Raw genomic sequence first — 57,671 nt, 5'->3', positions numbered from 1 at the left:
GAAACCAAAAAGGGATCAAAAGGCTGGCCGTGGAAGCGTTTCAGCAATTTTGTTGAAAGTCCGTATTTCTTTCATTTGTATTTCGATGCCCGCTCGTTTTTCCTCGTTCCGAAAGACTCATTTAAAAACATCACCGAATTACAGGAAGCAAGAGAGTTGCTGAGGAAGAAGATCGGAAAGAAGTAACCAATTGGCAATTTGCAATAGGCAATTTGCAATAGGCAATTTGCAATTGATGTTGCTAAAATATTGTCTGTTGCTTATTTGCCAATTGCATATTGCCTGTTGCCTATTGCTATCCCGGCCTGTACTTACTTTCCTCAAATATTTTTTTAGGATCGGTATTCAGCAATTCATTTAGCGACAAATCGGGGTTCTTACCCATGTATTTTTTTACAATTTGCCAGCCTACAAAAATGCCAATGGCCCCGGGTGAAGCTTCGCCCAATTCAGGTGTATTGGGAGCTTCTTCCATATAACCTTTTATGTTCGACGGATCGATATTGAATAACAAATTATTGGTAAGAAAATAATTCCAGATGCCTCCTTCATTACTGTAACAGCCTTTCAGCTGCTTAGCCGTATACCCGGTTTTAAGCGTGTCTTCGGTATAGGGTAAAATTTTATCAAGCACATACAGCCGCTTTCCTTTTTCAACCATTTGCTCAATGAGCGGCTTGCCACCCGATTTTTCGGGTGCAATGTCATTGATGATATTTTTCATACAGTTTACAACAACATAATCGGGTGTAAACCGGCGCGAGATATAGTCGGGAAATACCGACTGGCCAATACTGCTTTTATATAACGAATAATTATTTCCCATGTGTAACTGCAAGCCTACTGCCAGCGCATCGCGTGTAATAACATCGCTGTATCCTTCCATGGGGCCTATATACGTTATCAGCTGAGGCGGTGTTTTATACGACGGGAAATAATATTTTACAAACTGCAATCCTTTTTTCATCTCTTTTTCAATATCGCCGAAATTCTTAAAAACATTATTGGCCGAATCTTTAACAGGGCGGTAGTCGGCTATAAATTTTTTCAGCAATGCCTGTGTTTGTATACTGGTATCGCTGATGCCGGGCAACTCCATAATATTGTACAAAAAGTCGCCCAGAAAAAGCGGGTATTTATTGCTTAGCTGTTGCAGCGAAGCCATGATGTTATTGGTATCTATGGCAAAAAAATCCTGTTCGAACCGGTTTACCGTAAGGGTAACTTTAATACCCGATACATCCGGCGCCTTTTTGTCGTTGCAGGAAAATAATCCGATAACAATCAGTAATACCAGTCCTGTTTTTTTCATCTGAATTGTTTTTTGGCTGATGTTCAGGTGTGGCACACTTTCAAAGTGTGCCACACCTATTCCTTCCTATGTGTAACGGGTTGCAATATAACGCATAATACGCTGTGCTTGTATGTCTTTGCGCATTAGCGTAAATTCGCGAAGTTAAAGCACGGATGTAGGGAAAATGCGGGTTAAGGTCCCGTCAGGGACGGTAAGGCTGGTAAAAGTAGAGTGAAAACCAATTCAGCCTGCTGCATTCCGGAAACGACTTTAGTGTTGGCGGGTTCAAGTCCCGTCAGGGACGGTATGTTGGTAGACGTTTTGATAAAACCTAAAATATTAAGATGAAAATCGCGATAGCGCAGCAAAATTATCATATAGGCAATTTTGAAGATAATACCCGGAAAATAATGGGGGCTATACAATATGCCAAAAGCCGTAAAGCCGACCTCGTTGTTTTTTCAGAGCTAAGCATATGCGGTTATCCGCCCTTCGATTTTTTGGAGTTCGACGATTTTATAAACGAATGCTATAAGGCCATTGATATTATAAAAGAACAGGCCGATACCATTGGGGTGATTATAGGTAGCCCCCAACGCAACCCGGTAAAAGAAGGGAAAGACCTGTTTAATGCCGCCTGGCTGTTGTACGATAGAAAAGTGGTGGGCGTGGCGCACAAAACCCTGTTGCCGACTTATGACATACTTGACGATTACCGGCATTTTGAACCGGCTTACGAATGGAATGTACTGGAATTTAAAGGAAAAAAAATAGCCCTCACCGTTTGTGAAGATATCTGGAACCTCGGCGATAACCCCCTGTATCGCCTTTGCCCCATGGATAAATTGATTACCCAGCAACCCGATCTGATGATAAATATATCGGCTTCGCCGTTTGATTATGACCATGACATGGACCGTGAAGAAATTATTCGTGCCAATGTATTAAAATATGGATTGCCCATGTTTTACTGCAATGCCATTGGTTCACAAACCGAGATCGTTTTCGACGGCGGCAGCCTGGTGATGGATGCCAACGGGCAGATCGTAAAAGAGATGAAATTCTTTGAAGAAGATTTTGCCATTGTGAGCCTCGACGATATTGAAGTGCAAAAATCAAAACGGCCCAAAACCCTGAAGGCGGTGCCTGAATTTGATAAGGATATGCGGGTGTCGAAAGTAGAAGATCCTGAAAAGATCATCGACTACCTTACCAGCGACGAAAACATTGGTGAAATTAAAGAAGCCCTGATACTGGGTATACGCGATTATTTCAGAAAAATGGGTTTCACCAAAGCGATTCTTGGTTCTTCGGGTGGTATCGACAGCGCTGTAACGCAGGCGCTGGCTACAAGGGCATTGGGGCGCGAAAATGTACGGGCTGTTTTAATGCCATCGCAATTCTCTACCTCGCATTCGGTAGAAGATGCTGAGCAACTGAGTAAGAACCTGGGCAACCCGTACGACATAGTGCCCATCAAAAACATTTACGAATCATTTCTGCATACATTAAAACCCGTTTTTGGCGATTTGCCATTTGGGCTGGCCGAAGAAAATATACAAAGCCGGTCGCGCGGTAATGTGCTGATGGCTATTGCCAATAAATTCGGTTATATATTACTGAATACATCCAATAAAAGTGAATTGAGTACCGGGTATGGAACTTTGTATGGCGATATGGCCGGTGGTTTAAGTGTGTTGGGCGATGTATATAAAATGCAGGTATATGCACTGGCCAATTATTTAAACCGCAATGGCGAAATCATTCCTGAGAACATTATATCAAAGCCGCCATCGGCCGAATTGCGACCCGATCAGAAAGACAGTGATAGCCTGCCCGATTATGCATTGCTTGATAAAGTATTATATCAGTACATCGAAAAACGCAAAGGGCCTAAGGAAATTATTGCCATGGGTATTGATGAAGCGCTGGTTCGGCGCGTGCTAAAAATGGTGAACACCAATGAATACAAACGTAACCAGTTTTGTCCTATCATTCGCGTAAGCTGCAAAGCGTTTGGTGTTGGGCGCAGAGTGCCGATCGTGGGGAAGTATTTGTCGTGAATCGACAAGCCGTGGCACGGCTATTAAATATTTATAAAAAAGGGCTGCCGGTGATGGCAGCCTTTTTTATAAAGCAAAGTGATGAAATTCAATTATTATCTGCTGAATGTAGATGTAAATGTAACAGTCGTTCCGCCATAGTCGCCTGACTCTTCCACAACAAGCTTTTTATTTGAAAGTGATTTTACAATCATCTCTTCAGTTTGCTGAGTAGTTACAATTGTAAGGGTTGAACCTGAAAGTGTAAATGTACCGGTTTCATCTCCGTTGGGATCGCAGTGGGTACCGAGGTCCTTATATTGATAGCTGCCATCTGCTTTAAGAATAATCTGATCATCTTTTGCGCATGCTTCAACATAATCCTTGGTGATATCCTGTTCAGGAACGCTGGTGGCTTTAATTGTTACAGTAGAAAGAGTGTAAGTAGCTGCAAGGTTCTCTTTTGTAACAGCTAAGCTTTCTTCCTTATCTTTTTTACAAGCGGTTAAAGCGGCGGCTGTTAATACTACTAATGCAAGGGTTTTTGTAAATGCTCTGTACATATTGATTGTTTTTGGTTAAACGTGCATTGATTTATTCCTTTAAAAAAACGTACAACCTGGTCGTTTTTTTTAAAACATTTCGTGCAGGCCAATAGCTCTTATTTATAAGTGCTTATAGCGCTTACACTGTTTTTTATTTTTCCTTACGCCTGATAGTCTTAACTGATTAATCCTGTAGTATCGGTTGCAACGGAGGTTTTATATTACTTGGGGATCTGCCTGTGTTTTGTTTACAGGCAGTTATAAACGCTGTAGATAATAGGGTAAGCGTTTTGGTAAAAGGGCTATACATAATGGTCGGTTTTTGGTGCATTTCTTCGAACTCGCAAATAAACTACATTCTGATGACTTTATTGTGTAAGCGATTGTTTTTTGTGGTATTTGGGGATAAATGAAATTACTGGATAAGTTAGGCCTGGGACGTGTATTTTGCACATAAGCATTGCGGTCAACGCTTGTTATAGATTAGCATTCAATAAATTATTCACGCTAAATAACGTAGCGGTGTACCTGCCTGCATACCTAAAACAACAAATGTCCTGTACACCTTTATTAAAAAGAAAAAATTAAAGAGCCTCCTGTGCTGCAGGAGGCTCTTGTTTTATAATACAATTTATCTTCTCAATGCTTAAGATCGACTATTACATTTACTGTTCCCAGTGGTGGAGCCGCAACTTCTTTTTGTAGTTCCAGTTTTGTGCTGGTAAGTACGGTAACTTTTGCATCACCGCTTTGGCCGGCAAAAATGGGATCGGGCGTTGTTAAAGTGGTTGAGTTTTTGAACCACCATTTAAAGCTGGTGGTTTGCGGATCAGATGAATTACATTTAGAGGGTCCTTCATCTACTGTTCCGGTACTGTCAGATTTAAACGTGATAATATTATCCCTGTCACAGGCATTTATATAAGCAGTTCCCGGAGCATCGGGTTTTCCATCTTTATCATAGTCTATAGTAACGGTATCATACTTCCATGACGCACTGGTAATTAATTGGTTATTGTTTTGACTATTGTCGTCTTTGGCTTTATCTTTTTGACAGCTAAACACTACAAAACCAATTAACAGCACAACGAAAGCATACTTTATCATCTGCATAGTTTTTATTTTAATTTGACCCGGTGCATTACAGCCGGTTCAAAGGTTTTACTATTAATTACAGGGCGTATCAAGGAAAGCGGATACTACTAATCTGAACAGAAAAAATGTCGGGCATATTATCTGCAATATGTATCTGTGACTGCGGCACCTGATAATACGCTGCATAAAAATTCAGCTAATAGAGCAAATTTTGTTCCGTGTTGGTGTCTTTTGGGGCAGAGTAAATCGTAATATTACCATAACTAACATATTGCCCGTTTATTGTGCGTTGGGAACATAGTTTATTTTTATTGATTTTAGTGTTGTTTTTACAAGTTGGCAAGCATCTTGCAAAGGCTTTCACGTATTTTTCGTATCTGATTATCAATCATTCATATCTAAACCCCGATTATGCTATTGACAGCAGATGATATCCGGCAGCTCAATGATAAAATTCAATATCAGAGTGCTTTTATCGACCGGCTCCGCGACGAAACCGCCAGGGTTATTATAGGTCAGCATCATATGCTCGACCGACTGCTGATTGGTCTGCTTAGTAATGGTCACGTTTTGCTCGAAGGTGTGCCGGGTTTGGCTAAAACCCTGGCAATAAAATCGCTGGCACAGGCTATTCACGCCAAATTCAGCCGAATACAGTTTACGCCCGATCTTTTACCTGCCGACGTAATCGGTACTATGATCTATAACCAGCAAAAAAATGAGTTTGTGGTTCGCCGCGGCCCCATTTTCGCCAATTTTATATTGGCCGATGAAATTAACCGCGCCCCGGCCAAAGTGCAAAGCGCCCTGCTCGAAGCGATGCAGGAACGGCAGGTTACCATTGGTGACACCTCCTATAAACTTGACGAGCCGTTTCTGGTACTGGCTACGCAAAATCCGCTCGAGCAGGAGGGTACTTACCCGCTGCCCGAAGCGCAGCAGGACCGCTTTATAATGAAGGTGATAATTGACTATCCTACCAAGCAGGAAGAACAGATTATCATCCGCCAGAATGTACAGAGTATGAAATCGCCCGAAGTAGGCCGTGTGGTGTCGATGCAGGAAGTACTGCAGGCAAGGGATCTGGCGCGACAAATTTATATGGATGAAAAAGTTGAAAATTACATCCTCGATATTGTTTTTGCTACCCGTTACCCCGAAAAGTACAGGCTCGAAAAATTAAAACCGCTGATCGCCTATGGTGGTTCGCCCCGCGCCAGCATTAACCTGGCCCTCGCAGCCAAAGGACATGCCTTTTTAAATAAACGCGGTTTTGTTATTCCTGAAGATGTACGCAGTATTTCAAAAGATGTATTACGCCATCGTCTTGGTTTAACCTACGAAGCCGAGGCTGAGAATGTAAATGTTGAGAATATTATCGACGATATTTTGCGCGTTATACAGGTACCTTAACCAATTGGCAATAAGCAACAGGCAATAGGCAAATATTAATAAATGCTAAATTGCCAATTGTCAATTGCCTATTGTACATTGCCCATTGCCCATTCATTATGCTAACAACCGCTGAAATAATAAAAAAAGTTCGCGAGCTCGAAATCAAAAGCAAAAAGCTCACCCGCCATTTGTTTACGGGCGAGTACCACAGTGCTTTTAAAGGCCGGGGTATGTTGTTTAAAGAAGTGCGCGAATACCACGCCGGCGACGACATCCGGTTTATCGACTGGAATGTATCGGCCCGCTTTAACCATCCTTTCAGTAAAGTATTTGAAGAAGAACGCGAATTATCGGTAATGCTGCTGATCGATGTTAGCGCCAGTTCGTTATTCGGTACTTCACAGGCCCGTAAAAAAGACCTGATCACCGAAGTGGGCGCCGTACTGGCATTTTCGGCTATCAGCAATAATGATAAAGTGGGCGTGCTTTTTTTCAGCGATGTGATCGAAAAGTTCATTCCGCCGAAAAAAGGCCGTGACCATGTGTTGTACATAGTTCGTGAGCTGCTTACCTGGCAACCCAAACAAAAAGGCACCCGGCTGGGCCAGGCTTTACAACGGTTAAATAATACCGTTCGCCAAAGCAGTATTGTTTTTTTGCTGAGCGATTTTTTGGATAATGATTTTGAAGACGGGTTAAAGGTGGCCGGCAAAAAACATGATGTAGTAGGCATTAAGGTGTACGATAAAATGGATATGCATTTGCCCGATGCCGGTTTATTGGAAATTGAAGATGCCGAAACAGGCGCCCGCATGTATATCGATAGCAGCGATTACCTGGTAAGGCAACAACACGAGGCCGCATTTTTTAATCATACCAATTATTGTAAAAATATTTTTGTTCGGGCAGGCTGCGACCTGCTGCATTTACGCACCGGTGAAGATTACGTTAAGGTGTTACAAAAATTCTTTATCGGGCGTAACCGGTAACTATGAAAAATCGAATCCATCATATTATTCTTGCAGGCTGTTTAATCATCAGTCCGGTTTTGATGCATGGCCAGGTGCTGGGCAAAGCATCGGTCGACCGCGACCAGATCCTGATTGGTGAACCCATTAAGCTAACCCTCGAAGTACATATACCACTTGGCAAATCACTTACCTGGTTTACCCTTGATACCATTCCGCATTTTGAATTTATCGATAAAGGAAAAATCGATACCTCCGATAATATCGATGGCAAACAGTTTCAACAGGTGCTTACCATTACCAGCTTTGATTCGGGTACTGTGGTAATTCCGGCTATGACGGTAAAAGTTGGCGACAAGCCATATGTTACCGATTCAATACCGGTTGAGGTTGGCTATTCGCCGCTTGATATATCGAAAGATTATCGCGATATCAAGGAAATAGAAGAAGTGGCCAAACCCGCCTGGATGGCCTGGATTCCCTGGATACTGGGGGTGGTGACCTTAATTGCCTTTGGGGTTATTGTATACCTGCTGAAGCGGCCAAAGAAAGTGGTTGTTACAAAACCCGAAGAGCCAAAGCTGGGGCCTTACGAAGAAGCGCTGCAGGCATTGCACGATCTGCGTAAGCAGGGCTGGGCGCAGAATGGTGAAATAAAAACATATTACAGCCGATTAAATGATATTCTGCGTGTATTTATATTTCGCAAGCTGAAAATAGCAACGTTAGAAAAAACGAACGATGAACTGGTTACGCAATTGCGCCAGGTGTCGATGGATAAAGACAGTTTTAATCAGCTGGTAACTGCTTTGCAGATTGCAGACTTTGTAAAGTTTGCCCGTTACCTGCCCGATGAAAAAGATAATGAAAGGAATTTTGCCGTTATTGAATCGGCTATCAAAACACTAAATAATATCAACTAACCCTTGCTGTACAACTGGTTTGAAAATATAACATTTGCTTATCCTGAATTATTAGGATTGTTTATTCTGATACCGGCAATGCTGTATTGGTATGTTAACCGGTATGCCCGTCAACAGGCAACGATAAAAGTTTCTTCGCTGGCTGTTTTTCGTAAAAACAATTCGTGGAAGAGCACCTTCCGCCATGTGCCTTTTGCAATACGGTTACTGGCCGTAAGCAGTATTATTATGGCCATGGCCCGGCCGCAAACGCGTAACGACGAAGAACTGAAGAACGGGCAGGGGATCGACATTGTATTATGTTTGGATGTAAGCGGTAGCATGCTTGCGCAGGATTTTTTGCCCGATCGTTTGGAAGCCTCCAAGCAAATGGCTGCAGCGTTTGTTGATCTGCGTCCTACCGATCGTATTGGCGTTGTAATTTTTTCGGGTGAAAGTTTTACCCTTGTTCCGCTTACAACCGACAAGGCTGTATTAAAAACCCAGATATTTAATATTCAGCGCGGACTGCTCGAAGATGGTACGGCCATTGGCGATGGGCTTGGCGTAAGCGTTGACCGCCTCAAAAGCGTTAAAACAAAATCGAAAGTGATCATTTTGCTTACAGATGGTGAAGACCAGGGCGGGCGTATCGATCCGTTGGCTGGTAAGGAACTGGCTAAAGCATATGGCATACGGGTGTATACAATTGGTGTAGGAACTGAAGGATATGCACCGGTACCTGTTCCCGATGGCGCCGGCGGCACCACCACCCGCCAGCAGAAAGTGAATATTGATGAAAAGTTGTTGCGCATGATTGCTGAAGAAACCGGCGGACTGTATTTCAGGGCGCGTGATAACGAAAGCCTGAAAAGAATTTATTCTGAAATAGATAAGCTCGAAAAATCAAGAATAGAAGTTACTTCGCTCAAACGCTACACCGAGCGTTTCTTTCCCTTTGCTTTTGCTGCAGCTGTATTGCTGATGGCTGAGATATTTTTGCGATATACGTTATTTAAAAAGTTTCCGTAAGGATACCACAGATTTCCGCCTTCGGCGAACACGGATGGTATTAATAAAGCGTTGCTTGGCAACCTAATACCCGCCGAAGGCGGGTGCATCTGTGGCATCATAATTAAAAATCTGTGGCGTACATTTGACGACAATGAAAGCAATCGTTTACAGGTCAACCGGAAGCTGGTACAATATAAAAACTGAGGCAGGCAACAGCATGAGCGCCCGTATAAAGGGTGTTTTCAAAATTGATGATATCACCAGCACCAATCCTATTGCCGTAGGCGACGAGGTTGATATCGATGTTGAAAGTGAAACAGCCAATACCGCCATCATAACCGAAATTCATCCGCGCCGGAATTATATCAACCGGCAATCGCCGGCACACAAAAAACACCACCATATTGTAGCCGCTAATCTCGATCAGTCGTTATTATTTGCTACGCTGAAAGAACCCAAAACATCGCAGGGCTTTATCGATCGCTTTCTGGTTACCTGCGAAGCCTATCACATACCCGCCATCGTTGTATTTAATAAGGCAGATCTGTATAAAAATAAAGAGCAGGAAAAGTATAATACACTGAAAGAAGTGTACACTGCCATCGGGTATAAAATTGTACTGATGTCGATTAAAACCGGCGAGGGGGTCGAAGATGTGCGCGCTTTATTGAAAGGTAAAACCACCTTGTTAAGCGGCCATTCAGGCGTAGGCAAATCTTCTTTTATAAATTATATATTTCCTGAACTGCAGTTAAAAACACAGGATGTAAGCGGGTGGAGCGGCAAAGGACTGCACACCACCACCTTTGCCGAAATGTTCGACCTTCCGGTTGGTGGCAAAGTGATCGACACGCCGGGTATGCGCGAATTCGGACTGGTTGATATCAGCCGCCAGGAATTATCGCATTACTTTCCCGAAATGGCGAAACTGATTAACGAATGCCAGTTCAATAATTGTTTACATATTAATGAACCCGGCTGCGCGGTAAAAAATGCATTGGAAGAAGGTTCAGTTAATGTTGACCGGTATATCAGCTACTGCAATATTCTTGACTCGATTGATGATAAGAACTATTGAAATGTGAAATTAGAAATGAAAAATAAAGAATGAGAAAGTTGAACCCCAGGGGCGGATTTTTATACTTTTTCATTTTAAATTCTTCATTTAACATTTTCCATTTACGATATGTATCGCCTGGCATGATTCACCAGCAGCTTGTTCTCTAAAAACTTAGCCACTTCAATTACGGCGTCGTTGTCTTTTCGGGGAGCTTCGCGGAACTTATAAGGATAAATTGATATGCCCGTGTAAATGTTGTATTGAATTGTTAGAATATGACCTTTGTAAGTGAAGTTCCACGTTAGCGTATCGAAATCGTCCTGTTTGTTGGTAAACCTGATTTTCAGGTCGTCGATGAGGATGTTCGCAACTTCATAAAAGCGTTTCAGGCCGCAGTCATCATCAATGATGGCCTCGGTGCAACCAAAATCGGTGCGTAAGGTCAGGCTCATAAAGTACGGTTTTGGGGTATATGAATAATTGTTGAACGGTCGGTTCAACAGGGTTATCCAGGGAATTACGATCTGAATTTTCTTGCCTTTGGAACCTTTTCACCACTCAGTATACGCTCTGCTCCCACATTTTTGCCATTGCTCGGGCAGCCGTATTTCGGACTGCATGAACTGCCACAAAGAACATAGGTAGCAATGGCCAAAAAAAACAGGATTGTTCGAACAAATTTCATACGCGTTGATTTCAAAGGGTAAAACGCTCTTAAATCTAAAAATATTATACCGCAATTGCAATAGTCTTTGATCAATTTATTCGGTTACCTGATCACGGAACCAATCGGCGTATTTTACGTAATTATTGGCAATGCGGTCAATTTCCCCGTGAATTTGCGATACAACGATGTCTTTCACCTTTTTAGCGGGTACTCCGGCGAAAATGGTGCCCGGCGGCACAACGGTTTCTTCTGTTACAACCGCCCCGGCCGCGATAATGGAGTTGCTGCCGATGTGCGCACGGTCCATAATGATGGCGCCCATGCCCACCAGCACGTTATCTTCGATAGTACAGCCATGAACAATCGCATTATGGCCGATAGAAACGTTGTTGCCAATAACGGTTTGGGTGCGTTTATAGGTGCAGTGTATTACAGCGCCATCCTGCACATTCACTTTATTTCCCATGCGTATGCTGTTTACATCGCCGCGCACAACCGCATTGAACCAAAAGCTGCAGTCGTCGCCCGCTACTACATCGCCAACAATGGTAGCATTCGGAGCAATAAAACAATTATTTCCAAATGTGGGATATACTCCTTCAACATGTAAAATGATAGGCATAATCGTTTATTTTAATTTTTTATGTTTTCGGCTGTTGCACTACTATGTTTCGTCCCTTGCGTCGCACCCTTCGGCTTTCTGTTTGCTGATCATCGATATATCAGCAAAGATAAGCCATCTGCCAACAGAGGACTTATATACCTTTTTGCCTGTAAACTTTTCAACCGATCTGCTTTTTACCTGATCAACTTTTCAACCATTCAACTATTTTTCAACACCTTTGCCACCGATGAATCAGCGTGAATTATTTCTCAGGCATGTGGCCCAAACTTCCCCCGCTCCGTTGGGGTTAGAGATCGTTAAAGCCAAAGGTTGCATCCTGTACGATGCGGCTGGCAAAAAATACCTCGATCTCATTGCTGGTATCAGCGTGTGTAATGTGGGGCACCGGCATCCCAAAGTGGTAAAAGCAATCAAAAAACAGGTAGATGACTACATGCACCTGCTGGTTTATGGCGAAATGATCGAAACGCCACAGGTGCAATATGCCAAATGGCTTACCGATCATTTACCGGCCTCGCTTAATTCGGTATATTTTACCAATTCGGGCGCCGAAGCTACCGAGGGGGCCATGAAACTGGCCAAACGGGTTACCGGCCGCACGCAGATCATTGCTTTTAATAAAAGTTACCATGGTTCAACACAGGGCGCTTTAAGCATTATGGGCGATGAATACTGGCGCAATGCCTACCGACCGCTGTTGCCCGATGTATTGCACCTTGAGTACAATTCTTTTGAATCGCTGAACGAAATAACCGGTCAAACGGCTTGTGTAATTGCCGAAACCATACAGGGCGAACGGGGGGTATTTGCGCCTTCGGTTGAGTGGATGCTTGCCCTGCAAAGAAAATGCAGGGATGCAGGCGCACTGCTGGTTCTCGATGAAATTCAAACCGGTTTTGGTCGCACCGGCTCGTTGTGGGGATTTGAACAGTTTGCGGTGGTGCCCGATATAGTGCTGATGGGCAAAGCCCTGGGCGGCGGCATGCCCCTGGGCGCTTTTATAGCCGATAAAAAATTGATGAATGCATTTACCGAAAACCCGGTATTGGGCCACATTACTACTTTTGGCGGGCACCCTGTTTGTTGTGCGGCGGGGCTGGCCGCGTTTAAAGTGCTGGTAAAAGAAAAACTGGCCGATCGGGTGACAGAAAAAAGTGAGCTGTTTTATGAAGGCTTGCGTCATCCGGCTATCAAAGCTGTGCGGGCCAGCGGACTGCTGATTGCTGTTGAGTTCGACAGCTTCGAAACCAATAAAAAAGTGATCGATGCCTGTTTGCAGCAGGGCCTGCTTACCGACTGGTTTTTGTTTGCTCCGCAGTGTTTGCGCATTGCACCACCCCTGACCATTACCCAAAAAGAAATAAAAAAGGCCATACGGGTGATTCTGAGTGCCCTGAGCGAAATTGAGGGGGGAGCGTCCTGAGCGTAGTCGAAGGATCTTTCCAAAAACTGAGCGAAGCCTGCCCGGCTATTGGCGGGTCGAAGGGTGACCCTCCTTCTAATGTTAACGCTCTGCAAATGACCTAAATATCAATTATATACCTTTAAATTTGCCAACCTGAGCAAAACTGATATTTATTCACCTCAAAAATATGCTATGCGTAAAACTGCTCTTATTCCTTTTCTGTTTGTCGGTTTAATGGCCTGCAACGATGGCGGAGCCAAAAAAGAAGGTACTAAAACCGATACTGCAGCTGCAGCTTCGGCCGATACCATGCACGACCACCATATGGCTGAAGCTTCAAAAGCGGTTGAACCACTGCCGGCTATCCCTGATAGCGCCAAAGTATTTTTTGTTAACCTTAAAAACGGACAAAAAATAAAATCTCCCTTTAAAGTGCAAATGGGAGTAAAAGGTATTGCCCTTGATTCAGCGGGTGTACTCAGACCTGCTTCGGGCCATCATCATATTCTTATCGATGCAGGCGATTCGCTGACTGCAGGTACGGTAGTTCCGAAAGATTCTACCCATCTGCATTTTGGTAATGCACAAAAAGAAGCCGAATTAAAGTTAACACCCGGCGAACACAGAATTACCCTGCAGTATGCCGATGGTATTCATCGTTCATACGGAGGCAGGCTCGCTTCTTCTGTTACGGTAACAGTTCAGAAATAATTCCATATTAGCAATGGATCAAAGGAGAGTCCCGCCTCGGCGGGACTCTTTTTTTGTGGGTACCTGAGAAAACAGGTAGTCGTACATTTTCTTTTTATTTGTCCGGGAAAATTTCTACGAACAACTCTTAACATGTCTATCGCATTGTACTGCCATTATTCGCTGAAGCACTTGTGCTGAGAAATTCACGAGTCAGTATTTTGATCTGTCTGTTGCATCTTGCGCCACCGTGCTCCGGAGCTGAAGCCTGGTGCAGAGAAATTCACGCAACCGCCCTACCTTCTGCTGCGCCCCGCGCCACCGTTTTTCCAGCTGAAGCTCTGACGCATGCACCTGCGCAACGTACAGTTGCGTTGCATCAGGCAACGCAAGGCCACAGACCTCGCTGAGGGCCAATGCACATCACGATAGTTATCGCAGGCAAAGAATTGACAAATACGGCCCTTAGCTATAAAACTTTTTTGTCAATTGCGTATTGCACGGCGCAATCTGACATTAAAGTGTCTTTAATACACAAAAAATAGAAATTATTCAGAATAAGCTGAATTTTCTGACGTTTATGTTAAAATATTGCTACTCGTCTAAAAAATTATTTAGTTATTGATCTGTATAATATTTTTGAGATAGTTAAACAAGGTCTATGCAATAGCTTTGAGGGCATGACCTGCGGGGCGATTTTCTAATCGCCCTTTTTATTTTAAAGAAGTCCGTAAGTCCGAAAGTCAGAAAAGTCGGAAAGTCCGAAAGACAGTGGGAAAACCCGGTACTTCTTTCGGACTTTCTGTCTTCCGGACTTTCCGACTTCCCAACCTCCCAACCTCCCAACCTCCCGTCTTTAATCCCCTTTTAAAAAAAAATTTGGGGGTCATTTAGTACAATGGCATCATCCGTCTGTTTATAGTAGTGACAGTTAGTTACAATTTCGCTTTTTGAAATTACCCCTGAGTTTCGGCGGCTTGTGGCTGATTGTTAGTAGTTCTTTTCTTTGTGAAGTATCGCAAATTACACTTTACCAGGAACCAGTTCTCTGGTTCCTGCTTTTTTAAAACTGCTTTGTGAGAAGAAGAATCATAGAACTCAATATCTGATTTCAATAATTCGCTATAGCGCCCGGTTTCTGGTTTAATGAATGCTCAACTCCCCCTGGCTACTGTGTAAGTGAAAATCCCGCCGCAAGGCGGGATCTTCGTTTTATAGTAAGCCCTTGAGCATTATGCGTTTTGCATTCAGTGTTTTGCGCTAAGCGTTCAGCATTAAGCGTTTTTCGTTTTGCGTTCAGCATTCAGCGTTTTGCGTTCTGCATCCTTAAAACTGCAGTCTAAAGCTGCCAAATACACCAAATCGTTGCGATTTTGTTTCGGGCAACGGTTGCGGCAATACTCTCCATACAAAATCAAATCGCAATACTTTAAAGATATTGTCTACACCGGTACCTACTTCGAGGTAAGTTTTGCCATCGAGCGATTCGAATTTGTAAGTTGAACCTGCCGGCATATTTAATGCTGCATTCTCCTGGCTCAGGCTACCCCACAACCCCTTCACAGTATAAAACTGGCGGAATTTTAATTTACGGGTAAGGGGTATAAAACGGAACAACCCCACACCTATATTATGCTCGAAATTAAAACCGGCATACCGGTCGTGCAGATACTGCCAACGGTTCATTAAGCTATAGGCATACTTGTTATAGTAATAAATTTCATTGCCCGGCGCTACATCCAGCATCATAAAGGGCAGCGTACCAAAAGTGCGGCCGGCAAATACATTGTAGTATAAATTTCCGTATGGAGAAATTTTTAAATAGTCCGAAACGCTTCCGCTGATCTTACTGTAATCGTAATGGCTTTGGAGCACACCTTTCATGCCTCGTGTATACTTAAATGACAGTATCGGGTAATCGCTGCCTATGCTGTACCGGTAAAAAGTACTTTCTAAAAATTTTTCCAGGTAGGCAAAGCGCACCTGAACCGATGCTTCAAATGTATTCAACGGCTTGGTGCCGTCGTTGCTATTGAGGAAAATTTCTTTGTCGGGCAGATTAAGCAAAGGATTGTATATTTTTCGAACACCGCTCAGGGTTACCGATAAACCCGAATGCCATTCTTTAAAAAGGTCCATTTGCATTAACTCGGTTTTCAAAAACTTAATAGGCACCCCGTTCTTTCGAACAGCAAGGGCAAAAATGTTGTCCTGGCTTACTTCATCAAGATAATTCTGCCCGTAATCTATGTCTTTCGAATACTTGGCAAAGATGTACGAGCGCGGGTTTTTGCTAAAAAGGTACATGGCATCGCCTTCATATTTGAATTGCTGGTCTTTGGTACCATAAGCAACATAACCATGGAAGATATATTTTTTGCTGAAGTTGCTATTGGTGCCCAAATCCCATCTCAAACGCGTTCCTTCTAACGTATTAGCGTAAATCCAGTTGTACCAGGGGCCGATCTCGAAATTGCCTATGTCGAGATAACCTGTAGCAAGAAAGTTAACTGTTTTTACGGCGCGCTGAAAAGCGGGCAGTTTTAGCAGGGTATCTATCGTTTGATATAGCTTTTTTTCGGAATAACTTAACTCTTCATGACGGTTTGCGACCCAAAAAGAATCGGGTGGGTTATGTGCCTGTGGCGGATAAATGGTTTCTTCTATCAGTTTATTCTTTGCCAGTTGATTGGTTACCGACGTATCGTTTACCTCAATATCGCGGTAGGTGGTGGTTTTGCGGCCGATAGCCGATAATAATTTTTCGCCTGATAATAACGAAAGATCAACTACGAATTTATCTCTGGTTAAAAACCAGGTGCTGTCGTTCAGCATACTGAACTCCTGAATAAGGCTTAGCCGGTTAACGTAGTTCAGATTGGCTTCTTTATTTAACCGCAGGTTCATTTTTTGAATGGCGAAGGTGGTGTCGTGCACCCAGCAATCGCCTTCAAAAGTATTTTGGCCTTTATGTTTTGGAATAAAAAAGAAGTGGATCATTCTGCGGCCGTTTACAAATTGGGTGTCGAGCACTTTATAATTGTAAAAGGCATCGCCGTTATCACTGATAGGGCTTACAAACTGTTTATCGAATACCGGAATAAAATTGCTGTAGAAGTTTACATTCTGGTCGATGCCGCCAAGCAGTTTTGAAACACTTTCGTTATTTACCCCCAATGTTTTTGTTCCTTTGAACACTTCGCGGCGGCGCAAAGGCGACTTCTGATAATAATAATCACTGATGGCTTCGGTAAGGTAAACGGGTAAGTAGGGAACCCCTTCTTCGGTAGTATCGATATTGTTGAGAACAAAATTAAACTTGCGAATAAAGGGCAGGTTCTCCCATTTTTCCCGTTTAATATTCTTGATGTCTACTTCCAGTTTATTGTAAAGCTCGTACGAGAAATTGCGAAAGCGGTACCGGTCGTTTTGGGGTTTATGCTTAACGATGCGTTTCCACATCAGCAAACCACGGTCGATTTTTCTTTTTACTATCACCGCTTCAAATTTGCCGCGTTCCATGAGAATGCTGATGTCGACTACGTTGTTTTTTACTTTCGCCAGCAAAAAACTATCGATTGGTAGTTTAAAATCCTGATAACCTACATAGGAAATAACCAGCGTATCTTTAGGCCATTCATTAAAATGAAAAATAAAAGTTCCTGCTGAATCACTGAGTTTGCCTGTTTTTTGTGCCTGGAATTGCATGGAGGCAAAGGGGATCCGCTCGTCGCTATGTGCATCTTTAATAATTCCTTTCAGCACCTTAGTTTGCCCCATTACAGATTGGGCAAATAAAAGGAACAGCAGGAGTTTTACGGGTCTAATAGGCATTCGTATAAGGTCGGTTTGATTATCCGCCAAAAATACAATAACAGAAAGAAAAGCATTTTGTTAAAAACGATGAAAGGAATCTATGTCCCGGCAAAGAGGGCGCCTCATAGTTTCAAAGCATCACTTAAACGCTTATTATTGTTATCGTGATAATTGAACAGCGTTAAAAATAAGTGTAAACTGCCTCTTAGACAGCATTTTTTATTAAACGTTGCTGCTTTTTAGCTGTTTTTTACAAAAATATTTTTCGAATCAAACAGCAAAAGCTTGGAAATGTCAAAAATCCCTGCTTACTTTGTTTTACAAAGTGCTTTTTATGGATAGCCAACATCCCCCGCTGGAAACCCTGCAGGACATTAAACGTATGATGGAGCGATCGTCGCGCTTTATTTCACTCAGTGGATGGAGTGGGATCAGTGCGGGCATATGTGCCCTCGTGGGCGCATGGGTGGCACATCAACGTATTCACAGTTATATACTATCACGCCAGGGCGGCAGCTATTACCGGGGTGAAGTTCATTCGTTAAATGATAATGCACTGTCGCTGTTGAATGATCTGTGGATGATCGCCGCAATTACTTTTGCAACGGCTTTTATTTCGGCATTTTTGTTTACCTGGATTCGCAGCAGGCGCAATGGTACACCTATGTGGGACCGTACTGTACAGCGTCTGGCCTGGAATACCATACTGCCGATGGTTATAGGCGGACTGGTTATTTTGCGGGCCATGCAGCAGGGATATTTTGAATTTGTTGCTCCCGGATGTTTGATCTTTTACGGTCTGGCGCTCGTAAATGCTTCGAAATACACATTAGGCGAAATAAGATACCTCGGTTACGGGCAGCTGGCATTGGGAATAATTAATCTGTGGGTGCCCGGCGACGGATTGTATTTTTGGGCCGCCGGATTTGGCATATTGCATATTGTGTATGGCATAGTGATGTGGTGGAAGTATGAACGGAAGAGTTAGAAATTTTTAACAACATGAAGAACCCGATTGAAAATCTTAATAAAATTTTTGATAGCCGCATTCGCATGGGAGTAATGAGTATTCTTATTGTGAATGAGGAAGTGAGTTTTAATGACCTGAAGAAAATGCTCGATGTAACCGATGGCAATCTGGCATCGCACATGGTAAATCTTGAAGAAAATGGATACATTAAAGTACACAAAGGATTTATTGGCCGTAAAACAAACACTACCTATTCAATTACCCGGGCAGGAGAAAAGGCATTTAAAGATCATATTGAGGCTTTGGAAAATATGATCAAAGGAATGAAGTGATTTTTTTTTGCCCTTACACTTTGAAATACAAAGCACTTTTTAAATATGAAAACATCTTTTATTGATCAGTTGTGGATCGCCATTAAAATCTGGTTCATTGCAATAGCTGCCAACGCATTGATGGGCACGTTTTATTTGCTCGATTCAATATCCAAAGTCTATCGGTCATTTGATTTTTTAATAACGTTCGCTGCCCTGGGCGCCACTTTTTCCTTTCCGGTTATTGTGATTTTACTCATCATCATTAACAGATGCATAGCTGCCGACGCGAAAGGGTTATGGCTGTTCCGGATGGTTTTATTGAGCGGGGTTGTGCTTACAGCAATAGTGTTCGTTGCTTTTTGTGTGCTGTTTGGAGCCGGAAATGTTGAATCGCGACCGTTGTTGTGTTTTGCGGTCTTATCGGCCATTATTGCCATAGGCGCTCAATATAAACCACTGTTAAAAGCAGGAAGCGAATTTCATCAACATTCAACTACCGTTTATGAAAATTAAAATGATTTTGCCTGCGCTTACCGAAGCAAAAAGTCCTTACTGGCGACCCATAAAGTATTCATTGTTTCCGCCATTAGGGCTCGCTACACTGGCTGCATACTGCTCGCCTGATGATGAAATTGACCTGCAGGATGAACATATTGAAGAATTGCAGATTAACGATACCCCTGACCTGGTAGTTATTCAGGTGTATATAACCAATGCATTTCGCGCATATAAACTGGCCGATCACTACCGGAAGAAAGGCGCTCATGTGTGCCTGGGAGGGTTGCATGTTTCTTCTTTACCCGATGAAGCGGCGCCTCATGCCGACAGCATTTTCATAGGGCCTGGTGAAGATATATTTCCTGAGTTTTTAAAAGATTTCAGAAATAAAACGCCAAGGGAAATTTATGTAAACGCAAAACGTACGATTGCTGATATTCCGCCGATACGCCGCGATTTGATCAAACGTCATTTATACCTGGTGCCTAACTCGATCGTAGTTTCAAGAGGCTGCCCCCATCATTGTGATTTTTGTTATAAAGATGCTTTTTTCGAAGGCGGTAAATCTTTTTACACGCAACAGGTTGATGCGGCTTTGGCCGAAATAGATCGTTTGCCCGGCAAACACCTTTATTTTCTGGATGATCATTTACTGGGCAACCAAAAATTTGCAGCTGCTTTATTTGAAGGCATGAAGGGCATGAACCGGGTGTTTCAGGGCGCTTCGACCATCGATGCCATTTTACGGGGTAACCTTATCGAAAAAGCTGCCGAAGCTGGTTTGCGCAGTGTGTTTATTGGGTTCGAAACGCTCAGCAATGCCAATCTTTCGCAAAGCAATAAAAAGCAAAACCTCGGTAAAGATTATCGCGAAGCCATTAACCGGTTACATTCATTGGGCATTATGATCAATGGCAGTTTTGTGTTTGGGTTAGATGATGATGATAAAAATGTTTTCGATAAAACAGTTGACTGGGCCGTTGAAAGCGGGTTAACTACCAGTACGTTTCATATTCTCACTCCCTATCCTGGTACGCGGCTGTACCAATCTATGGAAAAACAGGGGCGCATCCTTCATCATAACTGGGATTTATATGATACCCGCCAGGTAGTGTATAAAACCATTGGATTAAGTACCGATGAATTAAAAAAAGGATACGACCACGCTTACCGGTCATTCTATTCCTGGAAAAATATATACCGGGCAAGCATGCAGCACGATCTGTTAAAACATACAATCAAACATTTTACGTATGCAGGAGGCTGGAAGAAGTTTGAACCCTTGTGGAATTTCATTATCAAAACACAAGGTCTTAATAAAATGCTGCCATTGCTCGAAGCCATTTTGTCGAAAGTAAAAACGAATAATAAGCACGATAAAGCTTTGGAACCTTTTCCCGCAATCGCTTAACCGAAAAATAAAACTATGAGCCTCTATACAATCAAATCAAAAGATACCTTGTTCATATCAGGTGTTCTGTTAATGCTGCTTTCTCTTGTTTTTTATTGTGTTCCTTTCTGGACTACTATTAAAGACGGTTATTTCGGATTATTTATAATGAATTATGTTATAACTGTAATTTATTTTATAATGCTAATAGGAAGCAAACGGCTTAAAAAGGGTAGAGAAGGCCTTTTTCCGTTTTTTCTATTTCTCATTTTATTTTTGATCAGCGCCTATTCACTGAACCGCGAAATGATCGTATTTGAAAAAGTGGTGCCCTGGTTTGCTGTATTGCAGGTTGTGCTTTGCCTCAATTATATTGCCTTTGCCTTTTGGGCATCTTTTCCGCGCGGACTACAGCATGTTATGACATTTGTGTTGGGTATTGCCGCTGTTACATTCCTGTATATGTCGTGCTACCTTGCTCCGTTATATGGGTTTAGCGCCATAGCTTCTTTCTTTTTAGGTATTTCAATGCACTCCTTTGTGCCGGTATTGTTCCTTATATATACCATTGTGCTGTATAGAAAAATTACAGCAACAGATAAAAAATTCATACGAAGCTTTGCGGGTGGTGCGGGTGTTTCTGTTGCAATAATAGTGGCGTTTGTTATTCAATTTACACTGGTTGCAGGTAGTGTTAATAAAATATACCGGCAGTCGACTGTTAGCGACGGCAATAATTTGCCGTACTGGGTTTCGGTAGCGCAAAAAATACCGCACGGGTGGGTTACAGAAAAGGTACTTAAAACCGACCTTGTTTATAGCGCAGCAGGTGATTTCGATTTGTTTTCATGGTCAACGCCATCAAGGAATTTCAGTGAAGAAAAAAAGCACGACCCGCTGGTAATGATCGCTTCTTTTTTTTGGGGTAAAACCAATCTGTCTGAAGAAAATCGAATCAAATTACTCGAATCGATGTACGATTCCCGCCACCAGGCACAGGAACGTTTATGGTCGGGCGATAATTTATATACCGAACATATAAAATCTGATGTACGCATCTGGCCACAGTTTGGTGTTTCCTATACCGAAAAGGTAATAACCGTTTCGAATGCAGCACAACATGATAATGGGTGGCGAAATGATCAGGAAGAAGCTATTTACACTTTTCATTTACCCGAAGGGGGCGTGGTAACATCTTTGTCGTTGTGGATAGCCGGCGCAGAAGCTAAAAGTATATTAACCACCAAACAAAAAGCCGGTGAAGCATACAAAACTATTGTAGGGCGCGAAAGCCGCGATCCATCTGTTTTGCACTGGCAGGAAGGCAATACCGTATCGGTACGCGTATTTCCGGTAATTGGCGGAGAGAGCCGGAAATTCAAAGTGGGAATAACTGCACCGCTAAGCCGGCAAATGGGTAAGATGATGTATGAAAATATTTATTTTGATGGCCCGTCAACAGTGCACACTACCGAAGATGTTACTTTAAAATTTGAACAGCAGCCACAGAACTTTATAGCACCGGCTGTATTCATGCCTAAAGGAGGTCAGTCATTTAATCGCTCCGGCAAATACGACGCTTCGTGGAATATTGAACTGAACGATCAACCCCTGAGCCCTGAAGCATTTTGTTTCGACGGAAAGCAATACACTATGCATCCGTATCTGAAACAAAGATCAACAGCTGTATTCGATACAATATACCTCGATGTAAACAGCTCATGGACAAGAAAAGAGTTTGATAGTGTGTATGACCAGGTAAAAAATAAGCAGGTATTTGTTTATACCAATGAACTGATACAACTGAGTGATGAAAATAAGGCAGCTCTTTTTGAAACCTTACACCAGTATCAGTTTAGCCTGTTCCCGCTTTATTTAATTAAAGATTACACTACCTCATTGCTGGTTAGCAAAAGCACTGAAGCATCTCCGGATTTTAATGACCTCGAAGGCAGTGCGTTCATGAATGAATTGAAAAAGTCGATGAGTGAAGCAAAGAAAATTAAATTGTTCAATATTGGTAACACGCTTTCGCCCTACCTGAAAACACTAAAAGAATACAGGCTGTTTCAATATGAGCATGGTACCATACCCGAGCTTGACAGCCTGATCAAAAGCCAGGTTTTTGCCCGCGATATTGAAGACGATAATCAGATAGTAATAGATAATGCCGAAGTGGCCATTGTTCAAAAAGACTGCACACAGCCTTCGGCTGCCCCTGACCATTTAATGCGGTTGTTCACCTATAACCACATTATGCAAAAGATGGGGCCCTGTGCCAATGCAGAAAATGATGAATTGGTAGCCGAAGCCCAAAAAGCGCATGTGGTAAGCCCTGTATCGAGTTTGGTAGTATTGGAAACAAAACAGGATTACGAGCGATTTAATATTACCGATAGCCGGAACAGTTTAAAAAATGCATCCCTTCAATCGAAGGGGGCAGTACCTGAACCGCATGAATGGGCTTTGATCATTATTGCTATACTGGTGGCGCTGGCCGTGAAATATCATCCTGTTAAAAAGAATATTATATCATGATGCCTGCGTTGCAAATACCAGCAAATAAATTAGCTATCAACCGCCCTGCGGTGTTGTTGTGCCTGGCTTATGCGGTGCTGCTGTTTTTGGCGCTGCATACTTACATTGCCTGGCAATCGGTGAATGTGTTACTGGGCTTTATTACCCTGCCAATGGTTATTGCTTTTCAGCCACAGCATAAGCAATCTATACGTTATGGCATACTTGCTTTGTGTTGCAGTGCCTTGTGTTTGTTACTGCCTGTAAAAACAATTTTATATTTCGCCATTGTATTTGCCGGTTTTTTTGTTGCAGAAACTTGTTTAGGTAAAATCAATCTGTTGCCGGTGTTGGTTGCCGGTTTCATGGCGCCCGTATTTCAGTTCACAGCCACCGTATTCAGCTTCCCTGTTCGCTTGCAATTAACAGCCCTGGCCGGTAATATGATGAATAGGGCCGGAAAGCAAACTGCGGTTGCAGGCAATATGATCGTGTTTAATGGCAATGAATTTTCGGTAGACCCTGCCTGTATGGGATTGAATATGCTGGTTACCTCGTTGCTGCTTCAGGTAATAATGATAGCCGTTTATCAAAAGAAATACAACCGGCAGATAACATGGTGGCAGGTAATGAGCTTATTATCTATCGCTTTTGTATTGAATGTTATAAGCAATCTTTTTCGCATCATTGGGCTGGTATGGTTCAATATACTGCCCGGTACTGTAATGCACGATGTAACCGGAATAATTTGCCTGCTGGTTTATGTAATTGGTCCTGCTGTTTTTATTACCCGGTGGATGATTGTAAAAAGTGGCCGTACAACAAGCGACCGCCCTGCATCAAAAGTTGTTACATCAAAAACAAAAATTATGGGACTGCATAGCGTTTTACTGATAATTGCTATCTGGGGTACTGTATCGGTTATACAACACGATGAGTATAATAATGTGTCGACTGAAGTAAAAACCCTTGCCGGGTATACAACGCAACGGGTAACTGCAGATATTATAAAGTTGCGAAGTGACCGATCATTAATATACATAAAATACATTCCAGGTTTTTATAATGCCGATCATCATCCCATGATCTGCTGGCAGGGGAGTGGGTATGAGTTTAGAAAGGTTCAAAAAAAATCAATAAACGGATTAATGGTATATACCGCTGCGTTGCAGCATGGCAAAGAACAATTATATACGGCCTGGTGGTACGATAATGGCGCCAAACGAACCATTGATCAGTTAACCTGGCGTTGGGATGTATTGCGTGGTGCAAAACCGTATTCGGTAGTTAATGTAACTGCAGTGACCAGTGATCAACTGGTGCAGGATGTAAAAGCCATATTGAACGATAACCGGCTGAAGGTTTTGCTGTAGACGGTTTCCATATTTTTCACAAAAAACACAACATCATGAAAACACGTAGTAATATAATATCCTTAGCAGGGTGGTTGCTATCGGTTCCAACCGCCTGGTTCATTTTTATTTCGCTTTTAAAGTATGCATTTGGCTGGAACTATTTATTCGATATGATGCAACCGGTATTGGAAAGCTGGGGCATTAATGAATCATTTGGCTGGAATATCAATCTGCTGATTCTTTTCGGGCCTGTGCTTGCGCTGCTGCTGAATGCGCTACTGGTAGTAAAATTAACCATCTGGTTCACAAAAGAAGCAATCGACTGCCGGGTTTCAATAGTTAAAAGCTGGCAGAACCTGGTAGTCGTTGTATTCAGCGCAGGTTTGCTGCTGATATTGGGGGCCTACATGATAGGAGAAAATTGCAGCGGATGTCATGGATAAATTGGGTAAATCAAAATGATAAATAACGACACTATGAATAAAGATCTCATTAAAATTATGTTGGTAACAGCCGGGGCTGTTTTATTTAACCTTGTTTTCTGGCAGGAAAAACTGGCGATCAATACCGTACTGTTCGACTTTTTTATACTAACAGCGCTTTTCTATTTATATCCGAATGCCAGGCATCATGCAACAGTAAGATGGCTCATTGCAGGGCATATCATTTGTTTGGCCATGGTGGTAGTGCATAATACCGATTTAAGCAAAATTGCATTTGTAACTACTTTATTGTTACTGGCTGGTTTTTCAGAATACGTGCATCGTTCGGCCTGGTTTGCCGGCGGCTCGGTATTATTAAATGTATTGATGGTGGCGGCTTCGTTTGTTGAGCCTATAAAGTTTAACCGCGGCCCGGCCATTAAGCGCAGGGCAATAACACGCTTTATACGATTTGCTGTTTTTCCGTTCGTGTTGTTGGTGGTGTTCTTTTGCATTTACCTGGGCGCCAACAATGTTTTTAGCGACATTGCCGGCCGCATAGGGGAGCAGGTTGAAGTATTCTTTAGCCATTTTTTCGATTTCTTTTCATGGCAACGGATTTTGTTTTTGTTATTGGGGTTATTAATTACCGGATCTGTTTTGCTCAAAAGTAAAATTGATTATTTCAGCCGGCGCGAAGCAACGTTAAACGACAGCCTGCAACGCTCCCGTACCACCTTGCGTAAAAGAAGGGAAAGACCTTTCTTTCAATTTATTGAAATGATCATGGGCAAAATGGCCAGTGGCGCGATGGCCCTAAAAAACGAAAACACCACCGGTATAATAAGTCTTGTTTTGCTGAATTTATTATTGCTCACAATTAATATTATTGATGTAAATTTTCTGTGGTTAAATTTTCATTACAAAGAAGGAGAACCGGTTTATAAAATGGTACACGAGGGAACGGAGCTGCTCATTGTTTCGATTGTATTGGCAATGGCCATATTGCTGTTCTTTTTTAAAGGCAACCTGAATTTTTATCGCCGTAATAAATGGCTGAAGTATGGCGCATATGCATGGATTATTCAAAATGCCATTTTAGTGAGTTCGGTTTTCCTGCGCGATTATTATTATATTCTTCGTCACGGACTGGCATACAAACGGATCGGCGTTTTATTCTTTTTGCTGATGGTGCTTATAGGTTTAATAACAGTGTTTGTGAAAATAGTAACAAAAAAAACAAATTACTTTTTGTTTAGGGTAAACGCCTGGGCTGCTATTGTGGTTCTGGTGCTTGCCACCACTATACATTGGGATGAGTTGATTGCCGGTTATAACCTGCAACGAAAAAATACCGTTGAATTGGATGTGCCGTTTTTATTATCCTTATCAAATAAAGCATTGCCGCTGATCGATACCAATATAGTAGCGATACAAAAAAGGCAAAACGATTTGGAAGCGCTGGCGAAGAACAAAGCTTTGGATTATTGCGACTCCTGTTTTATTGAACGGTTAAAGCAGCGTGAACAGCAGTTTGTAAAAGATCAAAAGCAGCTTTCGTGGTTGTCATGGAATTACTCCGACGCCTATACCAAAATATATTTTGAAAAAAGAGGACTCATTACTGTAACACATCAATAGCCAGGGATATGATATCATTATCAGTTAGTGCTAAAATATGGGCGAAAACAGTTTTTCTGAATGCCTTCTTTTGGGGAGTAGGAGCATTATTTACCGGCGATATTTTTGAGGTTTTTAAATCAGTCCTGTACCTGTTCGGCGGCTTTATTGTAACACTGCCGGTTTTAATATTGATGGTTCCGCTGGTGAATGTATCAACTATATTGCCATATGGTATAAATGCCCGAACAGCATGGCTTACATTTTACCTTATCGTGTTGACTATTCTTTTTTATGGTCTTTATTCAAAAATAATCAACGATGAATTTATTCATCTCAAATGGCGGGGTTATTCAGTAATGGGCACCACTATTGCAGCGTTGCTGGTTGCTGTAATCACCACCCGCAAATCATTGGGTAAATTATATACACAGTTATAAAAAAGTAAAGTATATGAAATCGCAGGGGTTTTCTATCCGGTCGAGGGTTAAGAGTTTCAGGTTTGCCATGGATGGTATTGCTTCCTTTTTTTACAGGGAGCACAATGCCTGGCTTCATTTTGCGGCTACCGTTGCGGTTCTTGCCTTGGCTGTTTGGGTTAAGGTTACCAAAACCGAGTTGCTGGCGCTGGTATTTGCCATTGGCTTTGTTTGGGTGGCCGAAATGTTTAATACCTGCATTGAACGGATAATGGATTTTGTATCGGTTCAGCAACATCCCGAAGTAAAATTTATTAAAGACCTCGCTGCCGGCGCTGTATTGGTTGCTGCAATAACGGCATTGGTTGTTGGGGCGGTAGTGTTCATTCCTAAATTTTTTTAACAATGAAAGTTATTGGTAAACCACTCAATGTATATCGCTGGTTCTGGTTTCGTGTTATTGACAATGAAACAGATCGCATGCTTACCTTATCGATGGGCTTTAGTATAGTATTGGTATTGGCGCGTATTGCCTATACCGGCCGAATTACTTTTCTTTCGCTGGTATGGAATCTTTTTCTGGCATGGTTGCCGTATATGATGTCGTCGTGGTTGCAGCACCAAAATACTGCTACAATCAGCAGGATAAAATTCGCAGCTGTTTCGTTTGTTTGGTTGTTGTTTATTCCCAATTCGTTTTACATTCTTACCGACCTGTTTCATCTTGGCGAAAACAACAATGTACCGCTATGGTTCGATCTGGCGCTGATCATTTCTTTCGCGTGGAATGGTTTATTGCTGGGGATATTGTCTGTGCGTCAAATGGAAAGAATGGTACAGCGCTTTTTATCTGATAAATATGAGTGGTTGTTTATCTATGCTATCATGTGGTTAAATGCATTGGGTGTTTACATCGGCCGATACCTGCGATTCAATAGCTGGGACATTGTTACCAATCCTTTTGAGCTTACTGCAGATATATTGAAAATGTTATGTCATCCAGTGCAATATAAATATGCCTGGGGCATGGTGGCCTGTTTTTCTGTATTCATGACGCTGGCTTATCTCACTATAAAACGCATCAGTAAATCTATTCATTAACAAGCCGCTATACCCTTCCACTATAGCGGTTGGTTTATCCAAAAACGGTGCTGTGTTCTCACAGCACCTTACTTTTTTAAAAATAAAAAGCCCCGATATTTCTATCGGAGCCTGTATCGTTTCACGTTTGCCGTTTCACGTTTCACTAAAAGTCAACTCCCATGGCAAAATGTAAATATGGTTTTCCTCTAAAGAATACATTCATTTCCCATCCGGCATCTAATCGCAGGAAGTAACCCAACAGGGTACTGCGTGCGCCAAAGCCATAGCCGCCTACAAAGGGGCCAATGCCACCGGCCTTGATCAATACCTGAACCGGTTCGTTACCGTATACAATTTCGGGGCGTGATAATTTGCTGAACTTGCCATTCCATGCACTTCCCAGATCAACAAATTGAATCAGTTGAAAGTTGCGCAGGAATGCGTTGTTGATCGGTTTGTTGAAAAGGGTTGAGAACACTGGCAACCGAAGTTCGCTGTTAATAATAAGCGCGTTGTTGCCATTGGCTATGTTCTGCGGAAAGCCGCGCATATTTACTGCCAGCGACTGATATGCATAATCGGGGTCCTGCGGACGGGGATCCTGGTTATATTTCGGGAACATCCAGCCATCTACACCACCGAGGTAATAAACGATCTTCTGACTACCCCACGAAAAGTCGCCCGCTGCACGTGTGGCCCATATAAAATTGCGGTAAATAGGAAAATAATAACGGCCGTCGAAGCCTGCGTTCCAGGTAAACCTTCCGGGTTTCACATTGCCTACAGCAGGTGGTTTGCTGATCTGACCGTCGAGGTCCATGTATATTTTATACCGTAAACCATTCCAGATATTGGTAGCTTTTAATATCGCATCATCATGTACATATTCTATGCGGGTTACAGCAAAAGTTTGTTTGTTAACGTCGGGTACTTTTAGCGAAAAAGTATCGAGGTAGGCGCCGCGAACCACCACTTTATCGGTACGAATACCAGCCGATATACGGATGCTGCGCACCCTGTCGAACGGATATTTGATAACGCCCTGGTACAGGTTGGTATATGATTTGGCTTCGTATTCCTGGGCTGTGGTGCCAATGTTTTCTACAGCACCCAAATCGGTACGGCGGTAATAGATCAAAGAATAATCCAGTCTGTGTTTCAGGTAGTCTATCCGGCCATACCATTCACCACCGCCATCGAACAGCGACTGGTTTACCGGAACAAAGGCGGTAGCGCCTGAATTACCAACCGAAACGCCTGTTCCAATACCACCTATTAACGGCAGGCGCATGGCTCCTGTAAATCGTATATCTTCAAAAAGATCAAAGATCGATGCCTTTAACATGCCGTTAAATGCGCCCCCGCTTTGCAGTACAACGGGTAATGCGCCGGTATAAGGCTGGTACCGGCTGGCCAGAATGTCGTTGTTAAAGCCACCGGTGAAATTATCTATCGAAAACTTCAGTTTATAATCGAACAGCTTGGCTTTTTTCAATACCGGTTCTTCTCCTTTTACTTCAGGAGCTTTTACTTCGGCGCCTTCAGCAACGGGTGGTGGCTGCTGGGTGCTAACGGAATCTTTTTTCTCTTTTTCAAAACCGGTTTCAAAAATATCATTCACCTTTCGAACCGAATCGGGCTGTGCCGCGCCTGGCTTATTAAACTGAATCGCAGCGCCACTGGCAGCCTGTTCGGCAATGATGGTTTTTCGCCTGTATTCGGTTGGGCGTGGGTTTATATTACGCCGGCGCAGGGTTGCGTCATCAACTTTCAACCGGTACAGGAATTTCAGGTTGCCTTGTTGCCGTACTTCGCTTACCTCACCCCGGTCACCGGCAATTTTTGTTTCAAGTAGAGCGCTTTGATAATTGGTAATCGGGAAAACATAAGCCGAGTCGTTGGTTACCGAAAAAGTGAATACCGAATCGGGTTCTGTTTTGCCCCAGGCTTTCAGTGTTGAATCGATTTCCTGTGGATCGGGATTGACCAGTTTTTGATCGCCTATTAACATTACTGTGTCAAGGCCTGCACGTTGTGTATTGAAAAATCCGGCGAAGCGGTTTGAGATACCGGTTTCGTCGCTTACGAATGTAAAGTGATAGGTATTGTACTGCATGGGGTACCGTGCATTGCCCCATTTCATTTTTGTTAGCTGTGAAATCTGACGGAACTCGCTTTTGTTATAAACATCCGTAAGGAAAATATTATAGCGTTGCGAGGCTACTGCGGTATCGCCGCCATGTGTGGTAGCATCGGGCCGGTTTGATGAAAAGATGATACCGGTTTTATTGGGGAACGCTACAAACGAAGGGTCCAGATCGGCATAGGCGTCATTGGTAACCTGCTCGTAGGTATCTTTTTCGATATTGTAAATAAAAATATCCGATTGGCCTTTGCGAACAGCACTTAGCAGCAGCGTATTCGAATTCAGCATAAATTTCATATCCTGAATTTGTTCAAAGTGCGGTATTTCCTGCTTTATCCGTTTAAAATGGGCAATCATATCGTAAACAAACAGCTTCACTTTCCCTTCCTGCCAGTATACGCAGGCAAGCCGGGTGCCTTTACCATCCCAGGCTAATATTGGATAATTGGGATTGATTTCATTTTCATTCGACCGTACCCCTGTGTTCAATAATACCCGGCGGTCGGTCATATTTTCCCATAAAACCACCCGGTACTGGCCTTTTATAAATTCCACCACGGCATAGGTTTGACTGCGGGGAGCGGGGTTTTGAGTAAAGTGTATGAAGTCTCTGTTATGTTTTACCTCTTCTACAATTGAAACGGTACCTTTTGGAATATCGCGGCGTCCGCGAAGATCTTTCTCATACATTTCCGTTCTTTCGGCCATAAAATCTTTCAGCACCTCTTTGAACTTCTTTTTACAAATTCGTTGAGAGGCGCTGTTAAGGTTGCGGTAAACGCGACTCAGGTACAAAAAGTAGGTAACGTTTTCTTTTTTATATTTTTCTGAAAGATAATGCCAGAAGGCGTGACCGGCCAGCAGGGGCTTTTCGTAAGCGAACTGGTAAAAGTTTTTGTAATCGCCCGAAAGCAGGGCCAGTTTCAGATCGTTGTCGTATGAAGGGCTCCATTCTTCGGCTACATAATCAACATATCCGTCAACCAGCCATTTGGGTAAATCGAGCAGGGCCTGGTTGGTGGCAAATTCACCCAGATCGTCGCCAAACAGAATATTATCGACCAGTATACGGGCAATACCCTGGCGAATCTGTTTACGTAAATTAGAGTGATCGCCATCGAAATAAACAACCATTTTATTATTTACCAGTTTGGTAATACCGCCCGTCGTTTGCCAGTCGAGGTTAAGTCCTATGTTGGATTGTTGTAATTCGTCGAAATGATTATATATAACAATGTTAGCGCGGCGTTGCAACCCGTATTCAACAAATTGTTCAAGACCGGCCAATTCATTTTCAGCTACCTGAGCTACGTAGTTGGCTATGGTTTGGCCATTTTCGTAAAAATAGGTATTGAAATTTGTGGTCTGGTAATATTGCCATTTGAATTTACGGTACTGAACCCGGTTTTTACCAAATTCTACTGTGTTCACCTGGGCGAACAGTAAGGCTGGCAGCAGAAGCATGGCAAGTAATACAGGGATGGATGAAAATACTTTTGTTTTTGGCTGAATCTGTTGAAATTGCATGGCCTGTCTTTAAATGTTTTAAAGTTAAAACAATCCGTAATACCGCGAAAATCAATTATAAATAGAGTACAAGTTATGCTAACAGTGAAATCTTTTACTTTCAGTCCGGTTCAGGAGAATACATATGTGGTGTATAACGAGTCGGGAGAATGTTGCATTGTTGACCCCGGCTGCTATTTCGGCAATGAACGTAATGAATTGAAAGAATTTATACAAACTTCGGGGCTAACGCCTAAATATTTGTTAAATACTCACTGTCATCTCGATCATGTGTTTGGCAACAAATTTATTCACGACACATGGAAACTAACCCTTCACCTGCACGAAAAAGAAAAACCTGTTCTTGAATATGCGCCCACTTTTGCTTCATCGTGGGGGATGCCTTTTGATAATTACAAAGGCGACCTTATCTTTTTACGCGAAGGTGAGGCAATAAGGTTGGGTAACGATGTGTTACTGATTTTATTTACACCTGGCCATTCTCCCGGGCATGTTGCTTTTTATTGTTCGGCGCAGCAATTCGTTTTAAGCGGCGATGTGTTGTTTCGCCAGAGCATTGGGCGTACCGACCTGCCCGGAGGCAATTTTGAAACCCTTATTTCCAGCATCAGGAACCAGCTATTCGTACTGCCCGATGATGTGGTGGTTTATCCCGGCCATGGCCCCGAAACCACTGTCGGTTATGAGAAACTGAACAACCCCTTTTTGAAGGATTTCTGATTTTGAGATTTAGGGATTTTGTGATTTCTTTCGCTACCAGCTTTCTGAAAATCCCAATATCCCAAAAATCCCAATATCCCAGTCGGTCAGATTACTTTATAAATCATTTTTCCTATATAGGGCAACCTGATAAATTCTTTGCGTTCAACACGCAGTATAAATACCAGGTAACCGAGGGTAAATGTGGTAGCCACTGTTACATTTAGCCAGGTATTGGGCCACTGGGTTACAATGAAATGGTGCACCAGGTATAAAACGGCTACAATGATCATGTAGGCGCAAAGTTTTTTGGTGGCATATGGTATACGATAAACTTTCTGGCCCCAAACAAACGATACCACCATCATGCTGCCATAACATAAAAAAGTAGCCCAGGCGCAGGCCATATAGCTGAATCGGGGTATAAAAACGAAGTTTACCACCAGGGTGATGAGGGCGCCGATAAGGGTGATCCAGGCACCGGCTGAAGTTTTTTTAGATAGCTTATACCATATTGATAAGTTGTAATAAATGCCGAGGAACATATTGGCAAAAAGTAAAATTGGTACAACCTTCAAACCTGCCCACATCGCCTCGTTTTGAATAAAATTTTTCCACAAATCGATGTACAATGCCACTACCAGAAACATCAGCGTAATGGTAATTACAAAAAATTTCATCACACGGGCATAGGTCCTGGGGGCATCTTCCGAAAGCGATTGTTTAAAGAAGAATGGCTCGGCGCCCATTCTAAAAGCCTGTATAAAGAGTGTTATGAGAATAGATAATTTATAACAGGCGCTGTAGGTGCCTACTTCGAACCTGGCTTCCTGAATAGATTGTACCGGCGCCCACCAGCCAAGCATAATACGGTCGAATGTTTCGTTGATCATGCCCGCAAAACCGGCTATGGCAAGGGGTAAAGCATATATCATCACCTCCTTCCACATAACAGCATTAAATTTCCATTTAAAGCTGAACAGCTCCTTATTCAATATGATCAGCTGGTAAAACGATTGAATAACATTGGCCAGTAATATATAGCCTACGCCAAAATCTTTATTGTATATTATTAACAGGGGGCTGTTGGAATTCTTTTTTAACAGGGCCGGACATACGGAAAGAAAGAAATAGATGATTCCAATGTTTATTAATATGCCGGATACCCGAACAAAGGCGAATTTTACCGGGCGGCCTTCGTGCCGTAGCTTGGCAAAAGGCAGGGCCGATAAAGCATCAAAACAAATGATGAAGGCGCTGAGCGTTACGTATTCAGGATGGTCCTGTATGGATATAAGGTGTGCGAACGATTTGTTGAAAATGATAAGCAGGGCGGTTAGGAAAAAAGTACTGCTGAATATTGAAATAGACAGTGTATTGTATATTTCGTTTTTGTACTGGTCCTGTTGAATATAACGGAAATAAGCAGTTTCGACCCCAAACAAAAACAACGTATTTAAAAAGGGAATTGCCGCATATACCAGGCTCATTTCTCCGAAACCTGAGCCACTTAGTTTATAAGTCAGGTACGGAGTAAGCAGGTAATTCAGGAAACGGGCAAAAATACTGCTAACGCCATACCACAGCGTTTGCCCAGCTAATTTTTTAATACCGCTCAATGAAAATTATTTAGAATTTAAGGATCAAAATTAAGGGGTTCGGTCATTAAAACCCCGATGCATTAACCGGTTTATGCCGGATATAGTATTTTAATAACAAAAACAGTACCTGTAAACGGATTATTTTTTTTAATATCCGTCAAAATCAACACTTTAAGGTTTTTATCACACGTCTTGCTATCTTTATCGCCGGTTTGTATATTTAATCTTTAAATCCCATTCACTATGAAACTATCGTTACCCTTAATCTGTCTTTTAACCGCTTTTATTTTTCACACCACCGTATTTTCACAATCAGGCGAAGGCAAAATCGAATACCAGAAAGGAAATAAAGTAGCTGCCGTTATTGAGCTGCCTTACACTTCGAATATTGTTGAAGATGCCATTAAACAGTATATGGAGAAAAAAGGGGCAAAAAGCGACCGGTACAAAAGTTTTGACGTTTTTCGCAATACTCACCTGCTCGATAATGATCCTGAAATGCTCGATGTGCACTGTAAGGTAGAGCGTAAAATCGAAAAAGACAGGGAATCGAGCATTGTATATGTACTTATTGGCCGTCCCGGGGAAAATATAGGGGTTCGTGCTTCGGAAGATCGCTTTAAAGTGAGCGAAGCAAAAGAGCTGCTTAACAAAATGGCACCCTCCATTGATGCCTATAACCTCGATGTGAAAATTAAACAGCAGCAGGAACAGGTAAAAAAGGCCGAGAAAAAGCTGCTGAACATGAAAGACGATCAGTACGATCTTGAAAAGAAATTAAAGGCCCTGCAGGAAAAGCTGGCGCAAAACAAAAACGACCAGATGGTGCAAACCGATGAGCTGACCAGGCAAAAAGACGCCCTGAGTGTAATTTTAAACAAAAGAGATATTACGCTGGGTAAATCGTCGAACTAAATTAGGTCGATGGTTAAATGCCCGTTCAAACTTTGTTTCCCCGCAAATGTGTTGTTTGTGCCCGCCCGGATGACCCGGTCGGACGGGGTTTATTGTTTGAGGTTTGTGGTTGCTACCGCACTTTGGAAAATCATTATTACCTGCCCGCGCCTTAAAAGTGTAACAGGCTTAAAATCGGACAGTATAATTCACCGAAAGAACCACAAACTACAAACCTAAAACTACAAACTGCATTATTGTGGTTGTGAAAACCGGCTGTCGGAAATAAAGGTGGAGTCGGTGAGTGTTTTCAGAAATTCGACCAGGTAAAACTTTTCGGCATTCGTTAGCGGTATTTTATTTTTTAACAGCGGATCAAGGGTAGCACTGTTTTGAACGGTGCTGCTGTAATGGTCAAGCACACTGGTGATGCTCGAAAAACGGCCGTCGTGTTCGTATGGGAAGGTGAGTGCTACATTTCGTAAGCTGGGCACTTTAAATTTCAGCGAGTCTTGGGGCTTATTGGTTATGCGCATTCTGCCTAAGTCGTTTATAAAGGGATCAACCGGCAAGCCCACATTGCGAAAACTATGATCGGTAAATAAAGGCTCGGGATGGCAGCTAACGCATTTTGATTGAAACAGGGTATAGCCGTTTTGTTCTGTTTGCGAAAAAACGGCTTTGCCCTGTTTTACTTTATCATATTTTGAATTGGCCGAAACCAAAGAACCTACAAACTGGGTAAGTGCATACAACATGCGCTGACTGGTAATGGTGTCATCGCCAAACGCCGACGCAAACATTTTTTTATAATCTTCATCCTGCTGTAGTTTGCTGATCACATTTTTTACGTCTTCGGCCATTTCGTTGGGTGCGGTAAGCGGGGCCAGCGGTTGTACTTCTATATTGACAATACCGCCATCCCAATGCATTTCTTTATTCCACACCATATTAAAAAGGCCGGGCGCATTACGAAATGTAAACTGGTTATTAAAACCATGACTAAGCGGATGATCATATGTGGCAAAAGCGGCGAACTGCTGGTGACACGACGCACAGGGGAAATTGCCATCTTTCGACAGGCGACCGTCGTAAAATAACTTTCTACCCAGTTCAAAACCCTCCTCTGTTAAGGGATTGCCGGTAAAGGTGTATTGCGGGGCAGGAAAACCTGTTGGAACTGTAAATGTGAGCGGATGCGGCCCGCTGCTGCCATTCCCTGATTTTTTACAGGCATTTACCAACAGGGTACCTAAAAAAAGCAATAAACAAATTCCTATTGTCGCGCATCGTAACGTCACGGGGTATTATTAGCAATCGAATCTACAGTGAACATTTTTGAATAATTCTCTGCCACCTGCTTTGCCAGATCGCCCGGCGAAGTGATCACCGGGTTATCGGCGATCTTTATATCGTGCGGGTTATAAAACCAGTCATTGGCATCGGCAGTTATAAACATTTCGGTTGTTTGTCCGGCTTTCAGATCAATATTCTGGGCAAACGGAAATAATAAATTTACCTTTTTAATTACGTTATCGGTGCCCGAAAAGCCGCCGATATGAAACTCAAATTTACCGGCCTGTGTTGATTTTGACGAGGTGCCTTCGAGCTTGGCCATAATATAACCGGTATTCCAGGTCCAGAACATGCCATTGGCCGGATCAAGAGCGCCGGTTTGAGCGCCGCTAACATTCAGGGCGCTATCAACTCCAATGGTAAATGAAATACGGTTATATACATATGGTAATATGGCAATTTTGATTTCACAGGAGGCTGAGTCGCTAAAGTCAACAAGATAATATTTGTCTTCAGCCAAACGGAACACCTTGCCTGAATCGGTATTGATCATTTCAATACCATGAATATAAAACTTAAATGCGGTGGGGGTATAATCTTCTTTAAAGTAATTTTTATAGGTTTTTCCCAATTCAAGGGCAACAGAATCGAATTGAACTACGGGCTTAAATTTCAAAACAAGGTTGTGATCTTTTTCGGGTTCTTTGTCGAATTTTAATTCTTTCTGACAGGAGGTAATGATTGTTGAAAGCAGGCCGGTTAATAATAATACCGGTAAAAGCAAATAGTGCAGTTGTTTAATACTTTTCATAGTATTCGGGTGTTATTACGCTTACAAATCGCCTGGTCGTATTTTTCGGCGGTTTTCTTTGTGTTGTGATTGTTTCAGTTTTGTATCGAGCCGCTTTTTCTTCGCCGCTTTGGAAGGTTTGGTGGCAATGCGTTTCTTTTCTTTCTTCAGTGCCTGCTCAATGAACGCATTCATTTTTTTTATTACTTCTTCCTTGTTTTGCAACTGGCTGCGGTGAACCTGGCTTCTTACTTGCAAAAACCCTTCCGAATTTATTTTTGAAGCTAATTTGTTTTGAACACTCGATTTTTGTTCGTCGTTTAAAATCAACGAATTAGATATATGAAAATATCCCTCCACCATCGTTTCCACTTTATTTACGTTTTGGCCGCCTTTGCCACCACTGCGAGCTGTTTTAAATTGTATTTCTTTTGAAACATCTATCTTCATTATATAAAGGTAAAAATAATTTAAGGGTACTATGCGCGCGGTAATACAACGGGTAACAATGGCAAATGTTGTAATTAATAATCATATACGTTCGGCTATTACAAAGGGGTTGCTGGTATTGGTGGGTATTGAAGATGCCGATACAGCCGAAGATATTATATGGCTTAGTGGTAAAATAGTAAACCTGCGCATTTTTAACGATGCCTGTGGGGTTATGAACGAATCGATAAAGGACCAGGATGGCGATATACTGGTTGTAAGCCAGTTTACGCTGCATGCCTCAACCAAAAAGGGCAACCGCCCTTCGTATATTAAAGCATCCAAACCACCTATTGCAGTACCGTTATACGAACAATTTGTACTGCAATTACAAAAGGATTTGGGCAAACAGGTATTTACCGGTGAGTTTGGCGCCGATATGAAGGTATCGTTGCTGAACGACGGACCTGTTACCATAGTGATCGATACGAAGAATAAGGAATAATTGTAATTTGAAAATTTGAAAATGAGAGAATTTGAAAACGGAGGGGTTGAAAAGTTTACAGGTTAACAGGTTGATAAAGTGTGAAACAGAGGATAAATAAAAATAAAGACTAAGGGTTGAAAAAATAGTAGTGCTGTTTAAAACGCGGCAGCAACCACAAACTACAAACTTCAAACCGCAAACTAAATTATGGAAATTAAAGAAGCGCAACAACAGGTTGATCACTGGATAAAAACAGTAGGTGTTCGTTATTTCAGCGAACTAACCAATATGGCTATTCTAACCGAAGAAGTTGGCGAACTGGCGCGGCATATGGCACGCATGTATGGAGATCAATCTTATAAAAAAGGCGAACAACCTGCTTCGCCGGGAAAGGCCGGAGAAGGTCCCTTAGCCGATGAAATGGCCGATGTGTTGTGGGTGCTTATTTGTTTGGCCAATCAAACCGGTGTTGACCTAACCGATGCCTTACAAAAGAATTTTGAAAAGAAGAATATCCGCGATGCCAACAGGCATAAGGATAATGAGAAGTTGAAGGGGTGAGGTATTAAAGAAGGTGCGTCAACTTTTCAACGTTATTCCCAACTTTTCGCCTGATCCGCATTACCTTCTCAACAGTGGGCTCGCCCTTATAGTTAATGATAAAAAACAGGCGCCCATTGAGCGCCTGCAGGAATATTTTGACAAATGTATTTTACCGCTTCACCAGATCAATCGTTTTCCATACAACGCCGGCAAGCCCAACACAAATCATAATAATACCCCAGGTATGTAAAAGGCCCGATGAATGGCTGCTAACCTTCACACTGCCATTAATAATAAAATAAACTGATACCAGTAACGATACCACGCTTGCTCCTGATGAACTTTTGGCGGGTTGAGCGCTGGTTATGCTCTTGTACTGCTTCATGCAGGATTCTATTTCGGCGGCTTCAAATTGCTGAGCGAGCAGGTTTTGCTTTATTTCATCACCTGAAAAACCGGCTGATATTTGTTTTTCGATCTCTGAACGGAGGGTTTCTGAATTTGACATAGGGGCAGGGATTGTTTTAGCGAAATATAGACGAACATTCCGGGGTTTGCAAGCTTCCCGGTAAATATTAAAAAAACAATTTAGCTGTCGGGCTTTTAACCGGTTGCATAACCGGTAACCGGGCTGTAAAAGTGTATTGTCCTAACTTATTCAATAACCGGTTTTATCACTACAACATATCGCCTATATTTGCAGCCATTATGGCAACAGATAATAACAGGTTTCAGGCAATTATATCGCATTGCAAAGAGTATGGATTTATTTTTCAGTCCAGTGAAATTTACGATGGACTTAGTGCCGTATACGATTATGGTCAATGGGGCAGTGAGTTAAAGAGAAATATTCGCGATTACTGGTGGAAAAGCATGACCCAGATGCATGAGAATATTGTAGGAATTGATGCTGCTATATTTATGCACCCGACCACCTGGAAGGCCAGCGGGCACGTTGATAACTTTAACGACCCGATGATTGATAATAAAGACAGTAAAAAAAGATACAGGGTCGACCATCTGATAGAGGCCAAAGCCGATGATCTTGAAAAAGAAGGTAAAAAAGCCGAAGCCGACGCGCTGTTGGCAGAAATGGATAAATTGCTGGCTGCCAGTGATTTCGATGGATTAAAAAAGCTAATTGAAGATAATAAGATCAAATGTTCGGTAAGCGGTACCGGTAACTGGACCGAAATACGTCAGTTTAACCTGATGTTCAGCACCCAGCTGGGTAGCGTAACGGAAGAAGCCAGTGAAATTTACCTGCGTCCCGAAACCGCCCAGGGCATTTTTGTGAATTTTTTGAATGTGCAGAAAACCGGCCGCATGAAAATACCGTTTGGTATTGCACAAACCGGTAAAGCGTTCAGAAACGAAATTGTTGCCCGTCAGTTTATTTTCCGTATGCGCGAGTTTGAGCAAATGGAAATGCAGTTCTTTATTCGTCCCGGCACTCAAAAAGAGTGGTATGAATACTGGAAAGAAGTAAGAATGAAATGGCATTTGAGCCTGGGTATTCCTAAAGAAAAATTCCGTTTTCACGATCACGTTAAACTGGCTCACTATGCCGATGCAGCCTGTGATATTGAATATGATTTTCCAATAGGGTTTAAAGAATTAGAAGGTATACATTCCCGTACTGATTTTGATTTACGCAATCACCAGGAATACAGTAAAAAGAAAATGCAGTATTTTGATTCGGAGATAAATCAGAACTATATTCCATATGTAGTGGAAACTTCGGTTGGGTTAGACAGAACAATTATGATGATTTTGAGTGAAGCATATACTGAGGAGGATTTAAGCACACCCGAAAAAAAGGACAGCCGTGTTGTAATGAAGTTCCCACCTAAACTTGCTCCCATAAAATTGGCTATCTTGCCCCTGGTCAAAAAGGATGGGTTACCCGAAATTGCACGGAATATTATGGATACCTGCAAACCATTTTTCCGTTGTTTTTACGAGGAGAAGGATACTATTGGAAAAAGATACCGTCGTATGGACGCAATCGGTACGCCCTTCTGTATTACAATTGATCATCAAACGAAAGAAGACAGTACCGTAACCATTCGTTACCGTGATTCTATGCAGCAGGAGCGCATTCCTGTTGACCGGATCAGGGAGGTTGTAGAAAAATTTATTGCATAAAACGTTGTTTGGTATTACTTTTATAAATATTCCTGTCTTCGGAAAACTACTCTTTTAAATAACCAGTATCCTTGTAACTTTGTAAAACCTTAAAAAAACCGAGTGAATCAAGGAGGCTTGCTTATGCTCTTAATTAGTTTCTCAATAGAAATCTCTATGTTGGGTGGCTTAGCCCTGGTTGCTTTTTTAACCGGCTTCCTGTTACGGGGTGCTCAGTTAAGTAAAGTGAGAGGGAAAGTGACCGACCTCGAAAAAGAAATGATGGCCAGTCATGCCGAAATTCTTGAATTACAGAAAGAAAAGCTTATGCTCGAAGAAAAGCTGAAGGGCTCTTCCTCTATTCCTGTAATTCCCATAACTGCCAAAGAAGAAAAAAAGGCAGACAAAATGCAGGACAAATCTTTCGGAAATAAATAGTTGTCCTCTGCATGTAGCCTGCCGTGCTGTAAAAACGGCGAGTATTCCCACCTGTCATTTCTAACAAAATCCAGCTATCATCACTAAAATATCCGTTACTATCCTCAGCTTCTGTGCTGAGATGGTTAGGGATGCTATTGTTTTTTAAAGACTATCCATACAGCTCCTGGTGAATGGCTTTTCTGTCGTACCCTAATGCCTGTATCCTTTGCTTCGCTTCATCTATCATGTTCTTCCATCCGCATAAATAAAAATAAGCCGGTTTAATAGCGGCTGGTGTATCATTGCTGCTATTTTGGATATTGGTGCGGCATATTTCTTCATAAATAGAATGAACATAACCGGTGCGAATCAGGTGGTTATGGTTTTCAGGAACTTCGCGTGAAAAGGTAGGCAGGTATTGAAAGCTGGTTATCTTTTGCGATAATGCTGACAGCTCCTTATAATATAAACTATCAGTTAATTTACGGCAACCGAAGATCAGGTAAATGTTTTGATGAGCGATATTATGATTCAATATATGATGGGTCATCGATCTAAAGGGGGCAATACCGGTACCCGTACAAATAAAAAACAGATCGCGGTCGATGGTTTCGGGCAGGGTGAATTTACCCTGAGGTCCACGAAATATCAATTCATGGCCTTCTTTAACTTCATTAAAAAGCCAGGTAGTGCCGGCGCCACCTTCGAGCAATACGATCACCAGTTCAAATACATTGGTACCATTAGGCCACGATGCTATTGAATAACTACGCCAGCGTTTATTGGGCTTTTCATGAATGGGTAAATCGAGGGTAACGAACTGACCGGGCTCAAAAACGAAAGACGAAATTTCGGGGGCCTGAATCCAATACCGTCTTGTGTTGCTGGTTTCGTTTTCGATGCGAATGACTTTTCCGGTTTGCCAGGGAAGTAACATAACATACTTGTTTTAAACTACATAGTTAAGTAGAGTGAGATAATTGACGGGAGTTGCAAGTTAGAACTGCAACACGAATTTTGCATCCTGCACCTACATTATGTATTAAACTAAATGTTCAATTTACAAAGCTCAATTGTCAACCCCAAATTTTTCCCCCATCCCCTAAAGGGGTGTGCCTTGTTTCTTGTTGCCTTAATCTTCGTATCTTTGCGCCGCTGATATGAATTTGCAGGTGTTGCTCGAAGCCTATAAAAATAACCCCCGCCTTTTTCAACTGGCGGACAGGCTCACTTTTGCCCAATCTCAACGAATTTATTGTAAAAATCTTCAGGGAAGTTCTCCGGCCTTTGTCATTGGCACTATTTTTCAACACGATGTGTGTAGCCAGCTCAATCATGTGATAGTTTGTGAAGATGCCGAAGCTGCCGCCTACATGCATAATTCGCTCGAGAACCTTACCCATGCGCTGAATATCTTTTTCTTCCCCACTTCTTTTAAAAACAGAAAGAATTTCCGTTTGCTCAATTCTTCGCACGTAATGCTGCGAACCGAAGCGCTTACGCGATTTTCTTCTCCGCCGGCCGGCAGTAACCGCGTAGGAGCGCTGGTTACCTATCCCGAAGCCCTGTTTGAAAAAGTGGTTCTGCCCAAAACACTCGCCGGTAACATCATTTATTTAAAATCCGGCGACAGCATCGATGTGGAAGGCTTATTGCGGCAACTGGTTGATTATGGGTTTTCAACAACCGACTTTGTTTACGAGCCCGGGCAGTTCGCATTGCGTGGAGGTATTCTGGATATTTATTCATTCGGCAATGAAAAACCGTACCGTGTAGAATTATTTGGTAACGAGGTTGACTCTATTCGAATTTTTGACCCCGAAACCCAGTTAAGTGAGCGAAAATTATTGCAGGTTAGCATTATTCCGAATGTAGAAACCCAGTTCGAAGAAAGCGATAAAATATCTCTGTTCGACTTTTTACCCGAAAATACGGTGTACTGGATACAGGACTGGGAGCTTACCAAAGAAAAACTGCTCACCCAGGAAGAAGACCTGCATTTGTTTTTGAACCTGCAGGCAAACAATACCATACCAAGAGAAACGGTCGAAGAAGACGATAAAACCATAAAAGCAACTGTAAAGGCAGACGAATTTATCACTGCCGGGTCTTTAAAACAACAGCTAACCAATCGCCATATAGTAGAGTTTGGTCATTCGTCAGGGTTCTCTGAAAACACGGAATCTATTGACCATTCACCATTGACCATTGACTATTCAACCAAACAACAACCTGCTTTCAACCGCCAGTTCGATCTGCTGATAAAAGATCTGAAGCAATGGGTAGCCAAGGGGTTCAGTTTGTACCTGTTTGCCGAAAACCCACGTCAGCTCGAAAGGTTGAACAGCATTTTTGAAGATTTAAAGGCCGAAATAAATTTCACTCCGGTACCTACTTCCATACACGAAGGGTTTATTGAAGAAGATCTGAAAGCAGTATGTTATACCGACCACCAGATATTTCAGCGTTACCATAAATACAAGGTTAAACAAGCCTATAATAAAAATAAGGCATTAACCCTGCGTACCCTGCGCGAGCTGCAACCCGGCGACTATGTAACCCATATCGATCATGGGGTAGGGGTGTACAGCGGATTACAGAAGTTGGATACAAATGGCAGGTTGCAGGAAGCGGTTCGAATCATTTATAAAGACAGCGATATTTTGTACGTGAACATCAACTCGCTGCACAAAATTTCGAAATATACCGGTAAAGAAGGCTCTGTACCCAAAGTAAATAAACTGGGCAGCGACGCCTGGAACAAACTCAAGGAAAAAACCAAAACGAAGGTTAAGGAAATTGCCTTTGATTTAATTACGTTGTATGCTCAGCGAAAGGCCCAGCAGGGTTTTTCGCATACTCCCGATAACTACATGCAAACCGAGCTCGAGGCTTCGTTTATTTATGAAGATACCCCCGATCAAAGCAGGGCTACGGCAGATGTAAAAAAAGATATGGAATCGCCATCACCCATGGACCGCCTCGTTTGTGGCGATGTGGGTTTTGGTAAAACTGAAATAGCCATCAGGGCTGCCTTTAAAAGCTGTGTTGATGGTAAGCAGGCCGCCGTATTGGTGCCTACCACCATTTTGGCTTTTCAGCATTTCAAAACATTTAGCGATCGCTTAAAAGATTTTCCGGTTACCGTAGATTATGTAAACCGCTTTAAATCGGCCAAAGAAAAAAAGGAAACTTTAAAAAAGCTTGAAGAAGGCAAAATTGATATCATCATTGGTACCCATGCCCTGTTAGGCAAAGAGGTAAAATATAAAGACCTCGGTGTTTTGATCATCGATGAAGAGCAAAAGTTTGGAGTGGCCCACAAAGAAAAGATCAAAACCCTGCGCACCAATGTAGATTGTTTAACCTTAACGGCTACGCCTATACCGCGTACCCTGCATTTCAGCCTGATGGGCGCCCGCGACCTGAGCATTATCAATACTCCGCCGCCCAACAGGCAACCCATACAAACCGAAGTGCAGGTATTTAACCAAGACTTCATTCGCGATGCCATTTATTATGAAACAGAGCGTGGCGGGCAGGTGTTCTTTATTCATAACCGCGTACTGGGGCTGGCCGAAATGGCCGGATTGGTCCAGGGTTTATGTCCCGACCTGAGCATAGGGTATGCGCATGGGCAGCTCGAAGGACATGTACTGGAAGAGCGGATTCTTGATTTTATTGATAAAAAGTACGACGTACTTATTTGTACCAATATCGTTGAAAGTGGTGTAGACATTCCGAATGTAAACACCATCATCATCAACAACGCCCATCATTTTGGCTTAAGCGATTTGCACCAGCTGCGCGGGCGTGTGGGCCGAAGCAATAAAAAAGCCTTTTGCTATTTGCTGGCTCCGCCTATGAGCACATTGCCCGCTGATTCAAGAAAGCGGTTGCAAACCCTGGAGCAACACAGCGAGCTGGGCAGCGGTTTTCAGATCGCCATGCGCGACCTCGATATACGGGGCGCCGGCAACCTGCTGGGTGGCGAACAAAGCGGCTTTATGGCCGAAATAGGTTTCGAAATGTACCAGAAGGTACTGGAAGAAGCCATAAAAGAATTAAAACGAACCCAGTTCCGGAATCTTTTCAAAGAAGAAATTTCCAAACAGGAAGATTTTGTACAGGATTGTACTATTGATACCGATCTGGAGATACTGATACCCGATAGTTATGTTGAAAGTATAACTGAGCGGTTGTCGTTATACACGCGGTTAGACAATTGTGAAAACGAAGAAGAGCTGCAGGCGTTTGCCCATGAGCTGCAGGACCGGTTTGGACCCATTCCGCAACAGGTAGAAGATTTGTTTGATACAGTTCGTGTGCGTAAGCTGGCTGTAGAATTAGGCTTTGAAAAAATGTTGCTGAAAGATGAAACGCTGAAATGTTACTTCATCAATAAGGCCGATTCACCGTATTTTGAATCGCCCGTTTTTCATAATATTCTCACTTTTATACAAACGCAAACCAATAAAGCGAAGCTAAAGCAAACCGGAAAGCTGTTTTTACTGGTTGTTGACGACATAACCAGCATGCAAAAGATGGTTCGTTTTCTATCGCAAATGAAACAATTTGTTTCGGCACAGGCGGCTACGGCGTGATGGGCGGTGGGCCATCTTTAAACGCTACTTCAAAATACAGATCCTCAAAAGAGAGCTTATAGTCAATGGTTTTGATGGGAAGTATGGCGCTGTCATTTTCAAAAGTTTCAATTTTCCACAGATCAGCGGACTGACGGGTATAAATAGCTGCATACTTTTTAAACGAATCGATCAGAATATATTCCTGCAGGGATGGAATACGTTGATAGTATAAGAACTTATTGCCTCTATCATATTCTTTGGTGGAACCAGACAATACTTCAAATATAACGGCGGGGTTTCTGACCGTATCAAATTTATCATCTTCCATTTCAGGCTTTCCACACATTATTGTTGCACCCGGATAAGTATAAGAGTTAGCAGAAGGAATACTAATCCGGAGGTCACTTGGCCGGATTTTACATTGCTTACCTTTTAGAAAAGGGTTAATTGCTCCTATGAGATTAGCAACTATATCATTGTGAGCAAGCGAAGCGCCAGACATAGCAACTACTTCGCCATCGAGATACTGATGTTTGATTGTAGACTCTCTTTCCAGCTTCAGGTATTCCTGGGGGGAAATATATTTAATGGCTGGCGCTCCCATGTTTTAACGTATTATATTATAGCTAAAATACGAAAAACCCCTCACAACAACTTCTCCATCACATAATGCGGAATGGTTACCTCCTCAAACTCCTGGCCGCAAACGCGGTAGCCGAGCTTTTCGTAAAAGCCAACGGCGGTTTGGCGGGCATGCATGGTAATTTTCTGAAAACCCCGGTCGCGGGCAATATTTTCAGCAAACTGCATCAGGGCCCTGCCGATGCCCTTACCCTGCAGGTTATTCAAAACGGCCATCTGGCGAAGCCGAACGGTTATCGGGTCCGTTTTAATGAGCATACAGCACCCCAGCATCTTTTCTTCTTCAAAAGCGCCAATTAAAATTTCCTCTTTTTCTTTTTCCAGTTCATCGGGGGTAAATTGCAAACCCAATGGCCTGCGTAATATCTCATTACGCAACTGTACCATTTGCTGATACTCACGGGAACCATGATCTATTATTTTTAAAGCCATGCCGACTTATTGGGTAGTGGGCTGCAATATAACGATTTACCGTATATTGGCCCATTCAATAAAATGAAAAATAACTTAGCTTGCGAAGCCGATTGAAATTTTTAAAAAGATTATGCCCCGCAAGGCGGGACAAGGTGGGGGGAGGGTAGTTTTAGCCGGATAGTACTACAAAACGAGTAAATCACAAAATATTAACAAGATTAATTAAAAACCAGCCTTTTATTGTCATTATTCCAAAATCTATATTTTTGCAGCCGTAACTAAACTTTACAAAAATGTCAGACATCGCAACAAGAGTAAAAAAGATCATTGTTGATAAGCTTGGTGTAGAAGAAGCAGAGGTTACCAATGAAGCTTCTTTTACCAATGATTTAGGTGCCGATTCTCTCGACACCGTTGAATTAATTATGGAATTTGAAAAGGAGTTCAATATTTCCATCCCTGATGAACAGGCCGAAACTATTACAACCGTAGGCCAGGCTGTTGCTTACTTAGAAGAGCATGCTAAGTAATTTGAATACTGTAGATCAGGTGCAATAAATTAAATCCGCTTTCGGTAGCTGGGCGCATGCTGCGAAGGCGGATTTCTTACTTAAAAACTCCCCTGGCAAGTGCTATGCAATTGAAAAGAGTTGTTGTAACCGGTATTGGTGCCATCACACCAATCGGTAATAATTTACAGGAATATTGGAACGGACTCCTGAATGGAGTTTCCGGTGCAGACTTTATTACCCAGTTTGATGCTTCTAAATTCAAAACACGATTTGCCTGCGAGTTAAAGAATTTCGACCCGTTGAATTACCTCGACCGCAAGGAAGCCCGCAAAATCGACCGTTTTACCCAAACTGCCCTCATTTCGAGCGATCAGGCAGTGGTAGATGCCGGCATTAACGCTAATAATGTTAATGTCGACAGGGTAGGGGTGGTTTTTGCCAGCGGAATCGGCGGATTGATCACCTTTCAGGAAGAAGTAATGAATTTCGCCAAAGGCGATGGCACCCCCCGTTTCAATCCTTTCTTCATTCCAAAGATGATCCTCGACATTGCTGCAGGTCATATTTCGATGAGGCATGGCTTCCGCGGCCCCAATTTTGCCGTGGTTAGTGCCTGTGCTTCTTCTACCAATGCTATCATGGATGCGTTTAACCTCATCAGGTTAGGCAAAGCAGATATCATTTTAACCGGAGGCGCCGAAAGTGTAATCAGCGAAGCCGGTGTAGGTGGTTTTAATGCCATGAAAGCCCTGAGCGAACGCAACGATGATCCCAAGTCGGCCAGCCGCCCCTACGATAAAGACCGTGATGGTTTTGTTATGGGCGAAGGCTCCGGTGTATTGGTAGTTGAAGAACTGGAACATGCCCTGAAACGTGGCGCTAAAATATATTGTGAAATTGCCGGTTGCGGTGCAACTGCCGATGCTCACCATATTACCGCCCCGCATCCCGAAGGATTGGGCGCAAAAAACGTTATGAACGTAGCTTTACAGGATGCTGGTATGACAGCCGGAGATATTGATTATATCAATACCCACGGTACTTCAACCCCCCTGGGCGATATAGCCGAAGTAAAAGCTATAACCGATGTTTTTGGCGAACAGGCGTATAAAGTGAACATCAGTTCTACAAAATCCATGACAGGCCACTGCCTCGGCGCTGCCGGTGTAGTAGAAGCCATTGCTTGCATTATGAGCGTGGTGAACGATATCGTTCCTCCTACTATCAATCATTTTACCGACGACCCCGAGCTGGATGCCCGTTTAAATTTCACCTTTGAAAAAGCCCAGCAACGTACTGTACGTGCTGCTTTGAGTAATACCTTTGGGTTTGGAGGACATAATGCCTGCGTGATAGTTAAAAAATATAAAGCGTAACTTTATACGGTTTACTATTATTTGCTATTGTAATTGTGTGGCTGCGGACTCCTGGCCCTGATTATGATTTTTTGGCTTAATGAAAAATTAGTAGATTGACAATTGTGGGAATCCTGGACCGCTTTATAGGTAAAGAAGAGAATCTTTCTTTCAAAAAGAATCTGCGCAATGTACTGGGTTTTACCCCGGGCAAACTCGCATTATATAAAGCTGCCCTTACCCATCGCTCAGTTCGCGATAACGCCGATGAAAATAATGAACGGCTGGAATACCTCGGAGATGCGATTCTCAGTGGTATTGTAGCCGATTTTCTTTTTAAAAAATATCCCTACAAAGAAGAAGGCTTTTTGACCGAAATGCGCAGCAAGATGGTAAATCGTAACAAGCTCAACGAAATTGCCATCAAAATGGGGTTAAAAAAAATCACCTTCTATAACAAATTCGACAATTCCCTTAAGATGAGTCAGATATTTGGCAACACCCTCGAAGCAGTGGTGGGCGCCATTTATCTCGACCGGGGCTTTAAAAAAACCAAACAATGGGTTTTTGAAGCCATCGTCATTCCGCACTTGTATATGGAAGATCTCGAAAACCTCGAAATCAACCATAAGAATAAATTATACGGCTGGGCCAACAAAAACGGTAAAAACCTTGAATTTGAAACCCTCGACGAACGCATCGAAGGCGGCCGCCGCCTGTTTACCATCGGCGCAGTAGTCGACGGTGAACTGCTCGCCGAAGGCAAAGCCTATAATAAAAAAGACGCCAGTCAGATCGCCGCCGCCATTGCCATAGATAAACTGGGCTTAAATAAAACCGAAGCACCCGAGGAAGACTGAGAACGGTTGCCCGGTACCGGCCTCCCTGTTTGCCGGTTTCAGGTTCCAAAGTACCTTCGCCCGCGCCCGCACCTAAAATAAATTACACATTTGGGCATCTTGTGACCAGTCATAAATTGTGCCTTCCGGGAAACCCGGTAACAGAAAACCGGTAACTGGCAACTGGTAACTGGTAACACTTGCCTCCTCCAACTTGCAACCAGCCACTATTTAAGTAATTCCATACTTTCTACCTCTTACTTCGTACTTCCTGCTTCGGGGTTCCCCCTCCAATTCGCTAAATGTTTCTTTATATTGTAATATTTTTTCATATATGGGAATGTTTCCGTACTCCGGGCCATCATTCCCCGGCCGGAAAAAATATTTTTTTGAGAATTTGTATAGAACAAAATTTTAATTGATTATCAACTCTGTAGCCTGCTACCGTTAGATGCCAAACCTTCTGTTTCATGACCTGTTTCGGGTATGCCAAAAATTTCAGGTACGTGTATTGAAAATTATAGAGCGTAACTCTAATTACCTAAAAAGCACAAAACTGTTTACCGTATGAAACACATTTACACTACCATCATTGCCCTGCTGATTGCTTCAGCAACTTTTGCCACCTCCGATTCAGCCACTAAAACCGGCGCCTGGGAAACTGCCAATACATGGAAATTAAATCGCGTACCGCAGGATAACGATAGTATTATAATACCTGCCGGTTATATGGTAACTCTAAGTTCAAACGTTTCGCTCAATAACGTAATTATAGTTGTTTATGGAACACTGGCGTTCAATAACGGCAAATTACGATTAGATAATGCCAGCAGAGTTATTGTACGCTTGGGAGGAAAGATCACCGGTATAAATTCAAACGATCAGCTTACCATCGGAAGCACGCTTAAATTCAGCGGTACCGAATTAAGCGTCGTTGGATCCAGTATGGCCGATGCCACCACCGGAACTTCTCCCAACGGATTTGTTGCTCTTTCTTCGTAAACGCTTCCCGTAGTTTTTGAATCTTTCTATATATCCCGCCAGGGAAGTGATGTTCAGCTTAACTGGAGTACCAGTGAAGAACTGAACAACAAATATTACCAGCTTGAAAAAAGCACCGATGGCCGTAACTGGAAGCAGATAGCGGTCATAATTGGATCGGGCACTACAGCCGCGGTTAGCAAATATGCTTATACCGATAAAAATGTTTCAGATGCCAGAGTTTATTATCGCATACGCCAGGTAGATATAAACGGTAATGTGCATTATTCTGCCATTCGCTCATTGCGCAGCGATTTAACTCAGCAGGTTACCAATATTTATTCTCCTTCAAAACAAACCATAACTGTTGATTTTAACAGCGATGTAAAAGATAATGTTACTATTCAGGTAGTAAACATGAACGGACAGGTTATTGTGCGCAAAAATTACAAACAGGCATCTTACCGGCTCACATTTAACGTGAGCGCCGGCTCCGGCATCTACGCAGTACAGGTTAGTGATGGCAACGGCTGGAGCGAGGTTAAGAAAATAGCGTTGTAGGTTTAAAAGGTCCTCATATTAGGTAAACAGTAATAGTTCCGTTGTTTTCACAGCGGAACTTTTTTTTAATAAAATGCCGGGCTTCCTGCATCTTACTTTCAATGTTCTGCTACTGACTTCCCGGTATTCCGACCGGGGTTTTCCCCTCCAATCCCCTAAATGTTTCTCTTTATTGTAATTTTTTTCCATATATGGGAATGTTTCCGTGCTCCTGCCCACTATTCCCTGGCCGGAAAAAATATTTTTTTGAGAATGTGTATAAAATAAAATATTAATTGATTATCAAGTCTGTAGTCTGGTACCGTTAGTTGTCTAACTCGCTATTTCGTGACCTGATTCGGGTATGCCAAAAAATTCAGGTACGTGGATTGAAAATTATAGGTCGGAACCATAAATACCTAAAAGCTCAAAACTGTTTACCCGTATGAAACAATTTTACATCACCCTGATCGCACTACTGATTGGCATCACCTCTTTTGCCACTGCTGATACCGCTAAAATAAGCGGAGCCTGGACTACCGCCGGAACCTGGAACTTAGGACGCACTCCCCAGGATAACGATACCATTGTAATTCCGGCTGGTATTACTGTAACAGTGTCTGGAAATAATCCATACAATAATGTTGTTATCATAATAGCTGGTACGCTCGATTTAGGCGGTGGCGGTAAATTACGGTTAGATGATGCCAGCCGTGTAATTATTCTGGCCACCGGAGTGTTAACAGGTTCAAACAACAACGATCAGTTAACTATCGGAGGCGTATTCAAATTTAAAGGCGCCGGCGGACCTATTACAGGTTTAAGTTATGCCGATAGTTCAACCGGTGTTTACCCCAGTGGCTTTATGACAGGGTCACCCGCTATACTCCCCGTTGTTTTTCAATCATTTTATATAGCCCGCCAGGGATCTGATGTTCAGCTCAACTGGTCAACCACCGAAGAACTGAACAACAGATATTACCAGGTTGAAAAAAGCACCGATGCCCGTAACTGGAAGCAGGTGGCTGTAATTATTGGTTCAGGCACTACCACATCGGTTAGTAAATATGCTTACACCGATAAAAATGTTTCGGATGCCATAGTATATTATCGCATACGCCAGGTTGATATGACCGGTAATGCGTTTTACTCTGCCATTCGCACCTTACGCAGCAATATAACACAACAGATTACCAACATTTATTCTCCTTCAAAACAAACCATAAATGTTGATTTTAACAGCGATATAAAAGATAATGTTACTATTCAGATAGTAAACATGAACGGACAGGTTATTGTGCGCAAAGATTACAAACAGGCATCTTACCGGCTCACATTAAACGTGAGCGCCGGCTCCGGCATCTACGTGGTAAAGGTTAGTGATGGCAATGGCTGGAGCGAGGTTAAGAAAATTATGTTGTAGGTTTAAATGGTCCTCATATTAGGTAAACAGTAATAGTTCCGCTGTTTCCACAGCGGAACTTTTTTTTAAGCATCTATTTTTTGACGTAATCGGCGCAGTTACAGGGATTTCGAACTGAGCATAAGAAGGGGGCTGGTTTATTACCTTTTCTTATATTATATTCACAATGTTAAGTCCGTATTTTAAGATACAATTGCTCTGCCATGTCGGCTTTTAACCCGGAACGACATATAAATAATATTGACTATAAGATTGTAGCCGCTTTGGAAAAAATTTCTGAGGTATTCAGAGTATTATTATGGTCCGAAGCAAAGGAACACAAGTTAAGTCCCATTCAACTGCAACTGCTTATTTTTATCAGATATCACAGTGCCGATAAGCAACGCCGCATAGCTGCCATGGCCCGTGAATTTAATCTTACCAAAGCCACCATCAGCGATTCAATAAAAGTGCTTGAACAAAAAGAATTGATTGTAAGAACCGATGATACGGCCGATTCCCGAAGCTTTAATTTTTCGCTTTCCGATAAAGGAATGAAGTTAACCGGTTTGGTAGAGAATTTTACCCTGCCGCTCGATGGCGCCATTGCCACCCTTCTCCCGCAGCAAAAAGAAACATTTTTATTACTGGTGCTCGACCTTATTTACAAACTGAATCAAAACGGCATTATTAGTACCCAGCGCATGTGCTACAATTGCTTTTATTATGGTGGCGACCAGCAGCAAAGCCATTATTGTAACCTGATGCAAAAGCCGCTGGTAGTAGACGAATTGCGCGTTGAATGCTCCGAGCATTTGATGAAGTCAATAGTCAATAAGCAATAGTCAATAAGCAATAGGCAAATCCTAACCGGGTATTAATTGCTTATTGCCTGTTGCCAATTGCCTATTGGCTCCTCCTTTCCATGCAAAGTTCAATCAGCACCCCATTGGTATTTTTCGGATGCAGAAAACAAACCAGTTTATTATCGGCGCCCGGCTTGGGTGTTTCGTTCAGCAATACAAATCCTTCCTGCTTTAGTCGTTTCATTTCGGCTTCTATATCTTCTACTTCAAAAGCAATATGATGCAATCCTTCGCCCTTTTTTTCGATAAAACGGGCAATAACGCCTTCGGCGCTGCTGCTTTCGAGTAATTCTATTTTGGTATCTCCGGTTTTGAAAAAAGCGGTAGCCACCTGTTCGCTTTCTACCTGTTCGGTTTTATAGCAACCGCTATTTAATAGTTTTTCAAACAAAGGAACCGATACCGATAATTGGCGCACTGCTATTCCAATATGTTCGACTTTCAACATAGAGTATATTCAATAATGTGATTTAAATTTTGGTTACCAGTTACCGGTTTCCGGCACCTGGCATCTGGTAACCGGTAACCGGTAACCGGTACCGGGCAACTAATATAGAACCATTTGAGTAATTTTGTGTTTATCAACATATATACAACGGTATTAAATGCTCAAGCTGCCCATATACCTCGATTATAATGCTACCACTCCCTGTGATCCCCGGGTGGTAGAAGTTATGTTGCCCTATTTCAGCGATCAGTTTGGTAATGCTGCCAGCCGCAGTCACCCGTTTGGCTGGCAGGCCGAAGAGGCTGTGGATTATGCCCGGGAACAGGTGGCCCGGCTCATCGGGGCCGAGCCTAAAGAAATTGTTTTTACTTCCGGCGCAACAGAAGGCGATAACCTGGCCATAAAAGGCGTATTTGAAATGTATGCAGGCAAGGGCAATCATATAATTACCTGCGTTACCGAGCACAAAGCAGTGCTCGATACTTGCAAACACATCGAAAAGCTGGGTGGTGAGGTAACTTACTTGCCGGTGAATAAAGAAGGGCTGATTGATCTGCAGCAGCTCGAAGCAGCCATTAAACCCACTACCATTTTAATAGCCATTATGTATGCCAATAATGAAACAGGCACTATTCAGCCGGTTCACCAAATTGGCGCATTGGCCAAAAAGTATGGCGTTCTGTTTTTTACCGACGCCACCCAGGCAGTGGGTAAAATTCCGGTTGATGTAATAAAAGATAATATCGATCTGCTTACCTGCAGTGCACATAAAATATACGGCCCTAAAGGAGTAGGCGCTTTATATGTTCGCCGTAAAAATCCAAGGGTAAAATTAACTGCCCAGATGGATGGCGGCGGGCACGAAAGAGGTATGCGCAGCGGTACTTTAAATGTGCCCGCTATAGCGGGATTGGGCAAAGCCGCCGACATATGCCGGCAACAAATGGAGGCCGATGCACTGCGCATGAGTCGTTTACGCAACAAGCTCGAAAATGCGCTGCTGCAGCTCGATGCAACCTATGTAAACGGAAGTCGCGACAGCCGCCTGCCCCATGTAGCCAATATATCGTTTAATGATATCGACGGCGACGGACTAATGATGGGCCTGAATAAAGATATGGCCGTTTCTTCGGGCGCCGCCTGTACCAGCGCTTCGATGGAGCCAAGTTATGTGCTGAAAGCGCTGGGCCTCGATGATCACCTGGCACACAGCTCGTTACGGTTTTCGATAGGACGGTTTACCACCGAAGAGGAGATTGATTTTGCCATTGAACTGGTTACAAAAACGGTAAATAAGTTACGTGAATTTAATTTGAAAATTAGCTAATTTGAAAATTTGAAAATGAAGGAATACAATGTGCAATTAACTAATTAGTCCCGCTGAAAGCGGGATGCAAATGGGAAAAAGGGGGTAATTTTAAACAAATAAAGTAAAAAAACGTTATTAAGGAAACATGTGCATGTGGAATCAGGTTGTTTGAGGCGGCCATTTTCAAATTGTCACATTTTCAAATTTTCAAATTGGATTTATGATTTACGTAAGCGATAAAGCAAAGGAAAAAGTTATGAAACTGATGGAAGAAGCTTCCATTGGCAACGACCCCAGCTATTTTTTGCGGGTTTCGGTGGTTGGAGGCGGCTGTTCGGGCCTCAGTTATAAAATGGATTTCGACAATCAATCCAAACCCAGCGACCAGGTTTTTGAAGATAATGGCGTAAAGGTAGTTACCGACCTCAAGAGCTTTTTATACCTCGTGAACACCACCCTTGAGTTTTCTGAAGGGTTGAACGGGAAGGGATTCTACTTCAATAATCCCAATGCCAGCCGCACCTGCGCGTGTGGAGAGAGTTTTGCTGTGTAGTTGATAAATTTACAAGTTGATAAGTTAACAGGTTTAAAAGTTAACGGGTTAATTAAAAATAGGGTTCCTCCTTATCAACAGATTAACTTATTAACTGATCAACTTTAAAAATATACCGCCCTGCTTTTGCAAAAAAGCAGGGCTTTTTTATTGTTTAAATGGTACTTCTGCTACACCTCGTTAATATTAGGATAACCATTGTGCAGTAATTATCCCGAAAATGATTTGTAAGTATGCCGTATATGTTCCGTACCTAAAGAGGGACGGAACATATACTTAATATGTACGGGACATATACGGGATATGTACGAGACATGGGTAATCCAAAAGAGAAGCAAGTATAACCGAAGGGGCTAAAAAATATAATCAGAGGAATATCGTTTCTAAAGGCAATGCATTGAAGGTCAAAAGCTTTTCCGGGATAAAAGATTTGAATAGTTTTAGATGAGATCTTAGATGGCCGGTGCAGGGATGTAAATTGATAATTGAGGGGAATATAATGAACCGCTGAAGTGTAAAGATGGATATAAACCGGGCAGCTACCCCCTAAAATAAAAATCCCCCGTTTTAGCGGAGGACTTTTTATGCAGTAGGTTTCGGCTATTTTATATGTGAACGGGAAAATAGACGGTAACCGGATGTATCACTTTTTCATGGATGGTTTCAAGTGTAGACGCAATATAGTGAAATTGCTGAAACCGTGCGCTATCGTTAGCATCTTTTATTAACATATACTTATAATCCCTTATTTTCGTACCCATGTGGTCTGTTTGCAAAAAAGAATTCCGGCAGTTTTTCAGCAGCCTGACCGGCTATATTGCGATTATTGTTTTTTTGTTACTCAACGGCTTGTTTCTTTTTGTATTCCCCGACACCAATATCCTCGATTACGGCTATGCGACCCTCGATAAATTTTTTGAGCTGGCTCCCTGGATATTGCTGTTGCTGATCCCTGCTATTACCATGCGCAGCTTTGCCGACGAATTCAAAAGCGGCACGTTCGAAATACTACAAACAAAACCCCTCAGCCGCTGGCAACTGGTTTCAGGTAAATTTTTAGGTTCCTTCGGTGTAGTGTTCATTGCACTGGTTCCTACTATTATATATGCCATCAGCGTACAACAGCTGGCCGCTGCGCCGGGTGGTATCGATATGGGAGGCACCATCGGTTCGTATATCGGGCTTATTTTTTTGGCAGGCGCCTTTGTGGCCATCGGAATTGCCTGCAGCAGTGTAACCAACAATGCCGTTGTGGCCTTTATTGCCGGCGCTTTTTTATGTTTTTTACTGTACAGCGGTTTCAATGCTATCAGCCGCATACCCGCTTTTCAGTCGGGCGCCGACTATTATATCGAAATGCTGGGCATCGACTTTCATTACCGCAGTGTAAGCAGGGGAGTGGCCGACAGCAGGGATATTATTTATTTTATTAGTATAATCTCATTCTTTCTCATATTTACCAATCGCAATTTGTTGAAACGATAATCCGGTATTCAGCATGAACAAAATATTGGCTTCAAAACTCTGGTGGTTGTTTTTACTGATCGTACTGGTGGGCATTAATTACCTGGCCTCGAAACTGCATACCCGCATCGACCTCACCCAGGAAAAAAGATACACCTTATCACCCGCCACCAAAAAATTACTGAAAGGCTTGCACGATAAAGTGGGCATTACGGTTTTGCTTACCGGTGATATGCCGGCAGGGTTTAAAAAATTAAGCAACAGCACCCAGGAAATGCTGCAGGAGTTTAAAGAGCTTGCAGGAAATAATATCCAGTTTAAATTCGAAAAACCCGGCGAAGGCCTGAGCGATACCGCAAAGGAAAAAATGCAGCTGAGGCTCGATAGCCTCGGACTGAAACCTACCAATGTTAAAGTGCAGGCCAAAGCAGGCGAATCGCACGAAGAAAGATTGGTTTATCCCGGCGCCCTTGTAAAATATAAAGACCGCGAAGTGGCGGTTGACCTGCTGCAGGGCCAGGATATGACCGGCGGCGTTGCCTCGCTCAACAATGCAGAAGCGTTACTGGAATATAAGTTTGCCCGCACCATTCAAAAAATTACGGCCGATACAGTGCCCGCCATCGGTTACCTCATCGACAACGGCGAACCGCTTACCTATAATGTATTCGATTTAATCGACAGAACCCTGAAGC

Annotated in this window: 56 protein-coding genes (2 of these 56 cut by a window edge); 38 read left to right on the top strand and 18 right to left on the bottom strand. The window is 42.6% G+C overall.

Annotated elements, in window-relative coordinates:
* On the top strand, positions 1-186 hold the final stretch of the coding sequence (locus AC59IL_RS22100) for a YcxB family protein (protein WP_496554372.1). It extends 294 nt beyond the left edge of the window; only the last 186 of its 480 coding nucleotides appear in the window; the start codon falls outside the window, past its left edge; the stop codon is at positions 184-186.
* Between the two features lie 109 nt (positions 187-295).
* Here the strand turns inward: AC59IL_RS22100 and gldB are convergent, their stop codons facing one another.
* Positions 296-1,312, bottom strand: coding sequence for a gliding motility lipoprotein GldB (gene gldB, locus AC59IL_RS22095; RefSeq protein ID WP_496554371.1), 1,017 nt, complete (start codon positions 1,310-1,312; stop codon positions 296-298).
* 326 nt (positions 1,313-1,638) lie between these two features.
* On the opposite strand from gldB, the gene AC59IL_RS22090 reads away from it, so the two are divergent.
* Positions 1,639-3,357, top strand: coding sequence for an NAD+ synthase (locus AC59IL_RS22090; RefSeq protein WP_496554370.1), 1,719 nt, complete (start codon positions 1,639-1,641; stop codon positions 3,355-3,357).
* A gap of 95 nt (positions 3,358-3,452) precedes the next feature.
* Here AC59IL_RS22090 and AC59IL_RS22085 read toward each other — a convergent pair whose 3' ends face one another.
* Entirely contained in the window at positions 3,453-3,899 is a 447-nt protein-coding gene (locus AC59IL_RS22085; protein ID WP_496554369.1) for a lipocalin-like domain-containing protein, read from the bottom strand.
* A gap of 621 nt (positions 3,900-4,520) precedes the next feature.
* On the bottom strand, positions 4,521-4,988 hold the full coding sequence (locus AC59IL_RS22080; protein ID WP_496554368.1) for a lipocalin family protein: 468 nt from the start codon (positions 4,986-4,988) through the stop codon (positions 4,521-4,523).
* Between the two features lie 399 nt (positions 4,989-5,387).
* On the opposite strand from AC59IL_RS22080, the gene AC59IL_RS22075 reads away from it, so the two are divergent.
* From AC59IL_RS22075 to rsgA, 5 genes are all read left to right on the top strand, one after another.
* Positions 5,388-6,389: an AAA family ATPase gene (locus AC59IL_RS22075; RefSeq protein ID WP_496554367.1), complete on the top strand. Its 1,002-nt coding sequence runs from the start codon at positions 5,388-5,390 to the stop codon at positions 6,387-6,389.
* 98 nt (positions 6,390-6,487) lie between these two features.
* Positions 6,488-7,360 carry a DUF58 domain-containing protein gene (locus tag AC59IL_RS22070; protein ID WP_496554366.1) on the top strand — a complete coding sequence of 291 codons (873 nt, stop codon included), beginning with the start codon at positions 6,488-6,490 and terminating at the stop codon, positions 7,358-7,360.
* Between the two features lie 2 nt (positions 7,361-7,362).
* Positions 7,363-8,262, top strand: coding sequence for a BatD family protein (locus AC59IL_RS22065; RefSeq protein ID WP_496554365.1), 900 nt, complete (start codon positions 7,363-7,365; stop codon positions 8,260-8,262).
* Between the two features lie 3 nt (positions 8,263-8,265).
* The gene (locus AC59IL_RS22060) at positions 8,266-9,273 is read left to right on the top strand and encodes a vWA domain-containing protein (protein WP_496554364.1); all 1,008 of its coding nucleotides are present in this window, start codon (positions 8,266-8,268) and stop codon (positions 9,271-9,273) included.
* 133 nt (positions 9,274-9,406) lie between these two features.
* Positions 9,407-10,333 carry a ribosome small subunit-dependent GTPase A gene (gene rsgA / locus AC59IL_RS22055; protein ID WP_496554363.1) on the top strand — a complete coding sequence of 309 codons (927 nt, stop codon included), beginning with the start codon at positions 9,407-9,409 and terminating at the stop codon, positions 10,331-10,333.
* Between the two features lie 101 nt (positions 10,334-10,434).
* Here rsgA and AC59IL_RS22050 read toward each other — a convergent pair whose 3' ends face one another.
* The 3 genes from AC59IL_RS22050 to AC59IL_RS22040 form a co-directional block, all read right to left on the bottom strand.
* Complete coding sequence (locus AC59IL_RS22050) at positions 10,435-10,767, bottom strand: DUF3630 family protein (RefSeq protein WP_496554362.1); 333 nt, start codon at positions 10,765-10,767, stop codon at positions 10,435-10,437.
* A gap of 65 nt (positions 10,768-10,832) precedes the next feature.
* Complete coding sequence (locus tag AC59IL_RS22045; RefSeq protein ID WP_496554361.1) at positions 10,833-11,000, bottom strand: hypothetical protein; 168 nt, start codon at positions 10,998-11,000, stop codon at positions 10,833-10,835.
* Between the two features lie 76 nt (positions 11,001-11,076).
* Complete coding sequence (locus tag AC59IL_RS22040) at positions 11,077-11,604, bottom strand: gamma carbonic anhydrase family protein (RefSeq protein ID WP_496554360.1); 528 nt, start codon at positions 11,602-11,604, stop codon at positions 11,077-11,079.
* A gap of 229 nt (positions 11,605-11,833) precedes the next feature.
* Between AC59IL_RS22040 and AC59IL_RS22035 the strand changes: the two genes are divergently transcribed.
* Together AC59IL_RS22035 and AC59IL_RS22030 are read left to right on the top strand one after the other, a co-directional pair.
* On the top strand, positions 11,834-13,030 hold the full coding sequence (locus AC59IL_RS22035; RefSeq protein ID WP_496554359.1) for an aspartate aminotransferase family protein: 1,197 nt from the start codon (positions 11,834-11,836) through the stop codon (positions 13,028-13,030).
* A 174-nt stretch (positions 13,031-13,204) separates the two neighbouring features.
* Entirely contained in the window at positions 13,205-13,723 is a 519-nt protein-coding gene (locus AC59IL_RS22030; RefSeq protein ID WP_496554358.1) for a DUF4399 domain-containing protein, read from the top strand.
* A 1,305-nt stretch (positions 13,724-15,028) separates the two neighbouring features.
* Here AC59IL_RS22030 and AC59IL_RS22025 read toward each other — a convergent pair.
* Positions 15,029-17,536, bottom strand: coding sequence for a DUF5686 family protein (locus tag AC59IL_RS22025; protein WP_496554357.1), 2,508 nt, complete (start codon positions 17,534-17,536; stop codon positions 15,029-15,031).
* 316 nt (positions 17,537-17,852) lie between these two features.
* Here AC59IL_RS22025 and AC59IL_RS22020 point away from each other — a divergent pair, with 316 nt between their 5' ends.
* From AC59IL_RS22020 to AC59IL_RS21970, 11 genes are read left to right on the top strand one after another with little or no spacing between them, the layout of a single operon-like run.
* Positions 17,853-18,506, top strand: a complete 654-nt coding sequence (locus tag AC59IL_RS22020) for a hypothetical protein (RefSeq protein ID WP_496554356.1) — start codon at positions 17,853-17,855, stop codon at positions 18,504-18,506.
* A gap of 14 nt (positions 18,507-18,520) precedes the next feature.
* Positions 18,521-18,820, top strand: a complete 300-nt coding sequence (locus tag AC59IL_RS22015) for a winged helix-turn-helix domain-containing protein (RefSeq protein WP_205509414.1) — start codon at positions 18,521-18,523, stop codon at positions 18,818-18,820.
* Positions 18,821-18,865: 45 nt separating this feature from the next.
* Entirely contained in the window at positions 18,866-19,315 is a 450-nt protein-coding gene (locus tag AC59IL_RS22010) for a hypothetical protein (protein ID WP_496554355.1), read from the top strand.
* Positions 19,305-20,711, top strand: a complete 1,407-nt coding sequence (locus tag AC59IL_RS22005; RefSeq protein ID WP_496554354.1) for a B12-binding domain-containing radical SAM protein — start codon at positions 19,305-19,307, stop codon at positions 20,709-20,711. Before AC59IL_RS22010 ends, AC59IL_RS22005 begins: the two co-directional genes overlap by 11 nt.
* Positions 20,712-20,726: 15 nt before the next feature.
* Complete coding sequence (locus AC59IL_RS22000) at positions 20,727-23,228, top strand: XrtN system VIT domain-containing protein (protein ID WP_496554353.1); 2,502 nt, start codon at positions 20,727-20,729, stop codon at positions 23,226-23,228.
* A complete protein-coding gene (gene xrtN, locus AC59IL_RS21995) occupies positions 23,225-24,580 on the top strand; it encodes an exosortase N (protein WP_496554352.1) in 1,356 nt (451 codons plus the stop codon). The genes AC59IL_RS22000 and xrtN overlap by 4 nt, the downstream gene beginning before the upstream one ends.
* Positions 24,581-24,615: 35 nt before the next feature.
* A complete protein-coding gene (locus AC59IL_RS21990) occupies positions 24,616-25,005 on the top strand; it encodes a hypothetical protein (RefSeq protein WP_496554351.1) in 390 nt (129 codons plus the stop codon).
* Positions 25,006-25,038: 33 nt separating this feature from the next.
* Positions 25,039-26,625, top strand: a complete 1,587-nt coding sequence (locus tag AC59IL_RS21985; RefSeq protein ID WP_496554350.1) for a DUF4153 domain-containing protein — start codon at positions 25,039-25,041, stop codon at positions 26,623-26,625.
* Positions 26,626-26,633: 8 nt separating this feature from the next.
* Positions 26,634-27,044, top strand: a complete 411-nt coding sequence (locus AC59IL_RS21980; RefSeq protein WP_496554349.1) for a hypothetical protein — start codon at positions 26,634-26,636, stop codon at positions 27,042-27,044.
* Positions 27,045-27,057: 13 nt separating this feature from the next.
* On the top strand, positions 27,058-27,426 hold the full coding sequence (locus tag AC59IL_RS21975; RefSeq protein WP_496554348.1) for a diacylglycerol kinase: 369 nt from the start codon (positions 27,058-27,060) through the stop codon (positions 27,424-27,426).
* A gap of 2 nt (positions 27,427-27,428) precedes the next feature.
* Positions 27,429-28,124 carry a DUF1361 domain-containing protein gene (locus AC59IL_RS21970; RefSeq protein ID WP_496554347.1) on the top strand — a complete coding sequence of 232 codons (696 nt, stop codon included), beginning with the start codon at positions 27,429-27,431 and terminating at the stop codon, positions 28,122-28,124.
* Positions 28,125-28,269: 145 nt separating this feature from the next.
* Here the strand turns inward: AC59IL_RS21970 and AC59IL_RS21965 are convergent, their stop codons facing one another.
* A complete protein-coding gene (locus tag AC59IL_RS21965; RefSeq protein ID WP_496554346.1) occupies positions 28,270-31,779 on the bottom strand; it encodes a hypothetical protein in 3,510 nt (1,169 codons plus the stop codon).
* Between the two features lie 75 nt (positions 31,780-31,854).
* Here AC59IL_RS21965 and AC59IL_RS21960 point away from each other — a divergent pair, with 75 nt between their 5' ends.
* Positions 31,855-32,499: an MBL fold metallo-hydrolase gene (locus tag AC59IL_RS21960; RefSeq protein WP_496554345.1), complete on the top strand. Its 645-nt coding sequence runs from the start codon at positions 31,855-31,857 to the stop codon at positions 32,497-32,499.
* Positions 32,500-32,585: 86 nt separating this feature from the next.
* Here AC59IL_RS21960 and AC59IL_RS21955 read toward each other — a convergent pair whose 3' ends face one another.
* Positions 32,586-34,097, bottom strand: a complete 1,512-nt coding sequence (locus AC59IL_RS21955) for a lipopolysaccharide biosynthesis protein (protein WP_496554344.1) — start codon at positions 34,095-34,097, stop codon at positions 32,586-32,588.
* Between the two features lie 225 nt (positions 34,098-34,322).
* Between AC59IL_RS21955 and AC59IL_RS21950 the strand changes: the two genes are divergently transcribed.
* The gene (locus AC59IL_RS21950) at positions 34,323-34,994 is read left to right on the top strand and encodes a hypothetical protein (RefSeq protein WP_496554343.1); all 672 of its coding nucleotides are present in this window, start codon (positions 34,323-34,325) and stop codon (positions 34,992-34,994) included.
* A 233-nt stretch (positions 34,995-35,227) separates the two neighbouring features.
* On the opposite strand, the gene AC59IL_RS21945 is transcribed toward AC59IL_RS21950, so the two are convergent.
* From AC59IL_RS21945 to arfB, 3 genes are read right to left on the bottom strand one after another with little or no spacing between them, the layout of a single operon-like run.
* Positions 35,228-36,274 (bottom strand): cytochrome-c peroxidase, encoded by a 1,047-nt coding sequence (locus AC59IL_RS21945; protein ID WP_496554342.1) that lies wholly within the window; start codon positions 36,272-36,274, stop codon positions 35,228-35,230.
* Positions 36,271-37,080 (bottom strand): MbnP family protein, encoded by an 810-nt coding sequence (locus tag AC59IL_RS21940; RefSeq protein ID WP_496554341.1) that lies wholly within the window; start codon positions 37,078-37,080, stop codon positions 36,271-36,273. Before AC59IL_RS21940 ends, AC59IL_RS21945 begins: the two co-directional genes overlap by 4 nt.
* 21 nt (positions 37,081-37,101) lie before the next feature.
* On the bottom strand, positions 37,102-37,509 hold the full coding sequence (gene arfB, locus AC59IL_RS21935; protein WP_496554340.1) for an alternative ribosome rescue aminoacyl-tRNA hydrolase ArfB: 408 nt from the start codon (positions 37,507-37,509) through the stop codon (positions 37,102-37,104).
* A 31-nt stretch (positions 37,510-37,540) separates the two neighbouring features.
* Between arfB and dtd the strand changes: the two genes are divergently transcribed.
* Positions 37,541-37,993, top strand: coding sequence for a D-aminoacyl-tRNA deacylase (gene dtd, locus AC59IL_RS21930; protein ID WP_496554339.1), 453 nt, complete (start codon positions 37,541-37,543; stop codon positions 37,991-37,993).
* 189 nt (positions 37,994-38,182) lie between these two features.
* On the top strand, positions 38,183-38,536 hold the full coding sequence (locus tag AC59IL_RS21925) for a nucleotide pyrophosphohydrolase (RefSeq protein WP_496554338.1): 354 nt from the start codon (positions 38,183-38,185) through the stop codon (positions 38,534-38,536).
* A gap of 151 nt (positions 38,537-38,687) precedes the next feature.
* Here the strand turns inward: AC59IL_RS21925 and AC59IL_RS21920 are convergent, their stop codons facing one another.
* Positions 38,688-39,026, bottom strand: coding sequence for a hypothetical protein (locus tag AC59IL_RS21920; protein ID WP_496554337.1), 339 nt, complete (start codon positions 39,024-39,026; stop codon positions 38,688-38,690).
* A 200-nt stretch (positions 39,027-39,226) separates the two neighbouring features.
* Between AC59IL_RS21920 and AC59IL_RS21915 the strand changes: the two genes are divergently transcribed.
* A complete protein-coding gene (locus AC59IL_RS21915; RefSeq protein ID WP_496554336.1) occupies positions 39,227-40,666 on the top strand; it encodes a glycine--tRNA ligase in 1,440 nt (479 codons plus the stop codon).
* A gap of 156 nt (positions 40,667-40,822) precedes the next feature.
* Complete coding sequence (locus AC59IL_RS21910) at positions 40,823-41,083, top strand: hypothetical protein (protein WP_496554335.1); 261 nt, start codon at positions 40,823-40,825, stop codon at positions 41,081-41,083.
* A gap of 151 nt (positions 41,084-41,234) precedes the next feature.
* On the opposite strand, the gene AC59IL_RS21905 is transcribed toward AC59IL_RS21910, so the two are convergent.
* Positions 41,235-42,002: a ferredoxin--NADP reductase gene (locus AC59IL_RS21905; RefSeq protein ID WP_496554334.1), complete on the bottom strand. Its 768-nt coding sequence runs from the start codon at positions 42,000-42,002 to the stop codon at positions 41,235-41,237.
* A 223-nt stretch (positions 42,003-42,225) separates the two neighbouring features.
* Here AC59IL_RS21905 and mfd point away from each other — a divergent pair, with 223 nt between their 5' ends.
* Complete coding sequence (gene mfd / locus AC59IL_RS21900; protein WP_496554333.1) at positions 42,226-45,669, top strand: transcription-repair coupling factor; 3,444 nt, start codon at positions 42,226-42,228, stop codon at positions 45,667-45,669.
* On the opposite strand, the gene AC59IL_RS21895 is transcribed toward mfd, so the two are convergent.
* Together AC59IL_RS21895 and AC59IL_RS21890 are read right to left on the bottom strand one after the other, a co-directional pair.
* Positions 45,659-46,255: a Uma2 family endonuclease gene (locus tag AC59IL_RS21895; protein ID WP_496554332.1), complete on the bottom strand. Its 597-nt coding sequence runs from the start codon at positions 46,253-46,255 to the stop codon at positions 45,659-45,661. The two genes, mfd and AC59IL_RS21895, sit on opposite strands and share 11 nt — an antisense overlap.
* A gap of 41 nt (positions 46,256-46,296) precedes the next feature.
* Positions 46,297-46,725, bottom strand: coding sequence for a GNAT family N-acetyltransferase (locus AC59IL_RS21890; protein WP_496554331.1), 429 nt, complete (start codon positions 46,723-46,725; stop codon positions 46,297-46,299).
* 275 nt (positions 46,726-47,000) lie between these two features.
* Here AC59IL_RS21890 and AC59IL_RS21885 point away from each other — a divergent pair, with 275 nt between their 5' ends.
* The 7 genes from AC59IL_RS21885 to AC59IL_RS21855 all read left to right on the top strand — a co-directional run bounded on the left by AC59IL_RS21885 (position 47,001) and on the right by AC59IL_RS21855 (position 53,181).
* The gene (locus AC59IL_RS21885) at positions 47,001-47,237 is read left to right on the top strand and encodes an acyl carrier protein (protein ID WP_081146706.1); all 237 of its coding nucleotides are present in this window, start codon (positions 47,001-47,003) and stop codon (positions 47,235-47,237) included.
* A 104-nt stretch (positions 47,238-47,341) separates the two neighbouring features.
* Positions 47,342-48,595, top strand: coding sequence for a beta-ketoacyl-ACP synthase II (gene fabF, locus AC59IL_RS21880; protein WP_496554330.1), 1,254 nt, complete (start codon positions 47,342-47,344; stop codon positions 48,593-48,595).
* Between the two features lie 104 nt (positions 48,596-48,699).
* Positions 48,700-49,434, top strand: coding sequence for a ribonuclease III family protein (locus tag AC59IL_RS21875; RefSeq protein WP_496554329.1), 735 nt, complete (start codon positions 48,700-48,702; stop codon positions 49,432-49,434).
* Positions 49,435-49,980: 546 nt separating this feature from the next.
* Complete coding sequence (locus AC59IL_RS21870; RefSeq protein WP_496554328.1) at positions 49,981-50,415, top strand: G8 domain-containing protein; 435 nt, start codon at positions 49,981-49,983, stop codon at positions 50,413-50,415.
* 258 nt (positions 50,416-50,673) lie between these two features.
* The gene (locus AC59IL_RS21865) at positions 50,674-50,955 is read left to right on the top strand and encodes a T9SS type A sorting domain-containing protein (protein ID WP_496554327.1); all 282 of its coding nucleotides are present in this window, start codon (positions 50,674-50,676) and stop codon (positions 50,953-50,955) included.
* Between the two features lie 424 nt (positions 50,956-51,379).
* Positions 51,380-52,357: a T9SS type A sorting domain-containing protein gene (locus AC59IL_RS21860; RefSeq protein ID WP_496554326.1), complete on the top strand. Its 978-nt coding sequence runs from the start codon at positions 51,380-51,382 to the stop codon at positions 52,355-52,357.
* Positions 52,358-52,560: 203 nt separating this feature from the next.
* On the top strand, positions 52,561-53,181 hold the full coding sequence (locus AC59IL_RS21855) for a MarR family winged helix-turn-helix transcriptional regulator (RefSeq protein WP_496554325.1): 621 nt from the start codon (positions 52,561-52,563) through the stop codon (positions 53,179-53,181).
* Positions 53,182-53,242: 61 nt separating this feature from the next.
* Here AC59IL_RS21855 and mce read toward each other — a convergent pair whose 3' ends face one another.
* A complete protein-coding gene (gene mce, locus AC59IL_RS21850; RefSeq protein WP_496554324.1) occupies positions 53,243-53,650 on the bottom strand; it encodes a methylmalonyl-CoA epimerase in 408 nt (135 codons plus the stop codon).
* A 157-nt stretch (positions 53,651-53,807) separates the two neighbouring features.
* Here mce and AC59IL_RS21845 point away from each other — a divergent pair, with 157 nt between their 5' ends.
* On the top strand, positions 53,808-54,977 hold the full coding sequence (locus AC59IL_RS21845; protein WP_496554323.1) for an IscS subfamily cysteine desulfurase: 1,170 nt from the start codon (positions 53,808-53,810) through the stop codon (positions 54,975-54,977).
* Positions 54,978-55,179: 202 nt separating this feature from the next.
* Positions 55,180-55,512, top strand: coding sequence for a HesB/IscA family protein (locus tag AC59IL_RS21840; protein WP_496554322.1), 333 nt, complete (start codon positions 55,180-55,182; stop codon positions 55,510-55,512).
* Between the two features lie 605 nt (positions 55,513-56,117).
* Here AC59IL_RS21840 and AC59IL_RS21835 read toward each other — a convergent pair.
* Positions 56,118-56,273: a hypothetical protein gene (locus AC59IL_RS21835; protein ID WP_496554321.1), complete on the bottom strand. Its 156-nt coding sequence runs from the start codon at positions 56,271-56,273 to the stop codon at positions 56,118-56,120.
* Between AC59IL_RS21835 and gldF the strand changes: the two genes are divergently transcribed.
* Together gldF and gldG are read left to right on the top strand one after the other, a co-directional pair.
* Complete coding sequence (gene gldF, locus AC59IL_RS21830) at positions 56,272-56,997, top strand: gliding motility-associated ABC transporter permease subunit GldF (RefSeq protein ID WP_496554320.1); 726 nt, start codon at positions 56,272-56,274, stop codon at positions 56,995-56,997. The two genes, AC59IL_RS21835 and gldF, sit on opposite strands and share 2 nt — an antisense overlap.
* A 13-nt stretch (positions 56,998-57,010) precedes the next feature.
* Positions 57,011-57,671: the 5' portion of a gliding motility-associated ABC transporter substrate-binding protein GldG gene (gldG, locus tag AC59IL_RS21825; protein WP_496554319.1), read on the top strand. Its footprint extends 1,061 nt past the window's final position; only the first 661 of its 1,722 coding nucleotides appear in the window; it begins with the start codon at positions 57,011-57,013; its stop codon lies off the right edge, out of view.

The sequence above is a fragment of the Niastella sp. sgz303648 genome (assembly GCF_059587045.1).
The sequence above is the reverse complement of the archived record's forward strand: the minus strand, read 5'-3'. Positions and strand labels throughout refer to the sequence as shown.

Coding starts and splice junctions, on each gene's coding strand:
- fabF (WP_496554330.1), top strand. CDS start 47,342: ATGCAATTGAAAAGAGTTGTTGTAACCGGTATTGGTGCCATCACACCA.
- AC59IL_RS22080 (WP_496554368.1), bottom strand. CDS start 4,988: ATGATAAAGTATGCTTTCGTTGTGCTGTTAATTGGTTTTGTAGTGTTT.
- xrtN (WP_496554352.1), top strand. CDS start 23,225: ATGATGCCTGCGTTGCAAATACCAGCAAATAAATTAGCTATCAACCGC.
- AC59IL_RS21895 (WP_496554332.1), bottom strand. CDS start 46,255: ATGGGAGCGCCAGCCATTAAATATATTTCCCCCCAGGAATACCTGAAG.
- AC59IL_RS21870 (WP_496554328.1), top strand. CDS start 49,981: ATGAAACACATTTACACTACCATCATTGCCCTGCTGATTGCTTCAGCA.
- AC59IL_RS21940 (WP_496554341.1), bottom strand. CDS start 37,080: ATGAAAAGTATTAAACAACTGCACTATTTGCTTTTACCGGTATTATTA.
- AC59IL_RS22070 (WP_496554366.1), top strand. CDS start 6,488: ATGCTAACAACCGCTGAAATAATAAAAAAAGTTCGCGAGCTCGAAATC.
- mce (WP_496554324.1), bottom strand. CDS start 53,650: ATGTTGAAAGTCGAACATATTGGAATAGCAGTGCGCCAATTATCGGTA.
- dtd (WP_496554339.1), top strand. CDS start 37,541: ATGCGCGCGGTAATACAACGGGTAACAATGGCAAATGTTGTAATTAAT.
- AC59IL_RS22035 (WP_496554359.1), top strand. CDS start 11,834: ATGAATCAGCGTGAATTATTTCTCAGGCATGTGGCCCAAACTTCCCCC.
- AC59IL_RS21905 (WP_496554334.1), bottom strand. CDS start 42,002: ATGTTACTTCCCTGGCAAACCGGAAAAGTCATTCGCATCGAAAACGAA.
- AC59IL_RS21985 (WP_496554350.1), top strand. CDS start 25,039: ATGAATAAAGATCTCATTAAAATTATGTTGGTAACAGCCGGGGCTGTT.
- AC59IL_RS22015 (WP_205509414.1), top strand. CDS start 18,521: ATGAAGAACCCGATTGAAAATCTTAATAAAATTTTTGATAGCCGCATT.
- AC59IL_RS21890 (WP_496554331.1), bottom strand. CDS start 46,725: ATGGCTTTAAAAATAATAGATCATGGTTCCCGTGAGTATCAGCAAATG.
- gldB (WP_496554371.1), bottom strand. CDS start 1,312: ATGAAAAAAACAGGACTGGTATTACTGATTGTTATCGGATTATTTTCC.
- mfd (WP_496554333.1), top strand. CDS start 42,226: ATGAATTTGCAGGTGTTGCTCGAAGCCTATAAAAATAACCCCCGCCTT.
- AC59IL_RS21975 (WP_496554348.1), top strand. CDS start 27,058: ATGAAATCGCAGGGGTTTTCTATCCGGTCGAGGGTTAAGAGTTTCAGG.
- AC59IL_RS22045 (WP_496554361.1), bottom strand. CDS start 11,000: ATGAAATTTGTTCGAACAATCCTGTTTTTTTTGGCCATTGCTACCTAT.
- AC59IL_RS22050 (WP_496554362.1), bottom strand. CDS start 10,767: ATGAGCCTGACCTTACGCACCGATTTTGGTTGCACCGAGGCCATCATT.
- AC59IL_RS22075 (WP_496554367.1), top strand. CDS start 5,388: ATGCTATTGACAGCAGATGATATCCGGCAGCTCAATGATAAAATTCAA.
- AC59IL_RS21920 (WP_496554337.1), bottom strand. CDS start 39,026: ATGTCAAATTCAGAAACCCTCCGTTCAGAGATCGAAAAACAAATATCA.
- AC59IL_RS21845 (WP_496554323.1), top strand. CDS start 53,808: ATGCTCAAGCTGCCCATATACCTCGATTATAATGCTACCACTCCCTGT.
- AC59IL_RS22025 (WP_496554357.1), bottom strand. CDS start 17,536: ATGCCTATTAGACCCGTAAAACTCCTGCTGTTCCTTTTATTTGCCCAA.
- AC59IL_RS21915 (WP_496554336.1), top strand. CDS start 39,227: ATGGCAACAGATAATAACAGGTTTCAGGCAATTATATCGCATTGCAAA.
- AC59IL_RS22005 (WP_496554354.1), top strand. CDS start 19,305: ATGAAAATTAAAATGATTTTGCCTGCGCTTACCGAAGCAAAAAGTCCT.
- AC59IL_RS21960 (WP_496554345.1), top strand. CDS start 31,855: ATGCTAACAGTGAAATCTTTTACTTTCAGTCCGGTTCAGGAGAATACA.
- gldF (WP_496554320.1), top strand. CDS start 56,272: ATGTGGTCTGTTTGCAAAAAAGAATTCCGGCAGTTTTTCAGCAGCCTG.
- AC59IL_RS21950 (WP_496554343.1), top strand. CDS start 34,323: ATGAAACTATCGTTACCCTTAATCTGTCTTTTAACCGCTTTTATTTTT.
- arfB (WP_496554340.1), bottom strand. CDS start 37,509: ATGAAGATAGATGTTTCAAAAGAAATACAATTTAAAACAGCTCGCAGT.
- AC59IL_RS22000 (WP_496554353.1), top strand. CDS start 20,727: ATGAGCCTCTATACAATCAAATCAAAAGATACCTTGTTCATATCAGGT.
- AC59IL_RS22090 (WP_496554370.1), top strand. CDS start 1,639: ATGAAAATCGCGATAGCGCAGCAAAATTATCATATAGGCAATTTTGAA.
- AC59IL_RS21835 (WP_496554321.1), bottom strand. CDS start 56,273: ATGGGTACGAAAATAAGGGATTATAAGTATATGTTAATAAAAGATGCT.
- AC59IL_RS21860 (WP_496554326.1), top strand. CDS start 51,380: ATGAAACAATTTTACATCACCCTGATCGCACTACTGATTGGCATCACC.
- AC59IL_RS21910 (WP_496554335.1), top strand. CDS start 40,823: ATGTTGGGTGGCTTAGCCCTGGTTGCTTTTTTAACCGGCTTCCTGTTA.
- AC59IL_RS22020 (WP_496554356.1), top strand. CDS start 17,853: ATGGATAGCCAACATCCCCCGCTGGAAACCCTGCAGGACATTAAACGT.
- AC59IL_RS21980 (WP_496554349.1), top strand. CDS start 26,634: ATGATATCATTATCAGTTAGTGCTAAAATATGGGCGAAAACAGTTTTT.
- AC59IL_RS22010 (WP_496554355.1), top strand. CDS start 18,866: ATGAAAACATCTTTTATTGATCAGTTGTGGATCGCCATTAAAATCTGG.
- AC59IL_RS21855 (WP_496554325.1), top strand. CDS start 52,561: ATGTCGGCTTTTAACCCGGAACGACATATAAATAATATTGACTATAAG.
- AC59IL_RS22040 (WP_496554360.1), bottom strand. CDS start 11,604: ATGCCTATCATTTTACATGTTGAAGGAGTATATCCCACATTTGGAAAT.
- AC59IL_RS21885 (WP_081146706.1), top strand. CDS start 47,001: ATGTCAGACATCGCAACAAGAGTAAAAAAGATCATTGTTGATAAGCTT.
- AC59IL_RS21990 (WP_496554351.1), top strand. CDS start 24,616: ATGAAAACACGTAGTAATATAATATCCTTAGCAGGGTGGTTGCTATCG.
- AC59IL_RS22030 (WP_496554358.1), top strand. CDS start 13,205: ATGCGTAAAACTGCTCTTATTCCTTTTCTGTTTGTCGGTTTAATGGCC.
- AC59IL_RS21840 (WP_496554322.1), top strand. CDS start 55,180: ATGATTTACGTAAGCGATAAAGCAAAGGAAAAAGTTATGAAACTGATG.
- AC59IL_RS21965 (WP_496554346.1), bottom strand. CDS start 31,779: ATGCAATTTCAACAGATTCAGCCAAAAACAAAAGTATTTTCATCCATC.
- rsgA (WP_496554363.1), top strand. CDS start 9,407: ATGAAAGCAATCGTTTACAGGTCAACCGGAAGCTGGTACAATATAAAA.
- AC59IL_RS22065 (WP_496554365.1), top strand. CDS start 7,363: ATGAAAAATCGAATCCATCATATTATTCTTGCAGGCTGTTTAATCATC.
- AC59IL_RS21970 (WP_496554347.1), top strand. CDS start 27,429: ATGAAAGTTATTGGTAAACCACTCAATGTATATCGCTGGTTCTGGTTT.
- AC59IL_RS22085 (WP_496554369.1), bottom strand. CDS start 3,899: ATGTACAGAGCATTTACAAAAACCCTTGCATTAGTAGTATTAACAGCC.
- AC59IL_RS21925 (WP_496554338.1), top strand. CDS start 38,183: ATGGAAATTAAAGAAGCGCAACAACAGGTTGATCACTGGATAAAAACA.